The following is a 55,881-nucleotide window of genomic DNA, read 5'->3' as shown; positions in this document are numbered from 1 at the left end:
ACGGCACCATCATCGCCGTGGCGCTGCCCTCGGTGGGTTCGGCGTTCGAGGTCACGGCGCAGACGGCGTCCTGGCTGCTGACGGCCTACTTCGCGACGTACGCGATCGGGCTCTTTCCCGGCGGCCGGCTGGTGGACAGGTTCGGCCCCGGGCAGGTCGCGGTGGCCGGGCTCACGCTGTTCTGCGTCGGCACCCTGCTGGGGGCCCTCGCCGACTCGTTCGGCCTGCTGGCCGGCTCCCGGGTGATCCAGGGTGCGGGAGCCGGCCTCGCCTCCCCGGCCGCGCTCGTCGGCGCGGTGTCGGGCTTCCCGGCGGAGCGCCGGGGTACCGCGCTGGGCATCTGGGGCGCCGCCTCGGGCCTGTCCAACCTGGTGGGCCCCCTGCTGGGCGGCGCGCTCACCGAGACATGGGGGTGGCGCGCCAACTGGTGGGCGCTGCTGCCGCTGGCCCTGCTGACGGTCGCTTCCGTGCTGCGATGGGTGCCCCGGACCGCTGCCGCCGTGCCGGACGTGCCCGCGGAGCGGCCCCCGGGGCCGGCCGAGCGCCCGGTGATGACCACGGTCCACGCGGCCTCCTCGGCCGCCGCCCTCACCTTCGCCATGATGATCGGGACGTTCTTCGCGGTCGAGCAGTACCTCCAGCACGCCGCGGGGTACGGCGCGCTGGCGGCAGCGTCCGCTCCCATGCTGGTGGCGCTGTGCATCGGCGCCGCCGGCCCGGTGGCGGGCCGGCTCACCGACCGGTTCGGCGACCGTGTGCCCGCGCTCGCCGGATTTCTCGCCTGCGCCGTCGCCTTCGCCATCTACGCCCTGCCGTTCTCACCGCTGCACGGGCTCGCGCTGCTGCCGGGCGGCGTGCTGCTCGGCGCCGGGCTCGGTCTGCTGTTCCCCTCGACCTCCCGAGCGGCGCTGAACTCCACGCCGGAGTCGCTGCACGGGCGCGCCTCGGCGCAGTTGTCGTTCGGACGGCTGGCCGGCGCGGCCGCCGGGGCGACACTGGCCGGGCTCGCGTTCCGCGACGGTGTGACGGCGGACCATCTCCACACGGCACTGGCCGGCTGCGCCGTGCTGTCCGTGCTGGGCGTCGCCCTGGTCGCGCTGCGGTTCCCCGGCGCGACGGACGGGAAGCACGAGAAGCACCCCGGACGCCCCGGACGCTGAGCGGACGGTCAGGCGTTCAAGTGCGGTTCTTCAGCAGTTGAACACCGTCACCGGCACATCAAAGATACGCCACATCACCGGTGCCGCACTGGCCCTTGGGGCACGATCAAGGTTGGCTGCCGATGGATACCGACCCAACACCACTCTTGTGTAGGCTGCCGACTCATGAGACAGGACGCGGTGCGGGGCCACTTGGACGGACTGCTGCTGGCCGCTCTCGAACAGGGACCGCTGCACGGCTACGCGATCATCACCGCTGTCCAGCAGCGCAGCGGGGGCGCGCTCGAACTGCGTACGGGCACGATCTATCCGGCGCTGAACCGGCTGGAGCGCGTCGGGCTGCTGCGCAGCAGCTGGCAGTCCGACGGCGAACGGCGAAAGCGCTGCTACGAACTCACCGACGCCGGACAGCGCACTCTCGCCCGCGAGCGGACGGCGTGGCAGGAGTTCACCACGGCGATCGGCTCCGTCCTGAATCCCGTCCAGAGTCCCCTCCAGCCGCCTGGAGTCGCCACGTGAGCGCCCTCAGCCCGCAGAGCGATCCCGTCGAGGACTATGTCGCCTCCCTGTCCGCCGCCCTCCACGGCCCGGCGCGCGCCAAGGCACGCATGGTGGCGGAGGTCCGTGAAGGCCTCACGGACGCCGTGTCGGAGCACACCCGCGAGGGGCTGACCTATCAGCGTGCCGCCAGCCGGGCGATGCGGGAGTTCGGCACCACGGACGAGCTCGTGGTGAGCTGGCAGCAGGAGCTGACGATCGCCCAGGCCCGCCACACCGCGCGGGCCGTCGCACTCGCCCTTCCCTTCGTGATCACGTGTTGGTACCTGGTCCGGAACAGCTATTACAGCCAGGACGGTCAACTACCGCGCACGGCGCAGTTGCTGGCCGTGCACCTGGCAGGGGTCGCGGCGGGCGCCGCGCTGCTCGCCGCGGCGACGCTCGCGGCCACCGGCACGCTCGCCCGGTGGCTGCCGACGCCCGACCGGCTGCCCCTCACCGTCGCCTGGGTGGGCACCACCGCGAGTGTGGCGATGGCCATCGCCACACTCGCGCTCGCCGTCGCGTCGGCACTGGGCACGAACTGGATACTGATCGCGTTCGCCGGCGTGCTCGCCGCCACCTCGCACGCCCTGGTGGCGAGTTCGGCCCGGTCCTGCCGGCGGTGCGCCCGCCTGCCCCTCATGGACCCGTCCGCCTCCGAGCGACAGGCCTGACCCCTCGTACCTCGTCCTGTCGTCTCACCGGTCGACTCGTCCTGTCGACTCGTCCTGTCGGCTCACCGGTCCACGGCCGGTCCCTGGAAGAGGGCCTGCCAGTACCAGGTGAACGGAGGGGCCCAGCCGTCGGCGACGCAGCGCCAGTCGGTGTCGGGGCAGTAGACCGCGACGAACTTGCGCGCCTGCTCGCGCACCGCACGGTTGTCGTCGATGTCGATCACGTCGACCAGCGGCCCCGCGGCAAGGGCACGGGCGACGGCGTCCTCGCCGCGCGCGTGGCCGTCGAGGCTCTTGTCCATGTATTTGCCGACCGGGTTGTTCGTGTAGAAGTGACGGCAGCGCGCCGCGACCAGCGCGAGGTAGTACCTGAAGGTCTCGATGCTCATTTCGGCGAGCGAGTCGATGTTGATGCAGAGATCGAAATCGGCGCTCCCCAGCGACTTCTCGATGTCGCCTATGGGAATGAACGTCAGCCTGCCGAACTGCTCCTCCGAAAGGACCGCCCGCAGATACTGCCTGGAGAGCGCCATGGTGGTCGGAAGATCGATGATCGTGTAGGAGACGATGTCCTTGTTCGACATCAGTGTGTGACACGTACGGCCGTATCCGGCACCGATCTCCAGAACGCGCCCGCCGTCGAGACCGACGTGCTTCTCGATGAACTCCAGATCGCTCACGGCCCGCAGGTAGTCCAGGTCCACGGGCTCCCCGTCGTACGTGACGGAGTACGGTCGGCCCAGTTCGCGGCCGGCGGTGCGGCGCAGCCGCTCCCAGCTCTCCGGACCCAACTGGCCGGCCAGGTTGTATATGAGTGTCTTCAGGTAACGGACGCCGTTCGTCTCGACGTCGAAGGAGGTCAGCCGGTAAATCATCTGGCTTCGCTTGAATTCAGCGAGGTCTCCGACCGTCTCCGCGTTGACCTCGTGGTCACCGATGTATTTCCAGAGCTCGTTCACTTGCGGTTTCAAGCTCACCGAGTACCTCCCCCGAAGTGACGTTCGGCCTTGTGGAGACTACGGCCCGAAAATCACCGATGACAAGATTGAACAAGGGCACCGTCGGTCGCGGTCGGCCATCTCAGTCCTCCGGTGCGCGCAGGGGGTTCGGGACGGGCAGATAGCGCGCGTCCGCGCCGTTCGCCCCCGTCCAGCGCAGCAGCAGATTCGTCTTGCCGGGCAGGGTCGGGGACCGGAGGAGGTCCGTCACCTCGGGCAGCTCCGCCGCGTATCGCGCCAGCTCCCGCCGCGCGGGGCCCCACAGGTCCAGCCGCGGGTGCCGTTCCCGCAGGGCCTCCGCGATCTCCAGCAGGTTGTTGACGACGAGGCAGTACACCAACCGTTCCCAGCCGACCGCGCGCGTCACGTCCTTCAGCAGCTTCACACCCTCCGCGTCCCGGAAGAGCGCCTGCACCGGCGTCCCTTCGGCGTCCACGGCCACCACCGTGTTCTGCAGATGCGCTTCGAGCACGACCCCGTGCCGGGCGAACAACTCCAGTGCGGGTGGCACAACTTGACGCAGATACGCCGCCCACCAGACAGCCGGATCGGCGAGGGCGTCCAGGGGATTGCCGTCCAGACCGGCCGTACCCGCTGTACCCGCCGTGCCCTCCGTCAACGCGGCCGCCAGCAGCGGGGTGGAACCAGGAGTCAGGTGCTCGCGCAGACCGTCCCGTACGAGCACGGCCAGCTCCTCGAAGGCGAAGTCCGCCGTGCGGTAGCCGCGGTCGCTCAGCCAGGCCGCGTCGCCGTCCAGGGAGCGGAAGGCCGCCGTCACCGCGCTGTCCGTACGGCGCAGCGCGAGGAGGTCGTGACGCCACAGACGGCGGATGTCGTTGGTGATCCGGACGTCGAGGCTGAACTTCACGAAGAGGTCGGCATCAGGGAGGCCGTCGCCGGGGACGTACAGGGTGCGGACGGCCGCCGTCGGCCAGGCGGACCACCGGGCAGGCCCCAGCCGTACGAGGCGGCCGTCGGCGAACGCCTCACGGATCTCGGGGCGGGCTCCGACGAGGTCGAGCTGCCACGGATGGGCAGGGAGGAGGCGGTAGCCGTCAGGGGCTTCACCCAGGGCGTCCAGGGCCTGCGTGTCACCGTCCTCCACGCAGGTGTCCTCCCGCAGGCCCAGCAGCACCAGGGGGAAGCGGGCGTACGCCTCGGGGGCGTAGGGCAGCCAGCCGGTGACCGGGCCTTCGCCGCGCGCCTTGGGGGCGGGGTGGTGGGGATGCCCCGTGAGCAGGGACTGCTCGGAGCGCCGGTACGGGTCCGTGGGCGGGGCCAGGCCCACCCGGGCCGTCAGGATCGCCGCCACCGCGTCCCGGCTGTCGGTCATCTCGGCGGGCAGATCGGAGTTGGACAGGCCGGTGTGGAGGCGCAGTTCCTCGGCGGTGAGCTTGACCAGCTCCGCGTGGCCGAGCCGCTGCCAGGCGCCGTCGGCGAACAGCTCCGGATCGCGGGGCCTGCGTCCGTCACGGACCCGCAGGAGCCGTCCCAGGGCCGGCAGCCGGTACACCCGCCGCTCACCCCGGCCCAGCGGCGACGGCGACGACCCCTGCCCCGGCTCCGGCTCCGGCTCACCGATCTCCCGCAGCAGGCAGTTGAGCAGCGGCGCCGCCGCGTACGCGTCAGCCGCTTCGGCGATCTCTGCGGCTTCGGCCCTCTCGCCGCTGGGTTGCATGGGCGGGGTGGGGTGCATGGGGTACATGAGATCCACGCGATCCGTTCGTTGCATACGGTGCACTCGCGCTCAGTATGTCCGGATGTCCGGCGCCGTACCCGGCCTCGACGGCGTCCCCTCACCCTAGGAGCACCTGTGCCCTTCCCCCGCACCCCGGCCGAGACGGAGACCGCTCTCGCCGCCGAGCTGCGCACCGTACGTCCCGCTCTGCTGTCCCCGTACGCGGCCGAGCTGCCCGGCGCCCGCTCGGCCGTGCTCTCCCGGCTGTGGCGCGGGCTCGCCCATGAGCCGCTGCCGTGGGTCACGCACCGCGAGGCCCGGTACGACGGGCTGACGCTCCGGTTGGCCGACGGGCGCCGGCTGCACGGGCCGCGCCCGGACCCGTACGCGACGGCCCCGGGCGTCACGGAGGTCGAGCTGGACACGACGGTGTACACGCACCCGGCCGCGCTGATGACGGCGCTCGGGCTGCCGCACGGCAGGTCCTTCGCCGCCGAACTCGCGCACAGCGTCGCCTCGTTGGCCCTGTCCCGCGCCGGCCAGGTCCCGTCACGGGGACCGCGGGCCCTCTGGGAGTGGGAGCAGCGGATCGTCGACGGCCATCCGTTCCACCCCAACTGCCGTTCGCGGCCCGGCTTCTCGGTGGCCGAGCAGCTCGCGTACGCCCCGGAGCACCGGCCGGTGGTCGAGCTGGGCATGGTCGCCGTACGGCCGAAGGACTGCCGGTCGACGGGCGAGTGGCCGTACCGGGAGGCGGGGCAGGTGCTGATCCCCGTGCATCCGTGGCAGGCGCGGCACGTGCTGAAGGGCGAGCGGCCCGTCGGGGACGGTGTGGCCGCCCATCCCCTGATGTCCCTGCGCACCCTGGCCCTGCCGGGCGGGCCGCACATCAAGACCGCGCTCAGCGCCCGGCTCACCTCCTCCGTGCGGGACATCTCGGTGTACTCGATCACGTCGGCCGCGACGGTGTCGGCGTTCATGGAGTCGATGGCCGGGCGCCTGGACGGACTGCTGCACATCACCCGGACCTTGGGGGCGGTCACCGCCAACACCCCTGATCTGGCCGCTGTTTCGCGCGAGTCCCCCGACCTGTACGCGGGCACGGGTGAGCAGGTCGTCCCGGTCGCCGCCCTCGCCGCGAGCGTCCGGCCCCAGTCCCCGCGCTGGCTGGCCCTGTTCAGCCGGCTCGCGCTCACCGTGGGGCTGCGGATGCTCGAACTGGGCGTCGCCCTGGAGGCGCACGGACAGAACCTGCTGGTGGTGCTCTCGCCTGCCGGTGCCCCGGTACGGCTCGTCTACCGCGATCTGGCGGACATCCGGATCAGTCCGGCCCGGCTGGCCCGGCACGGCATCCCGGCCCCCGACCTGACGGGCCGTATCGTCACGGACGACGAGTCGGTCCTGCGCAGCAAGCTCTTCGGCTCGCTCGTCGCGGGCGCCCTGGCGGCGACGGCGGGTTCGACGCCCGCGCTGCGCGAGGCACTGTCCACGGCCGTACGGGATCTGCCGCGCACCGCGGACCTCACGGCGCTCCTCGAAGAGCCGCTGCCCGCCAAGGCGTTGACGCTGATGAGGCTGTCCCCCGAGCGTCCCGGCGACCTCTGGGCACGCCTGCCCAACCCCCTGGCCGACCTGGCCGACCTGGCGGAACCGTCGAACGACTAGTTGATCGACCCCTCGATCGGCCCTTCGATCGATCCGTCGGGCGGCCCCACGTCCGATGTCTCGTTTTGAAGCGGGGTGCCTTTGCTCCGTAGGATCCGGCGATGATCACAAGAAAACGGCTGGCGGTAGGCGCATGCGCCCTGCTCGCCGCCCTGACGGCCGGGATCGCGCTCCCGGCCGGCGCCGTCGCCGGCGAACCCACGGCGGCCGCCGCCCCCATGGTGGACCTCGTCCTCGACGTCAGCGGCTCGATGCGGGCACGGGACATCGACGGCCAGACCCGGATGGCGGCCGCGAAGCAGGCCTTCAACGAGGTCCTCGACGCGACGCCCGAAGAAGTCCAGCTGGGCATACGCACGCTCGGCGCCAACTACCGCGGCGACGACCGCAAGACAGGGTGCAAGGACACCGAACAGCTCTACCCCGTGGGGCCGTTGGACCGCACCGAGGCCAAGACGGCGGTCGCGACCCTGTCGCCCACCGGCTGGACCCCGATCGGTCCCGCGCTCCTCGAGGCCGCCGACGACCTCGACAGCGGCGAAGGCTCCCGGCGGATCGTCCTCATCAGCGACGGCGAGGACACCTGCGCCCCGCTGGACCCGTGCGAGGTGGCACGCGAGATCGCCGCCAAGGGGATCGGCCTCACCATCGACACCCTCGGTCTTGTGCCGAACACCAAGCTGCGGCAGCAGCTCAGTTGCATCGCCGAGGCGACCGGCGGCACGTACACCTCGATCGAGCACACCGACGAACTCACCGACAAGGTCAACCAGTTGGTCGACCGCGCCGCCGACCCGGTGGTGACCCCGGTCGCCGTGGAGGGCGCCGACGCGTGCGCGAAGGCTCCCGCGGTCAAGTCCGGCCTCTACACCGACCGTGAGGAGTTCGGGCAGCACCGCTGGTACCGCGTGGACGTCCCGGCCGGTTCCGAGCTGCGCGCCTCGGTGAGCGTCGCGGCCGACCGACGGGTCGACCGCGACTACGGGGTGACGCTGCGGGCGGTCACCACGCACGGCCGGGAGATCGTGCGTGGCGAGTCGACCGGCACCGGCAGGACCGACGTCATGTCGGCCGGTCTGCGCTACCCCACTGCGGAGAGCGACGACTCGGACGACGACGAGACGGCGACGGAGGCCGTGTGCCTCCAGGTCGCCAACTCCTTCTCGGCGGCCTCCGGTGTGAAGACCACACCCGGTCTGCCGCTGGAACTGACCATCGACGTCGTGGACGGACCCGGCTCGTCGAGCGACGTGGCCTCCTTCGGCCTCGGCCGCGGCTGGTGGCTGCTCGGCGCCCTGGTGCTCACCGGCTTCATCGCGGGTCTGCTGTGGGGCTGGATCTCACGCCTGCGGATCGCCGTCTGGAGGACCAACTGATGCGTATCAAACGTGAGTCGAGCACCGGCACCGGTGCCGGTGCCGGTGCCGGTGCCGGTACCGGTGCAGGCGTCAGAGCTGTCGTGAGCGCGGTGAGCGCCGGGCTGCTGCTGCTCGGGGTCGCGGCGGTTCCCGCCGTGGCCGACGCCTCCCCCTCCGCGAGCCCGTCGGACGACTCCGACGCGCCCACCTCCGCGGGGACGTCCTTCCGTACGGCGGCCGAGGTCGACCAGGGACAGCGGGCGACCGCCGGCGCGTCCACGGGTGACTACCTCTACTGGTCGTTCCCCGCGGACGCCGGGCAGCGGCCCACCGTGCAGGCGACGGTGAAGCTGCCGAAGGCGAGCGCCTCCACGACCTGGCAGCTCGACGTGTACGACGGGCTGCGGCGCCGCCAGGCGTGCCAGTACGGCGCGCAGACGCGGACGGCCGCCCAGGACGCGTCCTCCGTGGACCTGTCCTGCACGCTGCGTACGGTGCGGGCCTGGTCGGAGCCGTGGGCGAACGACCCGCTGCCCGGCACGTACTACGTCCGGCTGACCACGGTCGGCCTGCAGGCCGCCGATCTCGGGCTGCCGGTGAGTACCGAGGTGCGGATCGACTCGAAGGACATCGGCGGGTCCTCGGCGGTGGACGGTTCGCTGTCCGAGCCGCTGGTTCCGGGGATCGCGGTGACGGCGGAGAAGGACGACGAGGACTCCGACGACTCGGCTGTCGCCGTGCTGTCCAGCATCGAGCCCGATGACGGGTGGTCCTCCGGGTGGTGGTCCGACCGATGGGTGTGGACCGCCGTCGGAGGTGTGCTGGCCGCGCTGGCCGGGGTCGGTGGGTATTCGCTGACGCGTGGTGCCGGACGGCCCCGACGGGTCCCTCCGGGGGTCTGAGACCCCGCGACGGCCGGCCACGTCTGCCGGGCTCGTGTCCACCGGGACGCGTGCGCCTGGCTTGCGTGTGCGGGTCCGTCGTGGCCGAGCACGCAGTTCCCCGCGCCCCTTGAAGGGCCCTCTCGGGCCTTCAAGGGGCGCCTCCCGGAGCCTTCCTGGGGCGATCAGGGCTCCCGAAGAGACGTGAGGGCTTTGGCCAGTCGGCCCTCGCCCGACACCTCGATCCGGCCGGTCCGTATCGCGTCCGGAAGCGTGAGGTCGCCCCGGCCCAGCGCCGTGCACGTCTCGGTGTCGAGGGAGAGCCGGGCATCGGGTTCCTCGGGCGCGGGCCCCTCCCCGTACACCGGACCGTCCTGCGCGCCGAGACGTACGTGGAACTCCCCCTCGTCCAGCCGCACTTGTACGGTCCCCTCGCCCAGCCCCGTCAGCGACCGCAGCAGCGGCAGCGCGAACCAGTGCGCGCGGAGCGCGTCGGTGGGCCGCCGGTCCGCCAGCAGGGGCGCGCCCCACTCCCCCAGGGCCTGCAGCACGGGCAGCAACTCGCGTCCGCGCCCGGTGAGTTCGTACACGTACACCGCGCCCGGTGGCGGCATCCGGCGGCGGGTCGTCAGGCCGTCCCGCTCCATGTCCTTGAGCCGGGAGGCGAGCACGTCCGTGCTCACACCGGGCAGGTCCGCGTGCAGGTCGGTGTAGCGGCGCGGACCGGCGAGCAGCTCGCGGACGATCAGGAGGGTCCAGCGGTCACCGACGGCGTCGAGCGCGCGGGCAGCGGAACAGTACTGGTCGTAGCTTCGGCGAGGTGACATGCGACGCAGTCTAGACAACTTGTTGGACTTTCCAAGCGTTCACTTGGTAAAACCAAGCAACACCACAACCTGGAGGTGCGCACCGCATGGAGTTCCGGCAGTCGAGCAAGCTCAACGAGGTCTGTTACGAGATCCGGGGCCCGGTCATCGAGCAGGCGAACGCCCTGGAGGAGGCAGGCCACAGCGTGCTGCGCCTCAACACCGGCAACCCCGCGCTCTTCGGCTTCGAGGCACCGGCGGAGATCCTCCAGGACATGATCCGGATGCTCCCCCAGGCCCACGGCTACACGGACTCGCGCGGCATCCTCTCGGCCCGCCGCGCCGTGGCACAGCGCTACCAGGAGCGCGGGCTGGACGTCGGCGTGGACGACGTCTTCCTGGGCAACGGCGTCTCCGAACTGGTCTCCATGGCGGTCCAGGCACTCATCGAGGACGGCGACGAAGTCCTCATCCCCGCCCCGGACTTCCCGCTCTGGACGGCGGTGACGACACTCTCGGGCGGCAAGGCCGTGCACTACCTGTGCGACGAACAGGCCGACTGGTACCCGGACCTGGACGACATGGCGTCGAAGATCACGGACCGCACGAAGGCCGTCGTCATCATCAACCCGAACAACCCCACCGGCGCGGTCTACCCCAAGGAGATCATCGAGGGCATCCTCGACCTGGCCCGCCGACACGGCCTGATGGTGTTCGCGGACGAGATCTACGACCAGATCCTGTACGACGACGCCGTGCACCACTCGGCCGCCGCGCTCGCCCCCGACCTGGTGGTCCTCACCTTCTGCGGCCTGTCGAAGACGTACCGCGTGGCGGGCTTCCGCTCGGGCTGGCTGGTCGTCACGGGGCCGCGCCAGCACGCGAAGAGCTACCTGGAGGGCCTCACCATGCTGGCCTCCATGCGACTGTGCGCCAACGCCCCCGCCCAGTACGCCATCCAGGCCGCGCTCGGCGGCCGGCAGTCCATCCACGAACTCACCGCGCCCGGCGGCCGGTTGCGCGAACAGCGCGACCTCGCGTGGGAGAAGCTGAACGAGATCCCCGGCGTCTCCTGTGTGAAACCGAAGGGCGCGCTGTACGCGTTCCCGCGCATCGACCCCTCGGTGCACAAGATCCTCGACGACGAGAAGTTCGTGCTCGACCTCCTCCTGCGCGAGAAGATCCAGGTCGTCCAGGGCACCGGTTTCAACTGGCCGCGCCCCGACCACTTCCGCATCCTCACCCTCCCGCACGCCGACGACCTCGACGCGGCGATCAGCAGGATCGGGCGGTTCCTGAGCGGCTACCGGCAGTAGCCGACGGGAATGTCAGACCCGGGTCGTAGTCTTCGAGGGCTCGAAGCGGAAGGAGCGCCCCGTGACCCGACCCCCCACCGCCGCGCAGCGGCGTGTCATCGACGCCGCCGACCCGGTGACCGGGCGGCTCAGGGGTACGGAGAGCCAACTCGCGGCACTGGTGCGGCACGGGCTGGCCTTCCGGCACCCTCGGCCGCCGCACGATCACTTCCTCACCCCGGCGGGGCACCGGCTGCGCGAGGAGGCGGCCACGGCATCGACCGAGGCGAGCGCTCCCGCGACCGCCGAGCCCGCCCAGGAAGCCTCCGGGGTGTTCACCGCGCGGGTCGGCGGCGAGGCTGCCGCCGACACCGGTCCCGCCGGTCCGGCGCGTCTGCGTGAGGTGCGCAGCGCCTGGCAGGGCCTGCTGGAGCTGCGGCGGATGACCAACACGGGCGGCGCCGTGGACCGGCCGTGCGCGTGGGAGCGTACGCATCTGGTGCAGGCCGCCGCCCTCGCGCTTGAGGCGGCCGGACTCCACCCGGCGGGCACCGGTGCCGGCACCGGCACCGGCGACGCGGGATACCGGGTGCGTGCGACGCCCCAACCGGAAGCCGTCGCCGTGCGTGAGCCGGACGCGGAGGCGCTGCGGGCCTGCGCGGCAACGCTGGAGAAGGCCGGATGGCAGGCGAGCGAGCACACGGAGCCGCGTACGGGCGCCCGCTATCTGCTCGCTTCGCCTCGCCGGTCCTGAGACCCCGCGTCGTCATGTGCCGTACGCCACAAAGCGGTTGACGTTCATGAGCAACCGCTCAGTATGCTGAGGTTCGCTCTGTCCGCTCCGTTCTCCCTGGCGAGCGCGCCGCAGAAATGGGGAAGTCGTGGCCGAACCGTACGCCGTCCCGGTGACCGTGCGTGGTTACGAGATCGATGTCCTGGGGCATCTGAACCAGGCCGTGTACGTGAATTACGCGGAGCACGCCCGCTGGTCGTTCCTCCAGGCCGCCGGTGTCACCCAGAGCGCTCTGGCGGCCAAGGGCGTGGGCCCGGTGTCGCTGGAGATGACCGTCCGCTATCTGCGGGAGCTGCGCGCGGGCGACGAGGTCCAGGTCACCTGCGGCTTCGAGTGGGGCGAGGGCAAGACGTTCCGGATCCGGCAGGAGATCCACAAGACCGACGGTACGGTCTCGGCCGAGATCACGGCGGTCTGCGGCCTGATGGACCTCAAGGAGCGCAGGCTGGTCGCGGACCCGGGCGAGTACTTCCGCGCACTGGCCACCGACCCACGACAGTTCGGGCTCTGACCACGGCAGTTCGGGCTCTGCCCCGGCCCGGCCGGGTCAATCCCGCACGTGCCGGGCGTCGTACCCATCGGATCTGATCTGGGCCTGTCGGCCCGCCCGGCCGGCACCCGAGGTGCCTTCCCCCTCCTTGACGGGTATACGTCACTCGCAATCTCTGGTAGGAAACTTTCCTAACAGTACGAGAGATCGTACGGACGAGTGACTCCCCCCACTGGAGGTACCGTGCACACCCCCCACATCCGCTCCTCACGGCGAACGATCCTCGCCCTGATCGGAGCGTCCCTGGTGGCAGGCCCCACCCTTGCGACCAGCCAGGCGAGCGCCGCGCCCACCGCGGCCACCGGGCTCGACGACCCGGCGAAGAAGGAGATCGCCATGAAGCTGGTCTCCAGCGCGGAGAACTCCTCGCTGGACTGGCAGGCGCAGTACGAGTACATCGAGGACATCGGCGACGGCCGCGGCTACACCGCGGGCATCATCGGGTTCTGCTCCGGTACGGGCGACATGCTCGATCTCGTCGAGCTGTACACCCAGCGCGCCCCCGGCAACCCGCTGGCCGGATACCTGCCCGCGCTGCGCCGTGTCGACGGCACCGACTCGCACGAGGGCCTGGACCCGGGCTACCCGGACGCCTGGCGCCGAGCGGCCCAGGACCAGGCCTTCGAGCAGGCCCAGAACGACGAACGGGACCGTGTCTACTTCGGCCCCGCGGTCCAGCAGGGCAAGGCGGACGGCATCGGCACCCTGGGCCAGTTCGCGTACTACGACGCCATCGTCATGCACGGGGGCGGCGGCGACGGCACGAGCTTCGGCGGCATCCGCGGGCGCGCACTGGAGCAGGCCGTGCCCCCGGCCCAGGGCGGCGACGAGGTGACGTACCTCAACGCCTTCCTCGACGCGCGGGTGTGGGCCATGAAGCAGGAAGAGGCTCACGAGGACACCAGCCGGGTGGACACCGCCCAGCGGGTCTTCCTCCGCGACGGGAACCTGAACCTGGACCCGCCGCTCGACTGGCAGGTCTACGGGCAGGACTTCCACATCGGCTGAGGTCACCCACCCCGCTGTCCGGCGGCCGCTCGCTCCGCGCGGAGCGTGCGGTCACCGGACCGGAAGCCGGTCCCTGTCCGCGATCTCCCCGCCCGGCTCCATCGGGGCCGTCACGTCGTCCGCCCCCTGACCCCTGCCCAGGTGGTTGAAGACGAGGTTCAGGGCGACGGCCGCCACGCACCCGGTCGAGATCCCCGAGTCCAGGATGATCTTCGCGGTCTCCGGGAACGCGTGGTAGAACTCCGGGGCCGTGATCGGGATGATGCCCACGGCCAGCGAGACGGCCACGATCAGAACGTTGTTGTCCTTCTCCAGCCCCGCCTTGGCGAGGGTCTGGATGCCGCTCGCCGCCACCGAGCCGAACAACACCACGCCCGCCCCGCCGAGTACGGGACGCGGCACCACCGCGATGAGCGACGCCGCCATGGGGCACAGGCCCATCAGGACGAGGAAGCCGCCTCCCGTGGCCACGACGTACCGGCTGCGGATCCGGGTCATCGCGACCAGGCCGATGTTCTGTGCGAAGGCGCTGCACATGAAGCCGTTGAAGAACGGGCTGACCGCCGAGCCCAGCGTGTCGGCGCGCAGGCCCGCCGCGATGGTCCGCTCGTCGGCCGGGCGGCCGACGATCTCCCCCAACGCCAGCATGTCCGCGGTCGATTCGGTCATCGAGACGACCATCACCACGCACAGCGAGAGGATCGCGGCGAGCTGGAACTGCGGGGCCCCGAAATGGAACGGCGTGGGGAAGCCGACGACCGCCGCGTCGGCCACCGGTGCGAAGTCGGTGACGCCGAAGGGGACGGCGACGAGCGTGCCGGCGACCAGGCCGAGCAGCACGGCGATCTGTTTGACGAAGCCGCGGGTGAAGCGGCGCAGCAGCAGGACGATGACGAGGGTGGCGCCCGCCAGGCCCAGGTTGGTGGCCGAACCGTAGCCGTCGGCCGCCGGGTCGGGGCCCTGGGCCCAGCCGAAGGCCACCGGCATCAGGGATATGCCGATGAGCGTGATGACCGTACCGGTGACGACCGGCGGGAAGAAGCGGACCGCCTTGCTGAAGAACGGTGCGGCGAGGAAGCCGAGCACCCCCGCCACGACGACCGCGCCGAAGATGACCGGCAGCGCGTCGCGTTTGTCGTCGGTGGAGTCGACGACCGCGATCATCGGGGCGACTCCGGCGAAGGTGACGCCGTTGACGAACGGCAGCCGGGCGCCGATCTTCCAGAAGCCGAGGGTCTGCAGGAACGTGGCGAGCCCCGCGGTGAACAGGCAGGCGCCGGTGAGGAAGGTCAGCTCGGTCGCGGTCAGGCCCACGGCCGCGCCGACGATCAGGGGCGGGGCGACCACACCCGCGTACATGGCGGCCACGTGCTGCAGACCGCTGGTCGCCATCTTCAGGGCGGGGAGCTTCTCGTCGACCGGGTGCTTGCGCAGTCCGGTCGGGGTTGCGTCCGTACTGCTGGACGTGGGCTGGGCGGCCACGGCGGTTCCTCCGGTCGGTTACACGTCGGCGTCTGCGTCGACGTGGGTGTCAGGGAGGTGGGGACGACGCCCGTCGCGGAGGGGACGTGACGGGGCGGGGCGGGGCAGGGCGGGGCAGGCAGGGCAGGACAGGGGCGAAGGCAAGGCGGGGTCGCGCAGTTCAGGCCCGGTCCGATCCGGTCCGGTCCGGTCCGGTCCGGTCCGGTCCGGTCACGACGGGGAGACCGGTCCGGGGCGCGACCGTTTCACGCACGCGCCCCGGAGACGGTCGCCGTGGCCCCTTTCGGGTCCGCGGCCGCCGGCCGAGGGCCGTCCCCCTCGGCCGGAGTTCTTCGGTGAGGTGAGGTCAGGCCCGCGCGGCGATCCGCGCGAGACGCTGGGCCTCGTCCCGCGTGGAGCGGGCGATGGCGTCCTCGTCGACGCGCAGCAGACGGCCGTTCTCGACGATCTGCTCACCGCCCACGAAGGAGGCGGTGACCGGAGCCGGCGCTCCGAGGACGAGCGCCGCGACCGGGTCGGCGATCGACGCGTGGGCCAGGGTGTCCAGCTTCCACAGCACCAGGTCGGCGAGCTTGCCCGGTTCCAGGGAGCCGATCTCCGGTGCCCGGCCCAGGACTTGGGCGCCACCGTACGTACCGAGCCGCAGCGCCTGACGGACGTTCAGCGCGGCCTCGCGGTGGGCGCCGAGCCGGTTGACGAGCAGCGCGTTGCGCAGTTCGGTGTGCAGTTCGCCGGACTCGTTGGACGCGGTGCCGTCGACGCCGAGGCCGACCGGGATGCCGGCCGCGAGCATGTCGGGGACCCGTGCGATCCCGGCCGCCAGCCGGGCGTTGGACGACGGGCAGTGGGCCACCCCCGTCTTCGTACGGGCGAAGGCGGTGATGTCGGAGTCGTTCATGTGGACGCAGTGCGCCATCCACACGTCCTCGCCGAGCCAGCCGGTGGACTCGAAGTAGTCGGTCGGACCCATGCCGAACAGTTCCTTGCAGAACTGCTCCTCCTCGACCGTCTCCGAGCCATGGGTGTGCAGCCGTACGCCCTTGCGTCGCGCCAACTCGGCGCCCTGCTTGAGGAGTTCCGTCGACACGGAGAACGGCGAACAGGGAGCGACGGCCACCTGGGTCATGGCACCGAAGGACGCGTCGTGGTGCTCGTCGACGGTCGCCTCGGTGGCGGCGAGGGCGCCTTCGAGGGTCTCGACGGCGAAGTCGGGCGGCAGCCCGCCGTCCTTCTCGCTGCGGTCCATCGAGCCGCGGGCCAGGGTGAAGCGGACGCCTGTCTCCCGCGCGGCGCGGATGATCGAGCCCGACAGGTCGCCGGAGCCCTTCGGGAAGACGTAGTGGTGGTCCATGGCGGTGGTGACACCGCCGCGGGCCATCATGCCGAGGGAACCCTGGGCCGCCGCGTAGGTCATCCGCTCGTCGATGCGCGCCCAGGTGGGGTACAGGGCGACGAGCCAGTCGAAGAGGTTGTGGTCCGTGGCGAGGCCGCGGGTGAGCCACTGGTAGAAGTGGTGATGGGTGTTGACCAGGCCGGGGGTGACGAGGTGGCCGGTCGCGTCGATCCGGCGTACGACGCCGGCCAGGCCCTCGGGGGCCCTGCCCGCGCCGAGCGACTCGATGCGGTCGCCCGCCAGGACCAGGTGGCCCGATGCGTACTCGGTGTCGTCGGCGTCCACGGTCGCGATCGCACAGTTCTCGATGACGATGCGCCGGTCTGCTGCCATGGTTCGTCCTTTTCGCTGTCGAAGGCGGGCACGGCAGGACCCTGTGAGGTTTGAGTGCCGCGGCCCGGTGGACGGACCGCGGGTGCCGAGAAGGGGGAACTGGTCAGAAGAGGGAGCGGGTCAGAGGTTGGTGACGTCCACCGGGATGCGCGCCTCGCAGCCGTCCCTCAGGACGGTGGCCTCGATCAGGCCGTAGGGCCGGTCGGCGGCGAAGTACACCTCGTTGTCGTTCTTGAGGCCGAACGGCTCCAGGTCGACGAGGAAGTGATGCTTGTTCGGCAGCGAGAAGCGGACCTCGTCGATCTCGTCGCGGTTCTCGATGATCCGTGCGCCCATCTGGTAGAGGGTCTGCTGGAGCGACAGCGAGTACGTCTCGGCGAACGCCCTGAGCAGGTGCCCGCGCACCTGCTCGTACGACGCCTCCCAGTCGGGCATCGGCTGCTCGTCACCGGTCCAGCCGAACCGCCAGCGGGCGGAGACCTCGGTGGCGAGAACGCGGTCGTGCGCCTCCTTGAGCGTCGTGTACTCGTCCTTGACGTAGCCCCAGAACTCGGAGTTCGTCGAGTTCAGCACGACCAGGTCCTTGAGTCCCGAGACGACCTCCCACGAGGAGCCGTCGTACGTGATCTGCGTGACGCGGGTCTCCTGGCCCCGGCGGACGAAGGAGTGCCCGGCCTCGGCGGACTCGATGCGCTCCCAGGAGTACTCCTCGATACGGATGCGCGCGGTCCTGATCGGCTCCTGCGAGGTCACGAAGTGCCGGGCCAGGTGGATGCCGAACTGCTCGGCCGACTCGATGCCGTGCTCCTTGGCGAAGGCGTACACCGTGTTCTTGGTGGTGTCCGTCGGCAGCACGTTCGCGTTGGATCCCGAGTAGTGGACCTCCTCCATGTCGCCGCTGAGGGCCACGGAGACGTTCAGGTCCTTGAGGTGGTGGGTGGTGCCGTCCCGGGTGACCCGGACGACTCTGGTCTCGGCCTTGCCGTACTGGTTCTGGGCCAGCACCGCCGGACGGGCAGGACGGGAAGTGGAGGTCATGTCTGCTAGCTCCCTCGGTAAACGGAGTAGCCGAACGGGTTGAGCAGCAGCGGTACGTGGAAGTGCTCCCCCGGTCCGACGGCGAAGGTGATCGCCACCTCGGGGAAGAACACGTCCGCGGCACCGCTGTCCCGGTTCGCGGGGGCGTCCTGCTGCGCATCGGCTTGCTTCTTCTCGGACTTCAGGAAGTACGCCTCGACGGCGAAGTCGAGACGTACGTGTGTGGTGCCCTCCGGCAGGGCCGGCAGGTCCTTGCACCGCCCGTCCGCGTCGGTCACCGAGCCCCCGAGCGCCCGCCAGTCAGCGCCACGGCCGGCCCGGGCCGCGAGGCGGACGGCGACATCCCCGGCGGGGCGGCCGACGCTGGTGTCCAGGATGTGCGTGGACACGGAGGCGGTGGTCTCGGTACTCATGCGCGTGCGTCCTCTTCGACGGGTTCGGTGCTCATGCGGGTACGTCCGCCGCGACGAGCGGGGCGAGGCGGATGCGGTTGATCCTGCCCAGTTCGACGCGCACGGTCTCGCGCTCCTCGCCCGGCGTGTTGCCGATCCGCTCCTTGACCGCGTCGCGCATCTGCTCACCGGTCAGGCCGGTGGCGCAGATCAGGAAGACATGGCCGAACCGCTCCTGGTACGCGAGGTTCAGCTCCAGCATCTCCGCCTTGAGCGCGTCGGAGGCGCCGGCCATGCCGCGCTGCTCACGGGAGGAGGTGGGGTCGCCCGGCACCGGGCGTCCGATGGGCGGATGTCCGGCCATCGCCTCCGCCAGGTCGGCCTCGGTCAGGCCGGCCATGGCGGCGTCGCTGCGCGCGAGGAGGTCCTCCGCGGTGGCGTAGGGGCGCCCGGCGAGCAGAGTGCGCGCCCAGGTCGCCGAGGCGCACAGTTCGTGGAGGGCGGCGTAGGCCGCGGGCTCCTCCAGGGCGTTGAAGCGGGCGAGACCGCCAGGTGTCGTACTCGAAGTCACGGGAGCCTCCGTGGCCTTTGACCTTGGACCGTGGGACCTTGCGCCTCGACCCATGGCTGGGCGGGCTGCGGTCAGCTAACGCCCTCGGAAACACCACGTCAACAGTTTGTTGAAAAATCCGGGTAACAAATCCGGGCGGCGAAAGCGGTCACTTCCGGTCGTCGCCGGACCGCGTCCCACGCTGTTCGGCCCGTCGCTCCTCCTGCGCGTTGATGTAGTTGTAGACGGTGAACCGGCTGACCCCGAGCGCGCCCGCCACGGTCTCCACCCCGTGCCGCACGGAGAAGGCTCCGCGCGCCTCGAGTATCCGTACGACCTCCTGCTTGGCCTTGCGGTCCAGGTCGGCCAGGGGCTTGCCGCGCTCGCGTTCCAGGGCGGCCAGGATGCGGTCCAGCGAGTCGGCGAGCTGCGGGAGGCGGACCGCCACGACGTCCGCACCCTCCCAGGAGAGCACCACGTCGTCGGGTCCCGCCTGGCCGGGCGGCAGCATCTCGGCACCCATGGCGTCGATCAGCGGCTTGACGGCGGAGAGGAACGGGGCATCCGAGGCGGCCGGGACAAGAGAGTCACCCGGGATGGGTGACTCACTCGGGACGGGTGAGTCAGCCGGGACGAGAGGGTCCCGCGAGCCGCCCGAGTCGCGCGCGCCGCGCGGACCCTGCGGGTCGTGCGGGCGCTGCGGGTCGTGCACGGATCCGGTCACCTGCCCTCCTCCGCGATCACGTTGACCTGCAGGGAGACCCGGGTGGCGCCCGCGTCCAGGGTCCTGCGCAGCAGCGCGTCGACCGCCGTGAGCACCGAATCCGCCCCGCCCTCGACGGTGTTGCCGAACGGCCCGACGTCCACCGCGTCCAGTTCGGCACCCTCGATGACCTCGCGGGCGACCACCGCGTGCCGCGGCGCCTCGTCGAGATCGAAGGGCTCGGTCGTGAACTCCACTCTCAGTCGCACTGCGCCCCCACGGCATCACTCATTTGCATCACTCATCGCATCTCTCATGGCGTCGCTCGCGGTTCCGCTCCGGCCCGCGCGTCCCCCGACACGGCCCGGCCGATCGCACAGCGACCCTAGCCCAACGGGCAGCCACCTCCCGGTCGCCGCTCCCTCTTGACAAGGTCTCCCGACCCGGGCAGCCTTTCCAGCAAGCAGAAAGATACTTCCACTATACGGAATTATCGAGCTTCGCCCACTCGCTCCTCGGACATACTCGGCGGAGCCACTCACCACGGAAGGGAGCGCCGACCCCATGCCCGGTTTCCCGCTGGACGCGGCCGCAGAGCAGCGCTTCAACGTCAACCTGTCGATCCTCTTCACGGAGCTCCCGCTCCTGGAGCGCCCCGCGGCCGCCGCCACGGCGGGCTTCACCGCGGTCGAGCTCTGGTGGCCCTGGCCCGACTCCCCCACCCCCGAGCGCCCGGAGCTGGACGCCCTCAAGAAGGCGATCGAGGACGCGGGCGTACAGCTCACGGGGCTGAACTTCTACGCCGGACAACTGCCGGGCCCTGACCGGGGCGCGCTGTCGGTCCCCGGCCGGGAGTCGGAGCGGTTCCGCGCGAACATCGACGTGGCCGCGGACTTCGCGCGGTCACTGGGGTGCACGGCGCTCAACGCGCTGTACGGCAACCGCGTCGACGGCGTCGATCCGGCCGAGCAGGACGAACTCGCCCTGGAGAACCTCGTACTGGCGGCCCGTGCGGCCGACCGGGCCGGCGCGACCCTGCTGATCGAGACCCTCAACAAGCCGGAGTCGCCGCGCTATCCGCTGGTGACCGCCGAGGCCGCGGTCGCCGTCGCCGACCGGGTCAACGAGGCGACGGGGCTCGGCAACGCCGAGTTCCTGATGGACCTCTACCACCTGTCCATGAACGGCGAGGAGCTCCCGTCGGTGATCGAGCGGTTCGCCGCGCGGACCGGCCACGTCCAGATCGCCGACGCCCCGGGCCGCGGCGCCCCCGGCACCGGCTCGCTCCCGCTGGCGGAGCTGCTCGGCCTGCTGCGCAAGCAGGGGTACGAGGGATGGGTCGGCCTGGAGTACAAGCCGGGCGACCGGTCGAGCGCCGAGTCCTTCGAGTGGCTCCCGCGCGAGGCGCGCCCGGCCCGCGCCGACCGCACCGCCCGCACCGCCCGCTGAGCGGCAACTCACGTCCCCATAAGAGCGGTTACACGGTATACAGCAGTAGGAGAGGCACCCTCATGAGCAGCACTCTTCCCAAGGTCGCGTGGATAGGCCTCGGCATCATGGGCTCCCCCATGTCGGAGAACCTGATCAAGGCCGGGTACGACGTCACCGGGTTCACGCTGGAGCGGGACAAGCTGGAGCGGCTGACCGCCGCGGGCGGCACGGCGGCCGGTTCGACGGCCGAGGCCGTGCGGGACGCCGATGTCGTGATCACGATGGTGCCCGCCTCCCCGCAGGTCGAGGCCCTCGCGTACGGGCCCGACGGCATCCTGGAGAACGCGCGGTCCGGCGCGCTCCTGATCGACATGTCCTCCATCACCCCGCAGACCTCCGTGGACCTGGCGAAGGCGGCGAAGGACAAGGGCATCCGGGTCCTGGACGCCCCGGTGTCCGGCGGCGAGGCCGGTGCCGTGGAGGCGGTGCTGTCCATCATGGTCGGCGGTGAGCAGGCCGACTTCGACCAGGCGAAGCCGCTCTTCGAAGCGCTCGGCAGGACCGTCGTGCTGTGCGGGCCGCACGGCTCAGGACAGACCGTGAAGGCAGCGAACCAGCTGATCGTCGCCGTGAACATCCAGGCGTGCGCCGAGGCCGTGGTCTTCCTGGAGAAGTCGGGCGTCGACCTGAAGGCGGCCCTCGACGTCCTGAACGGCGGGCTCGCCGGCTCGACCGTGCTGACCCGCAAGAAGGACAACTTCCTGAACCGCGACTTCAGGCCGGGCTTCCGTATCGACCTGCACCACAAGGACATGGGCATCGTCACGGACGCCGCCCGCAACGTCGGCGCCGCCCTGCCCGTCGGCGCCGTGGTCGCCCAGCTCGTCGCCTCCCTCCGCGCGCAGGGCGACGGCGGCCTGGACCACTCCGCGCTGCTGCGCGCGGTCGAGCGCCTCTCCGGCGCGCGGGTCTGACCGCCCGCCCCCACAGACCCGGGCGGCGCCGGCGCTGACAACTGTCCTGTCGCGCCCAGGCGCCGGCGTCGCCCGGCACCAGCGAACTCCCCAGCTGCGTGCGGTACATGACGGGAGGTCATGTACCGCACGCATCGCCCGCGAGGGCCGTGGACCCGGATGAGGGGTGGTCCACGGAACGAGCGGGCCGGACGTGGACCGCGGCGGTGTGTGAGCCAGTGCGGTGGCGAGGGTGCCGAGGCCCTCTTCTCGACATGAGGGAAGGGAAGCCCCGGCCCCGTCGCACCGCCGCGGTCCCGGCCGAAACCCGGGCAGGCGGGCCAGGTCGACGGCCCGTGCCGACAGCCCGGACCAGAGCGCCGCGTACGGAAGGTCCCGTACCCGGTGCTCTTCGGCGTCCCCGGAACCCCACGTGGGACTTGGGGCTCGGGGCTCGGGCCGTGGGCGTGGGGCTCGGGCGGAGCGACCCCCGGCATACCTCCGTGGACGTACGTCGGCTACGGAACCCTCAAATCAAGCTCTGAAGATGCCTCCAGAGGCTTCAACTGAACGTACTCCAGGGCACATTCTCTGAACGTGGGGCCCGCCGGCACGGGGGCGGCGGGCCCCACCCGGTCGACCGGCTCTGCGGGCCGGGGGTCCGGCACGGGGGAGGTCCGGTCCAGGCCGCGGCGGGGGCGTCCGGGACCGGACCCGGCGAGAGGCCCCCGCCCTGACGACTCAGGACGGGGGCCTCGGTCACCTGCCGGGCCAGACCTTCAAGGTTCGGACCTGGATTCGGACCCCGGACCCGGGTTCGACCCGGGCTCAGACCTTCCGGGTTCAGACCTTCAGGGGCCTGATGGACGTGGGCGCGTGGCCCGGCTCCGTCGCGAGCTCCTCGAACTCCACCACGTTGCCGATGTCGTTGGTCGTGGACATCGAGATGTTGGTGACGCGCTCCAGAACCGCCTCGACGACCACCGGCACCTGGAACTCGGCCGCGAGCTTCTTCGCCTGCTCGAAGGCGGCGCCCAGCTCACCCGGGTCGGTGACACGGATCGCCTTGCAGCCGAGCCCCTCGACGACCTTGACGTGGTCGACCCCGTACACGCCCAGCTCGGGCGAGTTGATGTTCTCGAACTCCAGGTTGACCTGGAAGTCGATGTCGAACGCCCGCTGGGCCTGGCGGATGAGCCCCAAGTAGGCGTTGTTCACCAGGACATGGACGTACGGGATCCGGTGCTGGGCCCCGACGGCCAGCTCCTCGATCATGAACTGGAAGTCGTAGTCCCCGGAGAGCGCGACCACCTGCGCCTCGGGATCGGCCTTGGCGACGCCCAGCGCGGCCGGGACGGTCCAGCCGAGGGGGCCCGCCTGACCGCAGTTGATCCAGTGCCGCGGCCGGTAGACGTGCAGCATCTGTGCGCCGGCGATCTGGGAAAGGCCGATCGTGGTGACGTACCGCGTCTCGGGGCCGAAGGCCTTGTTCATCTCCTCGTAGACGCGCTGTGGCTTGATGGGGATGTCGTCGAAGTGCGTACGGCGCTGGAGGGTGGCCTTCTTCTCCTGGGCGTCCCGGGCCCACGCGGAACGGTCCGGCAGCCCGCCCGCGGCCCTCGACTCCCGCGCCACCGTCACGAACAGTTCCAGCGCCGCCTTCGCGTCGGACGCGATGCCGTAGTCGGGGGCGAAGATCCGGCCGAGCTGGGTGGGCTCGATGTCGACGTGCACGAACTTCCGTCCGGCCGTGTAGACATCGAGGCTGCCGGTGTGCCGGTTGGCCCAGCGGTTGCCGATACCGAGGACGAAGTCGGACTCCAGGAAGGTCGCGTTGCCGTAGCGGTGCGAGGTCTGCAGCCCCACCATGCCCGCGTTCAGCTCGTGGTCGTCGGGGACGGCGCCCCAGCCCATGAGCGTGGGGACGACCGGGATTCCGGTCAACTCGGCGAACTCCAGCAGGAGTTCACTGGCGTCGGCGTTGATGACACCGCCGCCCGCGACGATCAGCGGCCGCTCGGACTCGTTCAGGAGCGCCATCGCCTTCTCGACCTGGGCGCGGGTCGCGGCCGGCTTGTAGACCGGCAGCGGCTCGTACGTCTCCGGGTCGAACTCGATCTCCGTGAGCTGGACATCGACGGGCAGGTCGATGAGGACCGGGCCCGGCCGGGCCGAGCGCATCAGATGGAAGGCCTGCTGGAAGACGCCCGGGACCTGGGCGGCCTCCAGCACCGTGACCGCCATCTTGGTCACGGGCCCCGCGATCGACGCGATGTCGACGGCCTGGAAGTCCTCCTTGTGGAGCACGGCGGTCGGCGCCTGACCCGTGACGCACAGGATCGGGACGGAGTCACCGGTCGCGGAGTACAGACCGGTGATCATGTCGGTGCCGGCGGGCCCCGACGTCCCGATGCAGACACCGATGTTGCCGGGCGCGGCGCGCGTGTAGCCCTCCGCCATGTGGGAGGCGCCCTCGACATGGCGGGCAAGGGTGTGGCCGATACCGCCGGAGGCCCTGAGCGCCGCGTAGAAGGGGTTGATCGCGGCGCCCGGGACGCCGAACGCGTCGGTGACGCCCTCACGCTTGAGGATCTCAACTGCCGCGCGGGCAGCGGTCATACGAGCCATTGCGTACTCCTGCTTCGGCCGTCGGATTCGGGCTCCCGTCGCGCCCCGCGGAGAGCTTCAAATTCCGTATTACGGAAACTAACTTCTACCATCTGGAAGCAATGTAGGTCGGAGGGTGGAGGCCGTCAAGAGCGGGGTGCGGGCCGGAGGACCAGTCGGGGCGGGACGATGAACGGACCCGGGGCTGGGCAATCGGGGGGCGTCCGATCGATTCACTGCCGGAGGGCGGAGTTCCGGAGGACGATGGGGTCGCTGTCCCCCTGCGGGTGTCGGTGTCACGGTGTTCTGGAGAGAGTCATGGCCGAGAGCGTGCCGGTGAGGTGTCCGGCCTGCCGGCGCGAGCACGTCTACGCGGTGCCGACGTATCCGTGCGCGTGCGGTGCGCCGGTCACGCCCGCCCTCGACGCACGGGCGCGCCCCGAGCCCGTCACCCACCACACCTGGGACGAGGACTGGGTGACGATCCCCTGCGGTGCCTGCGGGCGCGCCGACCAGTGGCCCCGGCCGGAACTCGGCTGCCCGTGCGGGACGGTCCTGAGAATTCCGGTGGCCGGCCCGGCGACCGCCCCGGAGACCGAGGAGGAGACCCAAGAGGAGCCCGAGAACAAGACCGGCACCAACGCCGACCCCGACCCCGACCAGAACCACCGCCACCGTCACGGCCACCGCCACAACCCTGAGCCTGACCACAACCCTGAGCCTGACCACGACCACGACCGCGCCGAGAGCGGACCCGCCACCGGCACACGTACGGACACGGACACGGAACCCCAGCCCGCGAGACCCCGGCCCCCGCACCTCCCCGCCGCCCTGTCCCTGCCCCTCCCCCGCCTCGAACCGGCACCCCGCCCCGCCTTCCAGCCGGTGACCATCCGGACGGCCCGGGACGCCGTGACCGCCGCCGCGCTGTATCTGCGCTGGCTCGGCTACCGGGACATCCGGCGGGCCGACCAGCGGCCGCCGTCCGGGATCGGGCTCGCGGCCCGCGGGCTCGTCGCCCAGGTGGACCCGACCGTGCGCCCTGCCTCGCTAAGGGACGTGGAGTGCCTCTGGCTGACGGCCATGACCGAATCGGCGGGCTGCGTCTACTTCTCGCTGGCCGGCTACGAGAAGGACGCCCGCGTCTGCGCCGACGCGCTGGGCGTCCCGCTGTTCGTACTGGACCTCACCGGCACCCCGCAGCCGGCGAACAGCCTCGCCGACGAACTCGTCGAGACCGGCGCCTGATCGCCCCAACTCACGGAAGGAGTCGCATACTTGACCCCATGACCGTCAGAGCGGCCACTTCCGCCGACCTTCCACTGCTCCAGGACATCGAACGTGCCGCGGGCGAGCCCTTCCGCATCTTCGGCATGCCCGAGATCGCCGACGACGAGCCGCCCCCGCTCGACTTCCTGGAGCGTTTCCGCAAGGCGGGCCACGCCTGGATCGCCGAGGACTCCACCGGCCGGCTCGTCGCGTACCTGATCGGCGAGCCCCTGGACGGCGCCTTCCACATCGAGCAGGTCTCCGTGCACCCGGACGCCGCTCACCAGGGGGTGGGCCGGACCCTCATCTCGTACGCCGCCGAGCGCGCCCGCAGGCAGGGGCTGTCCGGGCTCACGCTGACGACCTTCGCGAAGGTCCCCTGGAACGCGCCCTACTACGAGCGCCTCGGCTTCCGCGTCCTGGCGGAGCCCGAACTCACCCCGGGGCTGCGCGGGATCAGAGCCGCGGAGGCCGACCACGGCCTCGACCGCTGGCCCCGGGTGTGCATGTACAGGCCCACGGACACCTGAACCGCCGGAGAGCCGAGCCACCGGACACCTGCACCACCCACCACCGGCTACCGGCTACCGGCTACCTGAGTGACCGCGCCCGCCCAGGGCGCGGACCGCTCACGCGTACTTCTCCCGCAGCTCGATCTTGCGCACCTTCCCCGACACCGTCATCGGGAAGGACTCCATGATCCGCAGCCGGCTGGGCGCCTTGTAGTGCGCCAGCCGGCCGTCGCAGAACGCCCGCAGCTCCTCCAGCGTCGGCGGATCACCGGGGTCGCGCGGGATGACACAGGCCAGTACCTCCTCGCCGTACCGCTCGTCGGCCACGCCCACCACCTGCACGTCGGCGATCTTCGGATGCGCGTACAGGAACTCCTCGATCTCGCGCGGGTAGATGTTCTCGCCGCCCCGGATGATCATGTCCTTGATGCGGCCGACGATCTGTACGTATCCGTCGTCGAGCATCGTCGCCAGGTCCCCGGTGTGCATCCACCGCCCGGCGTCGACGGCCTCCGCGGTCCTCTCGGGCTCGCCCCAGTAGCCGAGCATCACGCTGTAGCCCCGGGTGCGCAGTTCGCCCGCGGAGCCGCGCGGCAGGGTCACCCCGGTCGCCGGGTCGACGACCTTGACCTCGATGTGCGGCAGGACCCGCCCGACCGTGCCGGTGCGGTGCTCCAGGTCGTCGTCGCGGCGCGTCTGGAGGGAGACCGGCGAGGTCTCGGTCATGCCGTAGCAGATGGACACCTCCGCCATGTGCATCTCGGCGACCACCCGTTTCATCACCTCCACCGGGCAGGGCGAGCCCGCCATGATGCCGGTCCGCAGGCCGGAGAGGTCGTACGCCGCGAAGTCGGGGAGGTTCAGCTCCGCGATGAACATGGTCGGTACGCCGTACAGCGAGGTGCAGCGCTCCTCCTGCACCGCCCGGAGCGTCGCCGCCGGATCGAAGGACGGGGCCGGGATGACGACGCACGCGCCGTGCGAGGTGGCGGCGAGGTTCCCCATCACCATGCCGAAGCAGTGGTAGAACGGCACGGGTACGCAGATCCGGTCCTGCTCGGTGTAGGCGATCGACTCGCCCACGAAATAGCCGTTGTTGAGGATGTTGTGGTGGGAGAGGGTCGCCCCCTTGGGGAACCCCGTCGTACCCGAGGTGTACTGGATGTTGATCGGGTCGTCGCAGGACAACTCGCCTGCCCGTGCCGGGAGTTCTGCGTGCAGTGCGGGGGTCGCCCGCCCGAGCAGCGCGTCCCAGCTCGGGTCACCGATGTACACGGTCTCCCGCAACTCGGGGCAGGCGCCGCGTACTTGGTCGACCATCGCCCGGTAGTCGCTCGTCTTGTGACGGAGCGAGGCGACGAGCAGCCGGATCCCGGCCTGCTTGAGGACGTACTCGACCTCGTGGGTGCGGTAGGCCGGGTTGATGTTCACCATGATCGCGCCGATGCGGGCGGTGGCGTACTGGACGAGCATCCACTCGGGGCAGTTGACCGCCCAGATGCCCACCCGGTCGCCCTTGCCCACCCCGCTCGCGAGCAGAGCGCACGCCAGCCGGTCGGCGTCGGCCGCGAACGAGGCGTACGTCCAGCGCCGGCCGGAGGGGACGTCGACGAGCGCCTCGCGGTCCGGCCAACTGCGGACCGCCCGGTCCAGGTTGTCCCCGATCGTGTCCCCGAGGAGGGCCGTGCCGCTGGTCCCGTGCGCGTACGACAGCGTGCTCACCGGGGTCACGGGAGTCGCATGGGTCACCGGAGTCACAGGAGTCACAGGGGTCACCGGAAGTCCTCCTCGCGGTACTCGGCGTCCGAACCCGCCGCCGTGGCCTCGCGCAGCTCGATCCGCCGGATCTTGCCGGACACGGTCTTGGGCAGTTCGCCGAACTCCAGCCGGCGGACGCGCTTGTAGGGGGCGAGGACCGTGCGCGCGTGCTCGAAGAGCACCTTCGCGGTGTCGGGCCCCGGCTCCCAGCCCTCCGCCAGCACGATGTACGCCTTCGGGACCGCGAGCCGCAGTTCGTCCGGCGCGGGCACCACGGCGGCCTCGGCCACTGCCTCGTGCTCCAGGAGCGCGCTCTCCAGCTCGAACGGCGAGATCTTGTAGTCGGAGGCCTTGAAGACGTCGTCGCTCCGCCCCACGTACGTGATGTAGCCGTCGGCGTCGCGCGAGCCGATGTCACCGGTGCGGTAGTAGCCGTCCGCCATCGCCTCGGCCGTGCGGTCCGGGTCACCGCGGTAGCCGGTCATCAGGCCCACGGGGCGCGCGGACAGATCGAGCGAGATCTCGCCCTCCGCCACCCCCGGGGCGCCCGTCACCGGGTCGAGCAGCTCGACGCGGTACCCCGGGCTCGGCCGGCCCATCGACCCCGTCTTCAGTGACTGCCCCGGACTGTTGGACACCTGGACCGCCGTCTCGGTCTGCCCGAAGCCGTCCCTGATCGTGACGCCCCAGGCCCTGCGCACCTGCTCGATGACCTCGGGGTTGAGCGGCTCACCCGCGGCGACGACCTCACGCGGGGGCGTGCGCAGCAGGCTCAGATCGGACTGGATGAGCATCCGCCACACGGTGGGCGGCGCGCAGAACGTCGTCACCCCGGCCCGGTCCATCTCCGCCATCAGCCGGGTCGCGTCGAAACGCGTGTAGTTGTGGATGAAGACGGTCGCCTCCGCGTTCCAGGGGGCGAAGAGGTTCGACCAGGCGTGCTTGGCCCAGCCGGGCGAGGCGACGTTCAGATGCACGTCACCGGGTTTCAGGCCGATCCAGTACATGGTCGCCAGGTGGCCGACGGGGTACGACACATGGGTGTGCTCGACCAGCTTGGGCCGGGCGGTGGTGCCCGAGGTGAAGTAGAGCATCAGCGGGTCGTCGGCCCGGGTGGGCCCGTCGGGCGTGAAGGGTCCGGCGTCGCGGCCTCGGACGTCGTCGTACGCGTGCCAGCCGGCCGGTCCGCCGCCGACGGCGATCCGGGTGTAGCCGCCGGGCACCTCGTCGAACTTGCCGGTGTCCTCGGCGCGCACGACGACATGCCGGACCTCGCCCCGCTCGACGCGGTCCCGCAGGTCGGCCGGGCCCAGCAGCGGGGTGGCGGGGATGACGACGGCACGCAGTTTCATCGCGGCCAGGGCCGTCTCCCACAGCTCGGCCTGGTTGCCGAGCATGACGAGGATCCGGTCGCCGGCGCCCACTCCCAGCTCGCGCAGCCAGTTCGCGGCCCGGTCCGAGCGTACGGACATCTCCGCGAAGGACAGCCTGGTCTCGGCGCCGTCCTCCTCGACGATGTGCAGGGCGGTGCGGTCGTTCCCGACCGCGACGGCGTCGAACCAGTCGAGCGCCCAGTTGAAGTTCTCCGGGCGGGGCCAGGAGAAACCCTCGTAGGCCGTGGTGTAGTCCTCGCGGTGCTCCAGCAGGAAGTCCCGCGCGCTGCGGAAGCGCTCCGTCGGCGTCGTCGGCGGCGTAGTCATCTGTCCTCCTCGGTCCCCGGGCATTGCCGGGCGGCTCTCCCACATCGTGTAATCCGTGATGCGGGTCTCACTACCCCCGAACGGGGGGTGCGCGACGGCGAAAGGACGAGCACGTGGCAACTGACGCCGCCGATGCGGTGGAGATGCGCGGCGCGCTGATGCGGCTGCGGCGGGACACGGGCCTCGCGGTGGCCTTCGGCGGGCTGGTCGAGCCGGGCCGCGGCCGGGTGCGTATCAGCGAGCTGAACGGCACGACGACGACGGCCCTGAGCGCGCTCGCGGTGTCGTCGGGCAACGGCCTGGGCGGCAAGGCGACCGCCCTGGTCCGGCCGTGCGCCGTGACGGACTACTCCTCGTCCCGGCGGATCAGCCACGAGTACGACGCCGCGGTCGCCGCGGAGGGGCTGCGGTCCGTCCTCGCGGTGCCCGTCGTCGTACGCCGCCGGGTGCGCGGTGTCCTGTACGGCGCCCTGCGCTCGGCCCAGCCGCTGGGCGACCGGACCCTGTCCGCGGCGATGGCGGCGGCCCGGGACATGGAGCAGTCACTGGTCGTACGGGACGAGGCGTACGGGCTGCTGGCCGCGGCCCGCCTGCCGGGGGCTGCCGGTCTGCCGGGGGCGACCGGTCTGCCGGGGGCGACCGAGGGACACGCGAGGTCCGAAAACGCGCAGGGGGTGGAAGGGGCGGGAGCAGAGACAGGGGCGGAAGGGGCGCGGGGCGCGGCCCGGGAGCGGCTCCGGGAGGCGCACGGGGCACTGCGCGCGCTGGCCCCGCGTGTCGTGGATCCGGCGCTGCGGGCCGAGCTCCTCGCGGTCTGCGCGACGCTGACGTCCTCCCCCGGGCTGCCCCGGTCGGCCTCGGCCGTCCGGCTCACCCCACGTGAGCTGGACGTTCTCGCCTGTGTGGCCGTCGGTGCGACCAACACCTCAGCCGGGGACCGGCTGGGCCTGCGGGCCGAGACGGTGAAGGCGTATCTGCGGTCCGCGATGCGCAAGCTGGGCGCGCACTCGCGGCTGGAGGCCGTGGTGGCGGCCCGGCGGGCGGGGCTGCTGCCGTGAAGGTCCGTACCTCTCCACGCGCTCCATACATGTACGGGCGGCCTGAAATCCCGTATACCGAATCTCTGTTATTTCCCTCACGGTGCAACCCCCCGAAATTCAGGTCCTCTTTGCATAATATTGATCCGGACACGACTGAGGGGAGCGGTGCGCGTGCGACGGGAGTTCGAGGAGCCTGTCAGACCCCGTTCCGAGCAGGTCATCGGCCGGGAGGAGCTACTCGGACGAGCACGTGAGCAGCTCTCCCGAGGGGGCAGCCTCCTCGTGCACGGCCCGCCCGGAATAGGAAAGTCGACCGTCCTGCGGGCAATAACCACGGAATACGCCGAATCGGCCCGTACCGTGCTGCGCTGCTCGGCCACCGAGTCGGAATCCCATCTCCCGTTCCTGGCGCTGGTCGATCTGCTCGGTCTGGTCGCCGACGAGGTCTCCGACGCGCTGCCCGCCCCGCAGCAGGCCGCGCTCGAAGCGGCGCTCACCGGACGCGCCGAATCGTCCCTGCACCAGGACGGCCTCGCGCTGCGGCTCGCCGTGCTGTCGGTGCTGCGCGCACTGGCGGCCAAAGGGCCCGTACTCCTCGTCGCCGACGATCTGCAGTGGCTGGACGCGCCCAGCGCCGAACTGCTCGGGTTCGCCGCCCGGCGCCTGGGCGGCATGCCCGTGCGGATGCTCGGAGCGGTGCGCACCGGCACGGAACCCAAGGAGCAGGAGCACGTTCCGTATCTACGCGCGTATCCACCGGAGACCCTGACGCTGCGGCTGCCGCCGCTGTCCCGGCCGCAGGTCTCCGAGCTGCTGACCGTCCGCGGATACACCGGTCTGCGCCGCTCGACACTGCGCGACATCCACCACACCAGCGCGGGCAACCCGCTGTTCGCGCTGGAGATCGGCCGCGCGCTGGCCGAGAGCCCGACGCCGCCGCGGCCCGGCGAGCCGCTGCCCGTGCCGACCTCGCTGCGCGCCCTCGTACTCAGCCGTCTGGAGCTGCTGTCCACCGAGGCCCGGCAGACGCTCCTCGTCGCGAGTGCGGGAGCCCGCCCCACCCAGACGCTCCTGGTGGCCGCCGGCCGGCCGAACGCCGAGGCGGAGATCGCGCTCGCCGCCTCGCTCGGACTGGTGACGGCGCAGAACCAGGACGGCCGGGGCCCGGACGGCCAGGAGGGCGCCGTGCGGTTCGCGCACCCCCTCGTCTCCGCCGCGCTGTACGCCCAGGCGACGCCCCAGGAGCGGCGGGCCGCCCACGCCTCCCTGTCCACGGCCGCCTCCGAGCCGATCGAGCGGGCCCGGCATCTGGCGCTGGCCACCACCGGCACCGACGAGCAGGTCGCCGCGCGGCTCTCCGAGGCGGCGGCCCTGGCCCGGGACCGCGGCGCGCCCTCGGTGGCGGCCCAGCTCGGGCTGCTCGCCGCCCGGCACACCCCGGCGGACGGTCCCGGCGCCGACGAGCGGCGGCTGCGGTCCGCCGAGGACGCGCGGACCTCCGGCGAGATCGACCTGGCCCGTGAGCTGGCGCGCGACGTCCTGGAACGGGCGACGGACCCGGCCGTGCGGGTCCGTGCCTGGATGGTCGTGATCGACTCGGCCGGGCAGGCGATGGCGGACGTCGACGCCGTGTTCCCGCAGGCCCTCGCGGACGCGGGCGAGGACCCGCGGCTGCTCGCGCTGGTCCGCTACCAGTTGGCGTGGCGGGCGCTGCTCGTGGAGGGCGCGATGGACAAGGGCCGCGAGGAGGCCGCCCGCGCGGCACAGCTCGCCGCCACCGCGGGCGACCGGAGCACCGAGCTGATGGCCCTGTCCTTCCAGGCCCAGATGGAGACCCTGATGGGCCACCCGGCGGCCCCGGTGACGCTGGAGAAGGCCCTCGCGGAACCGCAGGACCTGCGGGTGGCCTGCGACCACAACGGCGCGGGTGCCACCCGGTTCCGCTGGCTGATCATGAGCGACCAGCTGACCGACGCGCGGGTCACGATCACCCGGCTGCTGGGTGAGGTGCGGCGGCGCGGCATCGTGGAGAGCGAGGTGCACTTCCTGCGCGGGCTCGCCGAGACGGAACTGCGCGCCGGGCACTGCGGCCGGGCGCTCGACCTCGGCCACGAGAGTCTGCGGCTCGCCCGGGACACCGGCATCGGCGAGGCCGCGGGCAACATGTTCACCTCGCTCGCCGAGGCCGCGGGCGGCGATGTGCACCGGGCGCTCGTGCTGGCGGGCGACGCGGTACGGCGCGCCGAGGACGACGGCGACCTGATCTACCTCTCGCGGGCCCTGGGCGCGCTCGGGCACGCGCAGTTGGTGGCCGGGGACGCCGCCGGCACGGTCCATTCCCTGCGCCGGGCACGGGAGTTGGAGCAGGGGCTCGGTATCTCGGATCCCGCGCGGGGCCGTTGGCACGGCGACCTCGCCGAGGCGCTCGTCCTCATCGGCGAACCGGCTGAGGCGCAGGACGTCATCACCGCCACGCGTGAGCACGCGGTACGGCTGCGGCGGGCGAGCGTCCTGGCCGTACTGGACCGGGCCGAGGCCCTGGTCAAGGCCGCGACCGGCCGACACGAGGCGGCGGCGGAGCAGTTGACCTCGGCGCAGGACCGGCTGGCACAGCTCGGCTACGGGCTGGAGGAGGCACGGGCCGCCTTCGCGCTGGCCCGGCTGCGGGCGGAGCACTCGGGGCGGGGCTCGTACGACGAGGCGGCGCGGCTGTTCCGCCGCTGCAAGGCGATGCCGTGGCTGCGGCAACTGGACGCGGTGGCCGCGGCCGGCGCCGCCCCGGCGGTGCCTTCGCCGCCCGCCCCGACGGCACCCGAGTCCAGGCTGCCCCACCTGGACCGGCTGGCCTCCACGGAACGCCAGGTCGCGGCGCTCGTCCTGGAGGGCGCCACCAACCGCGAGATCGCCGCGCGCCTGTTCATCAGCGTGAAGACGGTCGAGGCGACCCTCACCCGCGTCTACCGAAAACTGGGAATCCGCTCCCGGGTGGACATCGTGAGACTGGCAGCGGGCCAACACAGAGGCGACTGACGACCACTGCCGGGGCCGAGGACCCACTTGGGGCACGGGTTTTCAGGGGCGCGGGTTTTCAGGGGCGCGGGTTTTCAGGGGCGCGGGGAACTGCGCAATCTTGTGTCTTTCAGGGGCCGCGGGCAACGGCGCAGTCCTGCGCCCTTCAGGGGCGCGGGGAACTGCGCGACCAGCCACGACGCACCCGCACACAAAAACGGCCAAAGCCCCGCAGGGCCCCCCGAGGGTTATCCCTCGTCAACGGCCGGAGGGAGTTCCCTCATTGGGAAGCACCCTCCCCCACTCCTAGCGTGGAACCCGCCCCGCAGGCCGTCGCACCCCCACAGTGCATCCCCCACCGGCACTCCTGAGGAGATCCATGTTCGGGCTCACCCTTGCCAAGAAGGCCGCAGCCGTCACCGCCGCGGTCGCCGCCGCTGCGACCACCTGTCTCCTCGGCGCGACCACCGCGACCGCCGCTCCCCAGCCCATCGTCGGCGGTTCGACGACCACGGCGGCCACGTACCCGTACGTCATGCAGATCACCACCTCCGCGCAGAGCCAGTTCTGCGGCGGCACCCTGGTGTCGGCCACGAAGGTCGTCACGGCGGCCCACTGCATGGTCGGCAGATCCACGAGCAACACCCGTGTGGTCGGCGGCCGTACGTACCTCAACGGCACCAACGGCACCGTCGCCCAGCTCAGCAAGATATGGATCCACCCCGACTACACGGACGCCGAGGAGGGCAACGACGTCGCCGTCCTGACCCTGTCGACGTCGATGCCGTACACGCCGATCAGCTACGTCTCCTCCTCCGAGACCAGCGTCTACACGGCCGGCACCACGGCCCGCATCCTCGGCTGGGGCACCACCAGCTCGGGCGGCTCGTCCTCCAACCAGCTGCGCACGGCCACGGTTCCGACCGTGTCCAACTCCAGCTGCACCTCGTCGTACGGCTCGTCGTACATCGCCTCCGACATGGTGTGCGCCGGTTACACCTCCGGCGGTGTGGACACCTGCCAGGGCGACAGCGGCGGCCCGTTCGTGATCGGCGGCAAGCTCGCGGGGATCACCTCGTGGGGCTACGGCTGCGCGTCCGCCGGCTACCCGGGCGTGTACACCCGCCTGACGACGTTCTCCGACCTGGTGACGACGCAGGTCAACTCCTAGCGTCACCCGCTGTACCACTCGTCAGCACGACGGGCGTCCCGAATACTCCCTGAGCGCGCCTCAGGTAGAGCCAGGGGGCGTTGCGGGCCTCCACGAGCGGCCCGCAACGCCCCCTATCCACATCCACATCCACATTCACGGTCCACGTGCTGAGCCGTCACCCACGTACGACGGTCCCGAACCGGATGTCGTACGAGGCCGACGACCCGCTCAGCACCGAGAGCATCCGCGCGGCCTCCTCGGTCACCTCCTCGCGCTGTCGCGCGGTGAGGGCGTCGAAGGGCTCGACGGTGAGCACGGCCCGTTCGCCGGTCTCCGCCAGCCGCCACACGCCCGCCACGAACCCGTCGACGAGCAGGATGCGGTGGGCCTGGTTGCCCTGCCAGGTACGGCCCTTGTGGGCGGCGGACACCACGCGGGAGCGGTCCGCGTGTGACAGGAGCAGGTTGTCGAACTCGGGCAGCAGCCGCGCGGGGGCCGGGGTGTCCGCGTCCGGGCGGGGCGCGTCGGGCAGGTCGAACAGCTCGACACCCCGCTCGTCGGCGAAGGTGACCAGCTGGGGCCGCAGCCGCTCGAAGGCCTCGCGGAGCCGCGTCAGACCGGCCCAGGTCTGCATGTCCTTGACGGAAGCAGGCCCGAAGGCGCCGAGGTAGCGCAGGATCGTGGCGTCGGGGGCGGGAGCCGGTTCGGCGGGCCGGCCGAGCCAGTGCTCGGCGGTGGTGAGCGCGACCTGCCCACTGCGGCCCCACAGCCCGCGTGGGGTGACCTGGACGAGGGGCAGCCGGCAGCGGGCCGCGATCGCGAGGGCCGACGGATCGGCGTCCGGCCACTCGACGAGCAGGGCTTCCCGCAGCTGCTTCATGGTGCGCGGCTCGGCCTCGACCAGCTCCCGGCTGAGGGAGGCGAGCCGGTCCAGGTCCACTCCGACGAGGCCCGCGCGGAAGCCGTGCAACTCCCGTTCGCGGGCGGCCTGTACGAGCGGGCGCAGGGTGAGGCAGTCGTCGGCGGTGTGGGTGTGGATGGTGGAGCGCATGGTGACGATACGGACGACCTCCCGCGCCTCCATGGCCGCCGAGAGTTCCTCGGGCACGAAGCCCTCCAGGCGGGCGGCGAGCGCGTGGTACGGCGGTTTCACGTTCTGCGCCTGGAGGCCGACGAGGTGTTCGACGGCGTCCGTCGCGGCCAGGGTGACCCGGCGCAGGAGCAACTGCCGATCGAGCGTCGCGCGGTTCAGCTGCCGGACGCTCAGCACGGGGGCGGTCGAGGTCTTCGTCATGTGCGGCACGCTATCGGGGCACGAGGACACACTCTGTCCTAAACGCCCACCGCTCTCCGGGCCGTGCCCGGCCACTCCCGCCGCTCCGGTCACTCCCGCCATTCGCCCCGTATATCCTGCCCGTGATCGGCAGGAAGGCCGCGTGAGCAGGTGCGCGGACGGGCCTGCGACGCGTACGACACGGAGGCAGCCGCGATGCCGGAACGCCGAGCCCGCCCCGTACCCCCCGCTCCGAAGGGCAACCGGAAGTCGGTGTGGCGCCGTGCCATGACACCGGCCGCGTCCCCGCCGGCGAACCCCCCGGCGGCCGACGCGCATCCCGTGGAACCCGACGGCTCCGACACCCCGGACAGCCCGAACGCCCCGGACAGTGTCGTGCAGTCGGCGCTCTACCGCGACGGGGTGCGTGTCGCGGCGCCCGCCTCCCTCGCGGACACCTTCCGTGAGCTGCGCGACCAGCCGGACCGTATGGCGTGGATCGGCCTGGCCCGTCCGACCGAGGCCGAAATCCTCTCCCTGGCATCGGAGTTCGACCTTCATCCGCTCGCGGTCGAGGACGCGATGGAGGCCCATCAGCGGCCGAAGCTGGAGCGGTACGGCGACACGCTCTTCGTCGTCCTGCGCGCCGCCCGCTACCTCGACGCGTCCGAGGAGGTCGACTTCGGCGAACTGCACGTGTTCCTGGGCCCCGACTTCCTGATCACGGTCCGGCACGGCGCGGCGCCCGACCTCTCCGCCGTGCGCCGCCGCATGGAGGAGTCGCCGGACCTGCTGCGGCTGGGCCCCGAGGCGGTGCTCTACGCCATCCTCGACGCGGTCGTGGACGGCTACGCCCCGGTCGTCTCCGGTGTCCAGAACGACATCGACGAGATCGAGACCGAGGTCTTCGGCGGCGACCCCTGGGTCTCGCGCCGTATCTACGAACTCTCCCGGGAAATGGTCGAGTTCCAGCGCGCCACCCGCCCCCTGGTCAGCATGCTGCACGGCCTGATGGCGGGCTTCGCCAAGTACGGCACCGACGACGAACTCCAGCGCTACCTCCGTGACGTCGCCGACCACGTCACCCACACCAGCGAACGCGTGGACGGCTTCCGCCAGGCCCTCACGGACATCCTCACGGTCAACGCCACGCTGGTCACCCAGCAGCAGAACGCGGAGATGCGGGCACTGGCGGAAGCGGGCTTCGAACAGAACGAGGAGATCAAGAAGATCTCCTCATGGGCCGCCATCCTCTTCGCCCCGACCCTCGTCGGCACGATCTACGGCATGAACTTCACGCACATGCCGGAGTTGCACTGGGTGCTCGGATATCCCTTCGCGGTCGCCCTAATGGGGGTTGTCTGCACCAGTTTGTACGTCATCTTCAAGCGGAAAGACTGGCTCTGAGTAATCGACCTCGCGAGCACACACACCACCGATCCGCATCGCCAAGGAAGCCTGCCCGGCCCACCCTCGGAGCGCTGGGGAGAATCTGGGGAGAATGAGGACCCTCCACGCCGCCCTGCCCTCCCCACCACAAACCGAACGGCGTGGTCGAACCTTCGGGCTCGACGTCAACAGCGGACACCGACCCTCACGCAGAGTAATCACGTCGCATGATCGGAACACCCAAGAGGCCGGTGTTACCCGTAAGTTGGGCAGCCACTTGCGGCTGGTCCGAGCGCAATGGAGCCAGCATCAAGGATCTTCACGCGAGACCTCGACCGAATCCCCAGCTCTGTGAGCCAGCTGTGCAAGACGGTCCATGATTCGCTCGTTCAGCCCTTCTCGGACGCTGCGAACACACGACATCTCAGCTTCGGCCTCCCTTCTTGTGTACGCGGTGGTGTCCCCGCGGACGAGATCCAGCACAAGACCCGAAGCCATGTGGAAAGTCCACACCTCTGATTGCATCCACCATCTGTCGTGCATCAAGGCGTCGACAGCCGCACCTGCAGCGATCGCAAGCTCATCAAGACGTTGGGCCACCGCTTCGGGCGTCGAGTAGGGGCGGCCATCGGCCACGTGCTCAAAGACGGACCGGAGGTATCTCTCCCAGTCTCGGTATGCGCGACGAAGAGCGATGAGTCTGTCGACCTCACCGGTCTCGCGCTGGTCCCGTCGTTCCTGCGCGCGCTCCTGGGCAGCGGCCCGGGCCGCCCGTACTGGTCCCAGGTAGGCGCCTAGAGCCGCTAGACCTGCACCACCCATAGCGCCGAGAGCACCCCAGACGGCACTATTCATAGGCCCCCCAACTGTCTTCGGTCGACCACCCGATCCATGAGGGCTCGGTCCACTCGGTGAACCGGTGAAAGACCGTCACTGCGGAGAAGACGAAGCCCAGTGGTGGCTGGCTCCGGGTGCAGCCTGGGGTGGCCACAAAGATCATCGCGGCCAGGCCCTCGCGCTCCCCTTGCTGGCGATGCCCTCTACCCCGCAGGCAGACCGGCGCCGGCGGCAACACTCGCTGGAGCAGCGTCCACAGGTCTTCCGGCACTGCCCGCTCGTCAAGCGCGGCAGTCATCACCCCAGACTGCCGCAAGATCACACCAGCTGGAATGGCATCCAGGAGGAACGCAGCAACTGCTGCGCCCCCTCTCATAGGCATCCAGGTGGCGTGGCGGCTACCCGTCCGCGATGAGCCGATCGCTCCGGTCGAGGAGTGCATCGATGGCACCACGCCCCTTGCCGCCCGCCTCGGGCATGAAATGGGCATAGAAGTCGAGAGTGATGGTGGGGGTCGAGTGGCCGAGCCACCGAGCGAGCGTCACCACGGACTCACCGGCCTCAAGGATGACCGAAGCGTATGTGTGCCGCAGTACGTGGAAGCCGTCCTTGCGAGACGCCTTCCAGCGTTCTCCCGCGTTCCGCACCGGGATCACACCTGCCGCCGCCAAAGCGGGCTTCCACACCTCGACGTTGAAGATGTTCGCCCGGATGGCGTTGCCGTACGTCGTGGTGAGGATGAGGGGGAACTTCTTCCTCTCCCGGTAGGCCTCCGGGCCGCCCCAGGGCAGCTCCACCTCGACAGCCGGATACTCAAGGAAGTACGACGCCAGGGCCGAGGCGACCGAGGGAGGCATGTCGACGACGCGCGTCTTTCCGCCCTTCGGAAGTGTGAAGTACAAGCGCCCGTGCAGGAGCTGTACCTGTCGACGGATACGCAACGCCCCTCGGGTAAAGTCGACGTCCTCGGGTGACAACCCGAAGACTTCCCCCTGCCTCAACCCACACCCCAGCGCGACCACAGTTGCGATGCGGTAGCGGGGGCCGATCGCCTCCCGGACCCGCAACGCCGTCTCCAGCGGCCAAGCTTCCCGCAGGTCGTCCGGAACTTTCGGCCAGCGAACCGACTTGGCCCGCATCGGGTTGCGCACAAGACGCTTGTCATCAATCGCGGTCTCGAAGATGTTCGAGAGCGTCGTCAGGATCTGTCGTGCGTAGCGCGGCGCGCATTCGCTCTCCAACGTAGCAATGTACGCGCGCAGGACCACCGGCGTGATATCACGCAGGGGAAGCGTCCCAAGATGCGGCCGGATGTGCAGACGAACACGCTCGTCGATGCGCTTGACCGTTCCTGGTGCGCCCCGAACTCCCGCCTGCCAGAAGCGCGTCACGTAGTCGTCCAGCGTGATCGAGCCATCGCGAGGGTCGACGAACTCGCCGCGTTCGCTGTCGGTAGCGGCCCTGCGGAGCCATGCCTTGGCGTCTTCGAGCACGTCGAACGACTTGTCCCGGACTCCGGGGATGCCGGCGACCCGGTATCGCGAACCCTTGCCGTAGCGGGTTGTGCGTTCCCGCTTGCCGGTGACCGAGTCCTTCTTTTTCTTGAGCCAGCGGTCTTCGATGTAGCCGGCCAAGCGGCTCCTTCCAGTGGTCTATATGGATGCGAGGCAGAGACTCCTCAGGCGCTCGCGTCGTAGTCCGAGCGCTTCCGTGGCGCCGCGTCGAGCGGGCTCAGGGTCGTGTTGGAGCGTGAATCAGCCCGCTCTTGCTCACGGATCCAGGCATCGAGGGCCTCCAGCCGGTACATCACGCGGCCGCGAGGACCCATACGGAAGCTGGGCGGCCCCTGCCGCCGGTGACGCCAGACGTAGAGGGTGTGCGGGGACAGGCCGAGGTATTCGGCAGCGCCTTTCACGGTGAGGAAGGCGGAAGCCTGAGACGCCGACGAAGAAACGGGCAGAGCGGAAGACCAATCGGAAGGCATGGCCAACTTTCCATTGGAGCTGCAATCACGCGCATGCGTTCCGCTGCGGGCCCACCCGAATGCTCCCTCGATAAGAAACACAGCGACGGGGCGCCCGAAACGGAAGGACGAGATTGCCAGGGACGCTCAAGGGTCTTGAGAATCGCCGGTTTGGCCAACCGGCGATCGTCGGCTATATTCCCCCGCCGTCCGCCCGGGGACGCGTACCGGCATCGCCGAGAAGTGCCTGGGGAGCCACGCCGAGGGCGGCAGCGATGGCCACGAGGTCGTCGACGTCGCAACGGCGAACTCGTCTTTCCACGCGGGAGAGTTGGGTGAAGGTCAGGGGCCGGCCGAGGGCGGTGACGCGGGCGGCGAGGTAGCGCTGCGAGTAGCCGCGCGTGGTGCGCAGGCGTTCTATGGCGTGTGCGGCGGCTTGTCCGGCGGGTCCGATTTCGAGGGGGCGTGGCGGCATGGGTGTGTTGTAGCTTGCTTTCCCGAGCCAGGGGAAGCGGTGTGGTGTCTGCCGTGAGCGATGCGCGCGAGGTGCCGGTTACCGGCACCTTTTTCCCTGACCGGCATTTCGGGTTTACGGTTTCCCGGCCCCGCACGATTACTGCAGAGTTTGTAAATCAACTCTGGACTTGTGCGCGGTGGGTGTGGCTGTGTTGTCCACGCGCCCCGGCGTTTCGCCGGACAACGCCCCGAATCGCGACGAAGGTGGTCGATCGACATCGCCCGTATCCGCACCATCAAGCCCGAAGCGTTCGCCTCCGAGTCGTTGGCGATGGTGTCCCTGTCCGCGGAGCGGACGTTCTTCGGGCTGCTCACGCAGGCCGACGACCGCGGCCGGTTCCGCGACCAGGCCGCGGTCATCGCCGGCCTGCTCTGGTCGCTGCGCCCGGACCACGGCCCCGTGGGCGTCGACGACGACCTCAGCCAGCTTCAGAACGCCGGGCTGATCTGCCGCTACGAGGGCGGCGACGGCAAGCGGTACCTGCACCTCGTCACCTTCGCCCGTCACCAGAAGATCAACCGGCCCAGCGGCGTGCGCCACCCGGACTGCCCGCACCACGATCTGGGCCGCCTCGGCCCTGTCCGTGAGCCCGCGCTGAGGACTCACGGAGACCTCACGGAGCACTCCGTGACCCCTCACGGAGCCGAGGCGACGACCCCACCTGCCGAGGAAGGTGCAGGTCAGAAGGGTCTCAGTGAGTACTCATCGCCGACTCACGAACGGCTCACGCAGGGCTCCGTGAGCCCTCACGGTCCGGATCTAGGACCTAGGAACGTGGATCTAGGATCTTCCCCTTCGGGGGGCGCGAGCGCCCCCGCGCCCGCGACCGTCTCGGCGAAGGACCTGATCGGCGAGTACGTCGCCGCGTGTGCCGAACGCCCGCCGGGCAGCTTCCTGGGACACCTGGGACGCGAAGTGCGCAACCTGCTGGCCGAGGGCATCAAGGCCGACCACATCCGCGCCGCACTCATCCAGCAACGGGCCAAGGGAGTGCACCCCAGCGTGCTGCCCAGCCTCGTCAACGACGTGATGAACACACCCACACGCAGCACCGCCCCGCGCCGGGCCTGGACCAACCCGGCCGATACCGCAGCGGCTTACGGAGGCCAGCTCTGAACACCACCACCGGCACCCGCAGGCGCCCACCGCAGCCCGTCGGCACCATGACGGACCGCCTCGAAGCCATCCTCACCGCCCGCGGCCTCGACCCCACAGCCACAGCGCCATCACCGCCGGAGGAACCGGTCAGCGCCCTGGAACTGGCCGACAGACGCATCCCCGCCCGCTACCGCGGCGCCCGCGCCGACCACCCCCAGATCACCGCCTGGGCCACCCAGATCGCCCGAGCAGGACGCCCAGGACCAGCCGGAGCTCCCGGTATATCCGAGGGCGGCTCCCTGCTGATCGTCGGCCCCACCGGCACGGGCAAGACCCACCAGGCATACGGCGCCATCCGCACCCTCCTGCACCAAGGAGTCCGCCTGCGCTGGGAAGCCACCACCAGCGCCGACCTCCACGCCCGCCTGCGCCCCAACTCCCGCACCGGGCACGACAGCGAACGCGAGCTGCACACCCTGGCCCGCTGCCCGCTGCTGCTCCTGGACGACCTCGGCGCGGCCAAGACCAGCGAGTGGACCGAGGAGCTGACCTACCGGCTCATCAACCACCGCTACGAGCACCTGCTCCCCACTCTCATCACCACCAACCTCCCCACCGCCGAACTCCGCACCGCCCTCGGCGACCGCGTCGCCTCCCGCCTCGCCGAAATGACCGAACGCGTCATCCTCACCGGCCCCGACCGCCGCCGCGAGGACCCCGTCTCCACCGACCGATACACGCCATCCCTGTAGCAGGTCGGTCGGCGTCTGCGCACAGGCCATTCCGTCCGGGGACCGTCGCCAGACCTCGGGACCGGTCCCCAGCAGAACGGGGACCGTCCCGGGGACCGACCGCCTCCAGTAGCGGGGACCGACGCCACCTCTCGGGGCACCGTCCCGACGGCGCACTTCGGGGACCGGTCCCCGATCGAAGCGGGGACCGGTCCCTGAACCGAACACGGCACCGCACAGGGACCGGTCCCCAACGAACTAGTCGGTCCCCGGGGACCGGGGACCGGGGACCGGGGACCGGGGACCGGGGACCGGGGACCGGGGACCGGGGACAACGAACAGGTCAACGCCTTACAAGAGCAGCCTCGGTCCCTCAGCACACTCAGGGACCGACCATGCGGGGACCGGGGACCGACGCCTTCGTCGCCTGCCGGGCCCGATACACGCGGGGACCAACTGGCACCACGGTCCCCTCAAACGGGGACCAACCACGGGGACCGTTCCCCGGGACCGGATGAAGAAGGCCGGTCTCCACGGTCCCCGATCCGGTGCATCCCCGCAGGACCGTCCCGGTCTTGACTGGCCTCTCTCACGCCCCGACCACCACGGACCGCGCCCCGCCTCAAATACTTCGTCAAGGGACTTCCATGCATCAGCGTCACCCTCAGACGTCCACCGAGGCGCACCAGAACGCGACCTCCCCAGCCCCAAACCGCACAGCAAGTTATCCCCTTGGATACTCCGCCTTGAGCGGAGTATCCAAGGGTTCCCCTGCCCCTGGAGGGCAGGGGCTCGTCCGGCGCCGGGGGACGCCTGACGAGGAGGCTGCGACCGAGGGCGGATCGCAGCCAGAAGGGGTACAGGACAGACCTGAGCAGCCGCGTATACACCGCCGCAAATACCAGCGTCGCCAGCGTCCACACGTCCGCAACACCCGCTTCAGCGACGACGAACTCGCCCTCGTAACCGCTGGCGCGAAGGCCGCCGGCCTGACCCTCGCAGGCTTCCTCGCCCGCGCTGCCCTCTCCGCCGCCCGCGACCTCGAACGGACCGCAAGCGCCGTCGCCGACGAGCGTGAGGTGATCGCCGAACTGTTCGCCGCCCGTCGCCATCTCGGCCACGTCGGCAACAACCTCAACCAGGTCACGCGCGCGATCAACGCCGGCGCTCACCCGCCCGAACTGGACGCCGTCATCGCCGCCACCCGACGTGCCATCCAGCGCGTCCAGCGTGCCACCGACCAACTCCTCCACCAGGACCAGGACCCGGCACCGGCATGATCCCGAGGATCCACAAACGCGGGCAGCACACCCTCGGACTCCTGTACTACCTCTACGGACCAGGCAAGTTCGAGGAGCACACCGACCCGCAACTCGTCGCATCCTGGGACAACAACGCCCCCGACCCAGGCCGCGACCAGAGCGCTACACGCAAACAGCTCCAGCAGCTCCTCGACCAGCTTCTGGAGAACATCGATGCTTCCGAGCGCGTTCCGCATATCTCGTCAGTGTGACGCGAAAAGAACGGAATTTACGCCTCCATCCCAGTCGGTCTGAGATCCTGGAGTCCGATCGAGAGGGGCCGCAGGCATGGAGTGGAAGACCCACGGTGAGCGCCAGATCTACAACAACCCCTGGGTGAACCTGTGGTTGGTTGATGTCCAGCAGCCGGACGGCCGTCGTTGGGAGTACCACGTAGTTCGCCTGCGGCACCTAGCCGTGGCCGCCGTGGTCAATGACCGCCAAGAGGTCTTGATGATGTGGCGGCACCGCTTCATCACCAACTCGTGGGCCTGGGAGCTCCCCATGGGCCTGGTGGAAGAGGGCGAGACACCTGAGGAAGCAGCGGCTCGCGAAGTACTGGAGGAGACCGGCTGGCGCCCTGGCCCGATCAAGCCTCTAATTTATGCCGAGCCGGCCAACGGGATCACCGACTCGCAGCACCACGTCTTCCGCGTCGACGGCGCGACCTACTCCGGACCGCCCACGGAGAAGAACGAGTCCGACCGCATCGAGTGGGTCCCCCTCAGTGAGGTGCGGGGCATGATCGACCGTCGTGAGGTCGTGAGCAGCGGATCTCTCGTCGGTCTGCTGTACCTGCTCATGGATGAAACGATCCGCTGACAGGTGGGAGAACTTCCCGTAGCCGGGCCTCGAAGGCCAGGGCTACGGGTTCTTGCCTATGGGGAGCCAACTGGCCGTAGAACTCCCTCAGGTGGCCCGTCACCCGCTCGGACACCACGGTCGACGCGGACTCCAGGGCTTGTGTAGCGGTGTGGCACGCTTGGTCGAGCTTGCCTTGGTCCAGTTGGGTCCGAGCTAGCCAGAATGCATGAAATGCACGGCCGCGGTGGTTGGCGCGGTCTTCTCTCCGTAAGGCGTCCGCGATCAAGGGTTCGGCGGTGGCCGCTTCGCCTAGCCGGCCGTGGGCGATGCCCGTGTCCACGATGAGCTTCGGTTCATCGAAGTAGGTCACCCATGACGGGTCGGGGTCGCTTGTCCGGATCTGCTCGAACTGGCGGTGCGCCTCCGTGAGCGCTCGGCGGGTGGAGGTCTGGCTACCAAGGGAAGCGTGGGCGAAGGCTTCGCGCATGGAAAGCATCGACAGGACACGCGGGGTGGTGTCGGGGGCCGAGCGGGCCTGGTCCTGGGCGGCTGTGACGAGTGCCAGAGAGTCCGCGGGCTTGTCCTGGTAGGTCGCCTGCAAGCTCATGCAGGCGAGGACGTTGGCCATGAACTGTCGATCGTCGATGTGCTTGGCCAGTTGCAGAGCTTCGCTGAAGTAGGTGCGGGCCTGGTTGTACTGGCGGGCGTCGAAGTAGATCCAGCCCGTGAGGCGTGCCAGTTCGGCGGCGATGCCGTAGAGGCCGTACTGGATGGACGGCGGCCGGTTCTCCTTCATGAGCCCGATCACGTATCGGAGCTGCCCAACGACGGCGGGCCTCAGGGCTTCTCCGCCGTGTTGATTGTCTCGTCGCCAGTAGTCCTCAATGGAAGACCGGAACGCCGCGAGGGTGGCGGCGCTGAAACTTGTCCGGGTGGCCATGGCCAAGATGTTGTCCACGTCCGGGCCCGGCAGAGACGCGGGGACCTGCTGCGCCGGCTCCGGTACCGGAAATGCTTTGCGGTCGGTGACGACAAGAGCCTGGGGCGTCTCCCACGACCGCCGGGCAAGTCCGAGCATGTGCCCTGGAATGCGTAAGCCGTCCGCGATGCGCTCGATGACATCCATGTGCACCAGCTGGCGCCGCCCGGAGAGCACTTCGCCGACTCGACTCGGGGTCAGGTCACATCGCCTGGCGATCATCGACGGGTAGATAGCGGCCTTGACTTTGGCCAGTCGGAAGACCACGGCGAAGTCCCGTACCCGACACGCATCGATCATCTCGGGGTCGGTGAGCAACCGCGCGGGCAGTTCCGGCGGCTGGTTGGCTTGGGGCATCTGGGAGGCTCCCACACTGCGAAGGCTACGCAACGTCGCTGGTTCTCTGCCTGCCGCGATATTACCCAAGTTGGGTAATCAGCCTGACCTTTTGGCAGAGGTACCCGGCTCGGGATGCTCCTCTGCATGGCGAGCAATCAGCAGACCAGACCAGACATCGGCGAACTGGCGAAGGACAGTGCCCGTGGACGTATCGGCGTCGTCATGGGCGAGGTCGGTGGCCGTGTGCAGATACGCCCGATCGGAGGCGGCAGGGAGTGGGACGTCATGCCGGACAAGGTGGCGGCACTCAGCGCGCGAGAGGAACTGAGCGCGCGCCTGGCCGTGAAGAACGACAACAGTCGGGTCGGGCTGTGATGCGCGCCATCGGCCGGTGTAGCGGGTTCCTGTTCATCATCTGCATCAGCGGTTCGCGCAGCTTGGTGATCGGCTGACCCTCAACATCGGCCAGTAGAACGGCCGCCCCGAACGGGTGCCACATCCCGGCCCCCCGTCCCCGTTCGAGGCCGGCCTCAAAGCCTTCTTCCCGGTCGTCTATGAGCCGAGCTCGGCGGCCGGGGTGGAGGTGCTCACCACGCACCACCTCACACACCAGGAGATACGCATGACGGCAACAGCGAACGACCAGAGGACCGGTCGCACGGTGGCTGGCGAGGACCTGTTCGAGAGCCTCGCCCACTTCGTGGTCCTCCACGACGGACAGACGCCCGAGCGTGCCGAGCGCATCGCGGACCAGGCGGTCGCGTTCCTCGTCACCGCGGCCACCGCCACCGTCGCCATGGTGCCGTCGGACGACGTGGACCTCGGCCTGCACGCGCTCATCCTGCACACCAAGGAGTACGCCGGGCTGTGCAAGCAGTACGCGGGGCGTTTCCTGCACCACAACCCGAAGCCGGGCGGAGGAGGTCGTGATCCGAAAATGGTCGCTGCTGCGGCGCACGCCATGAAAGCCGCCGGGTTCATGGTCTTCGACGACCTGTGGACCGTGAACGGCGAGAACCTCGCACAGTGCGACGCGGACTGCGGCCGGCCGTACGGCCAGGCGTAGCTCACGACAACAGCGACACGGTCGGCCCTTGCTCGTGGTCGGCCGTGCTCGCCAGGAAGGAGAAAGACCTTGTCCGGCTCGCCCCCTGAGCTGCCGGCCGTACTGCGCGATGCGCTCACGCCCACGGCTCAGCACCTGATCATCAACCGCCGAGGCTCCGTGGTCTGGGAAGTCGAAAACTCCCGGGGCCATTACGCCGTGAAAGTCGGCTACCCGATCGAGGCCACAGCCGACTGGGCCGCGCAGCCCTGGACCGCTCTCGCTCCCGCACGCGAAGGCGCCGTGCTGCATCACCTCGGCTTCGAGGACGTCGCGTACGGCGAGTGGGAGCAGGGAACCTGGAACTTCCAGCCGTGGCGGGAAGGGCCGGACCTGTACCGGCTGTGGGAACCCTGCCGTAGGCGGGACTCGTCCATCGCACCGCACGCCAGCGTGGCGCTGGGATGCGTTGAAGCGCTCGCCGAACTGCACGCGAAGGGCTGGGCCCACGGAGACATTCAGCCTGCCCACTTCATCATCGGGCCCGAACGCACCCATCTCATCGACCTAGCACTGGCTCGGGGTGGGCAGGTGCCTCAGGGGTACGACTTCCCGTTCCGCGGCTGCCTGGTCCACTACGAGGCACCGGAGGTCGCGCGCAGCGTGCTCGCCACAGGAGAGGCGGAGCCGACCCAAGCTGCCGACATCTATGCACTCGGTGCGTCCCTGCTCATCTCCGCCACCGGCTGGCGGGCAGTCGAGTATCCGGACGACGCTCCACGCTCCGTACAGAGAGAAGCGGTGGCAAACGGCCGACGTCGCTCCGTGAAGGTGCCCGGTGAACTGGGCGACCTTGTCGACTCCATGCTCAGCCACGCCCCGGAGGACCGGCCCACCATCTACGAGGTGGGCAAAGCCCTGTGAACTGATCTACACATCAGACTGGACCGCCCTCAGCCTGGACAGCATTCCGGGTGGTCCGGTCTTCGACACTTTCTAAGCCTCCACGCACGCCAGCTCCCTTCAGCTCTACCGCGTCTCAGAGCCGGAACAGCCATAACCGGCGCTACGCCCTGAGCTCGAACCGCACGTCGAGTGGGCGAACCGGTTCCCGGCCCGGACCCTGCTTGAGCGCACAGCCGCCTCCGGCTGACCCAACAATCCCCGTCGGTCCGCAGTCATCAGTCCCGGCTCCCCCTATGGCCGGCGGATCACGTGGGCTGCGGCCCGACGGCCCCACCCCCTGCCCTGAGGACTCGCCCCGATGTCTTTCTTACGCGCACCAGGCCGGTGCGCATTCGCTTTCCTCTTCAGCTCTCTCGCATTGGGGGTCCATCGATGACCTCTTCTGACATGAGCTTGACGACGCCGCATCCTGCCGGCCGGGATGCCGATCTGCGCGTCGCGCTGGAGGATCTGCGGCTGAATCGGTGGCTGTCCACGAAGGAGTTGCTCGCCAGGACGGATTCCTGGTCACTGCGGTGCAGCCGAAGTCAGGTCCTGGGCCGCGCGGCGGTGGACACCGAGGCGATCGAGATGTGGGCGGCGGAGGAGCCTGAGGACTGGAACGCCTGGATGATGCGGGCCCGTGTGCTGAGTGAACGCGTGGTCGTCGCCCACCGCAACGGGGTCTCCCGGCCGCAGCTGATGCAGGCCATTCTCAAGGCCCGTTACGCGTGCAGTGCGGCTGCGGAGTGGAAGGCCGATCCGGTGCCGCCGCTGTGCTTCATGACGCTCGCGCAGGCCGACGACGACCCCAGGCGGCCGCACAATCCGCTCAACTGGATCGCGCGTGAGGACCTGCTGCCGCCGGGACCCTGGCGGCTGCTGGACGCGGTGCACCAGCGCGATGCGCACAACCGTGAAGCCTTCCACCGAATGCTCGCCGTCTTCCGCGCCCGCGGCGACGAGCTGATCACCTTCGCACAGTGGGTGGCATCCAGAGCACCCGTCGGGTCCCCGCTGAAGGTTCTGCCGCTGTACGCCTTCGTCGATCAGTACCGCAAGCAGTGGCAAACGCGGCAGACCGCCAGTGTGCTCGCGTACTGGGTCACCGAGGACAAAGCCCACTACGCCCGCCAGGCACTGCAGGAGTGGTTCGAGCCGACGCAGCCCGCGCCGGGGCAGCCCGACACCCGCTCCCTGCTGGATCTCAACCACCTTGCGCACGCCCTGACAGCCACCGGCGTAGGCCATAGCGGCCCGGTGTTCGAGGCGATCGGCCCGCACGTGACCACCGCGCCGTGGGCCCAGGTCGCCCACGAGCCGCAGGAGTGGCAGGAGGAATTCCTCAAGGCCCGCCGCCCCGCCCTGAAATCCAGGAGCCACCGATGACCATCCGAGGCCCACCCTCCGCAACCGCGGCCCCTTGCGCTCGCCCTTCTCTCCTCCAAGTCGTCCAAAGGACCTTTCCGTTGCACTTACCACCCGCATTACGCCGTCTCTCCCCTCCTCCCTTCTCCCCCGAGGTGCCTGATGCCGCACAGACGATCAACTAGCCGCCGTCCGCTGGACGACGACGCGGCGCTGCGCGGGCACGGCTACACGCCCGAGCTCCAGCGCGGCATGGGCGGCTTCGGGAACTTCGCGATCAGCTTTTCCGTGATCTGCATCCTGGCCGGCGGCATGACCCTGTTCGGCTACGGCCTCAACACCGGCGGCCCTGCCGTCATGCTGTGGGGCTGGGTCGGCATCGGCGCCATGACCCTCATCCTCGGCGCGTGTCTGGCCGAGGTCACCTCCGCCTATCCCACCTCGGGCGGCCTGTACTACATGGCCCACCGCCTCGGTGGCCCGCGCTGGGCATGGGTCACCGGCTGGCTCAACCTCCTGGGCCTGCTCGGCGCGATCGCCGGCATCGACTACGGGTGCGCGCTGTTCGTCGGCGCGTTCGCCAACCTGCAGTGGGGACTTGAGCCCACGCCCGAGACGACGATGCTGATCTTCGCCGGCATCCTGCTGCTGCACGGCACCCTCAACACGCTCGGAGTGCGCCTGGTCACCGTGCTGAACTCGATCTCGGTGTGGTGGCAGCTCGCCGGCGTCGCGCTGATCGTCGGCGCGCTCACCCTCGCCCCGGGCGAACGCCAGAGCGCCGACTTCGTCTTCACCCATGTCAACAACGGCACCGGCTTCGACAACCCCGTATACGTGGCCGCACTCGGCTGCCTGCTGGCCGCGTACACATTCTGCGGCTACGACGCCTCCTCCCACCTGTCGGAGGAGACCAAGGGCGCACAGATCGCAGCGCCCAAGGGCATCGTGCGCGCCATCGCCTGGTCCTGGGCGGCCGGGTTCGTTCTGCTGGCCGGGCTGCTGTTCGCGATCGAGGACTACGCGGGCACCCTGGGTACGAGCACCGGGGTGCCGCCGGCGCAGATCTTCATCGACGTCCTGGGCACCGGTGTTGCCAAGGGGCTGCTCCTCGTCGTGATCGTCGCCCAGCTGTTCTGCGGGAACGCGGAGACGGCCGCCGCCTCCCGCATGGTGTACGCGTTCTCGCGCGACGGGGCCCTCTACGGCTCCGCGACCTGGCGCCGCGTCAGCAGCCGCACCAAGACCCCCGTTCCCGCGGTGTGGCTGTCGGTGGGGATCGCGCTGCTCCTGGCGCTGCCCAGCCTGTACTCGCCGACCGCCTACGCGGCCGTGACCGCGATCAACGTCATCGGGATCACGCCCGCGTACGTGATCCCGGTCTACCTGCGGCGGCGCTACCCCGGGGCGTTCACGCCGGGCCCGTGGAACCTCGGCCGCTGGAGCAAGCCGCTCGGCTGGATCTCCGTGGGCTACGTGAGCGTGCTGACCGTCGTCTTCTGCCTGCCACAGGCTTCCCCGATCACCGTGCAGTCCTTCAACTACGCGGGCATCGCCCTCGCGGTGGTCCTGCTCATCGCGTGGCTCACCTGGATCACCAAAGGCAAGCGCTCCTACAAGATCCCGCCGCTCGGCACCGAAGCCGAAACCGTGGCACTGTCCGAAGGCGTCCTGTGATGACCAGCGAAACCAGCTCTGATACCTGGTACGTCGCCCATCCGCCGCTCCTGAAGCCGGAAGAGCTGGAGCGTTTGGTACGGGACGGCGAGATCACGACCGTGATGCTCGCGGTCCCCGACATGCAGGGCCGACTCAAGGGCAAACTCCACGACGCCCGCGGATTCATGCACCGCTTTGGCGGGTCGGAGATGTGCGCCTACGTGCTCGCCACGGACCTCGACATGAACCCGCAGCCGGGATATGCCCTCACGGGCTGGCACGACGGATTCGGTGACCTGCGTGCCGTCCCCGACGGCCAGGCCATGCGCCGCCTGCCTTACCTGCCCGGCACCGTCCTGGTCCACGGCGACGCCGTCCATCACAACGGCCGGCCCGTCGACGTGGGACCGCGGCAGATGCTCCACAGACAACTCCAGGCGCTCCGCTCCTTCGGCCTGGAGGCCAAGGCCGGCGTGGAGAGCGAATACATGCTCTACAACGGCACCCAGGCGCAGGTGCGCCGCCGCAGGTATCGGGGGCTCACGCCCGTCTCGCCCCACAACCTCGACTATGCGCTCGACCATCCGCCGGCCTTGAGTTCGTTCTTCGAAGACCTCCGGGCGGCACTGCACGGGGCCGGATGCCCGGTCGAGGCGATCAAGACGGAAGGGGCGGCCGGTCAGGTCGAAGTGACGTGGCCGTACGGGCACCCGATGCGGGCCTGCGACGACTACACCGTCCACAAACACGCCGTCCGCCACCTCGCCGAACGGCACGACATGGCGCCCACGTTCATGGCCGCCCCGCGGACCGGCGTAGGCAGTGGTCTGCACCTGCACGTGTCCCTGTGGCACGACGACGAGGACTCGGCGTTCTACGCGCCGCAGCCCGACGTGCTGCCCTCCGAACTCATGCAGCACTCCATCGCCGGGCTCATCGAGGCGCTGCCGCACATGGTGCCCCTGTGCGCGCCCTTTGCGAACTCGTACAAGCGGTACAGGCCTCGCTCGTTCGCTCCGACGAGTTTCACCTGGGGGCGCGACAACCGCTCCTGTGCCGTCCGGGTCACCGGCGAGGAGACGAACCCGCACCTGGAGGTACGCCTGCCGGGCGCCGATGCGAACCCCTACCTCGCCCTGGCCGCGGTGATCGCAGCGATCAACCACGGCCTCCGCAACGAGCCGAAACTCCCGGAACCCTGCACCGGGGAGGGCTACAGCGCCGCCGACGCACTGCCGGTGCCCAACAACCTGGACGAAGCCCTCACCGACTTCGCGGAGAGCGAGATCGCGCAGCACGCATTCGGCGCCTCCGTCGTGGACCACTACGCCCACGCCGCCGAGATCGAACTCGCCGTGGCCGAGGGACAGGTCACGGACTGGGAAGTACGCCGGGGGTTCGACCGTGCCTGAAACCACAACCACCCCGCGCGACCGACAGCCCTTCAGAGTCAAGGACATGCTGCCGCCCCGCGGAGCGCCGACCTTCCCCGCGGCCGGTACACCGCCGCGCCGGGTACTCGCGGAGCTGGCGGGACTGTTGTTCCTCGCCTGCTTCGCCGGCCTGGCCAACGGAGTGACAATCGTCGCCGGCATGTACGGCGTGCACTGGGATCCGCGAGATCTGCGCTGGATCGACGCGGTTCACGTCGGGTGCGCCGTAGTGGCGTCGGTCTGGCTCGCACGGTGGGAGTTTGTTCGCAGCGCCGGTGACCGCGTACCGCCGTCGCACTGGTGGCGCTTCCGTGCGTCGATAGCGTTGGGCCTCGCGACCGTCTGCACGGCCGTTCCCGACCCCGGCGTGCTGCATCGAGACGTGGGACCGGCGCTGTTCGGCTGCGTGGTGGCGTGGCTGGCCGTGGAGCTCTGCCGGGCGCACCAGGTCTGGCCGGACAACGGCCTGCCCGTCACAGCCGCCCGGCGGCGGGATGACTGGAAGATCGGAGGGGCGGGGTTCCTCGCCTGCTACGCGACCGGTCTGCTCTTTTCCCTGCTGGTGCTGCTGTTCCGCTCGGTGGGGCCGGTGCCCTTGCCGGTTATGCAGGACAGTCAGATGTCCTCGCTCGGCATTACCGGTCCGGTCGGCCATGCCCTCGCGATCGTGCACGCCGTGCTGCTTGAGGACGTCGTGGTCGTCGTGGCCACGGTCGTGCTGATGAAGGCCGCGCGCAGGCCGACGTGGGAGATCTACACCTTGGTCTGTGCGCTGGAGATCGCACTGCACGCCTACTTCGGGCTTCCCGCCATCGGTGCCGTCGCCTTTGCGGCCGGCCGGGTCTGGCTGTACCTGCGCTACCGCCGACTCCTGCCCCTGATGCTCTCCCACGCTCTGTACGACGGCAGGAGCCTGGTCCAGTGGCTGCCCGGCGACTTCGAGTGGGCGACGTTGATGCTGCCCGCCCTCGCTGTTCTCTACTTCCTGATCGAACTCCGCCTGGAGAAAGCCGCGGGCAAGGGGAAACCGTCGGCACCCTCCCCGGTGTCCTCACCCCGCACCACGGGCGACGAGGCGAGGACCCCATGACCGAACCCGGCACGTCCACCCCCCTGCATCCCGCCCGCATGCCGGGCGAAAGCGAAGGCGCCGCATGACTACCAGACTCATCGCGCTGTTGTGGAACTTCGAGAACAACGGCGGCGACAACCGCCCCAAGCGCATACGGGCCCACAAGAGGCTGGCATCCCTCAACCCGCACCTGGTGTACCGCCAGGAGATGCCGACCGCGGACCTCAGCGGCAACACGGGCATGTACGAACTAGAGGCCATCCTTGGACTGCGGGGATGGCTCGGCGCGAAGTCGTGCACCGCGCTTTTCGCCCACCCCCAGTACTTCCAGCCCGTGCAGGAGTTCCCGCCGCTCGCCTCCGGACCGGTGACCCCCGCCCCCTCATGGGAACTGCCACCCACCGCGCTGACCATGCGCTACCTGCCAGCTGGTCCCGACGCCACCCCGCTCGTCCTGGGCTCCTACCACCTCGACTACTCCTCCAGCGGTCAACGCCTCACCGAGGCGCAATGGCTGTCCAGGCTCGCCGACAAGAGGTGGCCCACCCCGGAAGGCCAGACCGTACGGATGCCCTGCCTCCTCGGCGGGGACAACAACAGCTATTTCGTCCCCGGCACCCCCGGTGACCCCCCGCTGCCGGAGCTGGAGAAGATCCAGGACCGGCGCCACCGGCTGCACCGCTCGTACGTCGGCCCGGACGGCAAACGACGAATGGACGACCGCCCCGACGAGGCGCTGCGCACCGCCGGCCTGGAGGACGTGGCCCGCTACAGAGCAGCAACGTACGGGGAACGGACCGCGGTCACCCGCACGGTCAGCGGATGCGCCACACACGGCCCGGACGCCCGCATCGACCGCTACTACGCCACCCCCGACATAGCGGAGGTGGTGATCAGCGTCGACGTGATCGAAGTGCACGAAAAGGAGTCCGACCACCACATCGTCCGAGCCGTCATCGATGGCGACGGTTTCTCGGACATCCTCAACCCGAAACGGCGGTCCGATCGTGGCTGACCTCACCGTTGCCGAACACATCCGCAACGCCGTCCGCGCACGCGTGGCCGAGGGCCGATACTCTCCCGGGTCGTGTTTGCCCAGACAGGACAAACTGGCCCGCGAGTTCCGGGTATCCAGGGACGTCATAGGCGATGCGCTCAAGCCCCTCAAAGCCGACGGGACTCTCCACAGAGTCCCTGGCAACGGAACGTACGTGACGGCTCCGAGCCAGGGCTCATGCAAGGGGACCCTCCGCGGCCCCGTCGAACAGGCGGTCCGGAAGAGGATCGCAGACGGCACGTACGCACCCCTGACGTGGATTCCGACTCTGCGCGAACTCGCCACCGACTTCGGGATTTCCTACACGACTGTCTACTTGGCTCTCGCACCGCTGAGAGCCCAAAAACTCCTCGGCGTCCAAAGGGGCATGACGTACGTCATCGACCCGGCGGAGCCCACCGCGCTTCCCTCTACCCCGCCTCCCTTCCGCAGGAAGCCCAGAAGAGGCGGCGGGAAACGCGCAGTAGCAGGTGAGGACTCCGGCCTGGGCGCGCGAACTGCAGCGCGGCCAAGGGCGGTTGCCGCGGCTCCTGGCGACGCCGGCGAGATCAAGACCGGCGGAGAGCACGGCCCCGACCGACACGGTATGCAGGAGACGCACGCGTGACCATTTTCGAAGTTCATGACGAGACCCGCCGCAACGACGACCTGCGCGATCGGGTTCTCGGAGTCCTGGACAAGGTGGTCCCGCACGTGGCGGAGATCACCGACCTTCCCTTACCTGCCAAGGTCCGTTTCCGCCTGCTGGCCCCGAAAGCGTGGCGAGAGGAAGTCCGCCTGTACTCGCAGCGGACTCTGGCCAAGGAGATCGGCGACCTGGACCTGGAACCAGCAGAGATCAAGGCCGGCCGGGTAGTACTCAAAGTCGCGGGATTTTCCCTGCCCCTGGTCTGGCCACTTGTGCTCGGAAGCACTCAGGAAGCCGAAGATGGCCAGTGCGAGACCATCATCGCTCCCGCGACCTGGCGCCACGCGGGAGTGCTGGCCAGCGACCCCGCGCTCTATCAGGTGATAGCCCACGAGCTGGTGCACCAGGTGCAGGACGAGGCCCGCATCGGCGCGGTGTGGACAAGCCTCTTCCCACACAAGCACGGGCTGGGCAGGGCCTCGCGAAAAAGCATCTCGTATGTCCTTGAAGGGCATGCGGACTGGGCCGACCGGATGGTCACCACCCGTCTGTTCGGTACGCCAGCCGATCACCGGAAGGCGCGGAAGTCCTTGCGCTACCGGCTGCACGACAACCCCCTCATCCGCCGCCTCGGCCCCAGCCGCGAAGCGTACGAACTAGGTCGTTTCTGATGGCTCTTGTGGGGTGGGGTGGATCAGGTTCTGGGCCGGGCAG

General features: G+C 70.1%; 51 protein-coding genes and 1 pseudogene (1 of these 52 only partly in view). 33 read left to right on the top strand and 19 right to left on the bottom strand.

The genetic code is table 11. The features are described 5' to 3' along the window. The 3 genes from ACLVWQ_RS20690 to ACLVWQ_RS20680 all read left to right on the top strand — a co-directional run. Positions 1-1,160, top strand: the 3' portion of a protein-coding gene (locus ACLVWQ_RS20690) for an MFS transporter (protein WP_414110473.1). It extends 97 nt beyond the left edge of the window; 1,160 of the gene's 1,257 nt are visible here — the last part of the coding sequence; its start codon lies beyond the left edge, outside the window; it ends in the stop codon at positions 1,158-1,160. A gap of 165 nt (positions 1,161-1,325) precedes the next feature. Next, on the top strand, positions 1,326-1,679 hold the full coding sequence (locus tag ACLVWQ_RS20685) for a PadR family transcriptional regulator (RefSeq protein WP_414110471.1): 354 nt from the start codon (positions 1,326-1,328) through the stop codon (positions 1,677-1,679). After that, positions 1,676-2,374: a permease prefix domain 1-containing protein gene (locus ACLVWQ_RS20680; protein WP_414110470.1), complete on the top strand. Its 699-nt coding sequence runs from the start codon at positions 1,676-1,678 to the stop codon at positions 2,372-2,374. Before ACLVWQ_RS20685 ends, ACLVWQ_RS20680 begins: the two co-directional genes overlap by 4 nt. Before the next feature lie 62 nt (positions 2,375-2,436). Here the strand turns inward: ACLVWQ_RS20680 and ACLVWQ_RS20675 are convergent, their stop codons facing one another. Beyond that, complete coding sequence (locus ACLVWQ_RS20675) at positions 2,437-3,333, bottom strand: putative sugar O-methyltransferase (RefSeq protein ID WP_414110469.1); 897 nt, start codon at positions 3,331-3,333, stop codon at positions 2,437-2,439. A gap of 121 nt (positions 3,334-3,454) precedes the next feature. After that, a complete protein-coding gene (locus ACLVWQ_RS20670; RefSeq protein WP_414110468.1) occupies positions 3,455-5,068 on the bottom strand; it encodes an IucA/IucC family protein in 1,614 nt (537 codons plus the stop codon). 117 nt (positions 5,069-5,185) lie between these two features. Between ACLVWQ_RS20670 and ACLVWQ_RS20665 the strand changes: the two genes are divergently transcribed. The 3 genes from ACLVWQ_RS20665 (at position 5,186) to ACLVWQ_RS20655 (ending at position 8,975) form a co-directional block, all read left to right on the top strand. Further along, positions 5,186-6,715, top strand: coding sequence for an IucA/IucC family protein (locus ACLVWQ_RS20665; RefSeq protein WP_414110467.1), 1,530 nt, complete (start codon positions 5,186-5,188; stop codon positions 6,713-6,715). Positions 6,716-6,816: 101 nt separating this feature from the next. Then, positions 6,817-8,091, top strand: a complete 1,275-nt coding sequence (locus ACLVWQ_RS20660) for a VWA domain-containing protein (protein WP_414110466.1) — start codon at positions 6,817-6,819, stop codon at positions 8,089-8,091. Further along, positions 8,091-8,975 carry a hypothetical protein gene (locus tag ACLVWQ_RS20655; RefSeq protein WP_414110465.1) on the top strand — a complete coding sequence of 295 codons (885 nt, stop codon included), beginning with the start codon at positions 8,091-8,093 and terminating at the stop codon, positions 8,973-8,975. The genes ACLVWQ_RS20660 and ACLVWQ_RS20655 overlap by 1 nt, the downstream gene beginning before the upstream one ends. Positions 8,976-9,139: 164 nt before the next feature. Here the strand turns inward: ACLVWQ_RS20655 and ACLVWQ_RS20650 are convergent, their stop codons facing one another. After that, the gene (locus ACLVWQ_RS20650; RefSeq protein ID WP_414110464.1) at positions 9,140-9,781 is read right to left on the bottom strand and encodes a winged helix-turn-helix transcriptional regulator; all 642 of its coding nucleotides are present in this window, start codon (positions 9,779-9,781) and stop codon (positions 9,140-9,142) included. An 86-nt stretch (positions 9,782-9,867) separates the two neighbouring features. On the opposite strand from ACLVWQ_RS20650, the gene ACLVWQ_RS20645 reads away from it, so the two are divergent. From ACLVWQ_RS20645 to ACLVWQ_RS20630, 4 genes are all read left to right on the top strand, one after another. Next, positions 9,868-11,076 (top strand): pyridoxal phosphate-dependent aminotransferase, encoded by a 1,209-nt coding sequence (locus tag ACLVWQ_RS20645; RefSeq protein ID WP_414110463.1) that lies wholly within the window; start codon positions 9,868-9,870, stop codon positions 11,074-11,076. Positions 11,077-11,137: 61 nt separating this feature from the next. Further along, positions 11,138-11,809 (top strand): hypothetical protein, encoded by a 672-nt coding sequence (locus ACLVWQ_RS20640; RefSeq protein WP_414110462.1) that lies wholly within the window; start codon positions 11,138-11,140, stop codon positions 11,807-11,809. 127 nt (positions 11,810-11,936) lie between these two features. Continuing rightward, on the top strand, positions 11,937-12,359 hold the full coding sequence (locus ACLVWQ_RS20635) for an acyl-CoA thioesterase (RefSeq protein WP_414110461.1): 423 nt from the start codon (positions 11,937-11,939) through the stop codon (positions 12,357-12,359). Positions 12,360-12,581: 222 nt separating this feature from the next. Then, positions 12,582-13,406: a chitosanase gene (locus ACLVWQ_RS20630; protein WP_414110460.1), complete on the top strand. Its 825-nt coding sequence runs from the start codon at positions 12,582-12,584 to the stop codon at positions 13,404-13,406. Between the two features lie 51 nt (positions 13,407-13,457). Here the strand turns inward: ACLVWQ_RS20630 and ACLVWQ_RS20625 are convergent, their stop codons facing one another. The 7 genes from ACLVWQ_RS20625 to ACLVWQ_RS20595 form a co-directional block, all read right to left on the bottom strand. Further along, positions 13,458-14,798, bottom strand: coding sequence for a nucleobase:cation symporter-2 family protein (locus tag ACLVWQ_RS20625; RefSeq protein ID WP_414110566.1), 1,341 nt, complete (start codon positions 14,796-14,798; stop codon positions 13,458-13,460). Between the two features lie 436 nt (positions 14,799-15,234). Beyond that, positions 15,235-16,614: an 8-oxoguanine deaminase gene (locus ACLVWQ_RS20620; protein WP_414110459.1), complete on the bottom strand. Its 1,380-nt coding sequence runs from the start codon at positions 16,612-16,614 to the stop codon at positions 15,235-15,237. A 120-nt stretch (positions 16,615-16,734) separates the two neighbouring features. Beyond that, positions 16,735-17,652 (bottom strand): factor-independent urate hydroxylase, encoded by a 918-nt coding sequence (gene pucL, locus ACLVWQ_RS20615; RefSeq protein WP_414110458.1) that lies wholly within the window; start codon positions 17,650-17,652, stop codon positions 16,735-16,737. A gap of 5 nt (positions 17,653-17,657) precedes the next feature. Next, a complete protein-coding gene (gene uraH, locus ACLVWQ_RS20610; RefSeq protein WP_414110456.1) occupies positions 17,658-18,065 on the bottom strand; it encodes a hydroxyisourate hydrolase in 408 nt (135 codons plus the stop codon). Between the two features lie 31 nt (positions 18,066-18,096). Continuing rightward, on the bottom strand, positions 18,097-18,615 hold the full coding sequence (gene uraD / locus ACLVWQ_RS20605) for a 2-oxo-4-hydroxy-4-carboxy-5-ureidoimidazoline decarboxylase (RefSeq protein ID WP_414110455.1): 519 nt from the start codon (positions 18,613-18,615) through the stop codon (positions 18,097-18,099). Positions 18,616-18,763: 148 nt separating this feature from the next. Next, on the bottom strand, positions 18,764-19,117 hold the full coding sequence (locus tag ACLVWQ_RS20600) for a helix-turn-helix domain-containing protein (RefSeq protein ID WP_414110565.1): 354 nt from the start codon (positions 19,115-19,117) through the stop codon (positions 18,764-18,766). Between the two features lie 197 nt (positions 19,118-19,314). Continuing rightward, positions 19,315-19,566, bottom strand: a complete 252-nt coding sequence (locus tag ACLVWQ_RS20595) for a hypothetical protein (RefSeq protein WP_414110453.1) — start codon at positions 19,564-19,566, stop codon at positions 19,315-19,317. 295 nt (positions 19,567-19,861) lie between these two features. Between ACLVWQ_RS20595 and ACLVWQ_RS20590 the strand changes: the two genes are divergently transcribed. Further along, positions 19,862-20,746, top strand: a complete 885-nt coding sequence (locus tag ACLVWQ_RS20590) for a TIM barrel protein (protein WP_414110452.1) — start codon at positions 19,862-19,864, stop codon at positions 20,744-20,746. 62 nt (positions 20,747-20,808) lie between these two features. After that, positions 20,809-21,702, top strand: coding sequence for a 2-hydroxy-3-oxopropionate reductase (locus ACLVWQ_RS20585; protein ID WP_414110451.1), 894 nt, complete (start codon positions 20,809-20,811; stop codon positions 21,700-21,702). An 822-nt stretch (positions 21,703-22,524) separates the two neighbouring features. Here the strand turns inward: ACLVWQ_RS20585 and gcl are convergent. Continuing rightward, positions 22,525-24,309 carry a glyoxylate carboligase gene (gene gcl / locus ACLVWQ_RS20580; protein ID WP_414110450.1) on the bottom strand — a complete coding sequence of 595 codons (1,785 nt, stop codon included), beginning with the start codon at positions 24,307-24,309 and terminating at the stop codon, positions 22,525-22,527. A 297-nt stretch (positions 24,310-24,606) separates the two neighbouring features. On the opposite strand from gcl, the gene ACLVWQ_RS20575 reads away from it, so the two are divergent. Next, complete coding sequence (locus ACLVWQ_RS20575; RefSeq protein WP_414110449.1) at positions 24,607-25,536, top strand: hypothetical protein; 930 nt, start codon at positions 24,607-24,609, stop codon at positions 25,534-25,536. A gap of 38 nt (positions 25,537-25,574) precedes the next feature. Next, entirely contained in the window at positions 25,575-26,087 is a 513-nt protein-coding gene (locus tag ACLVWQ_RS20570; protein ID WP_414110448.1) for a GNAT family N-acetyltransferase, read from the top strand. Between the two features lie 99 nt (positions 26,088-26,186). Here ACLVWQ_RS20570 and ACLVWQ_RS20565 read toward each other — a convergent pair whose 3' ends face one another. Together ACLVWQ_RS20565 and ACLVWQ_RS20560 are read right to left on the bottom strand one after the other, a co-directional pair. After that, on the bottom strand, positions 26,187-27,791 hold the full coding sequence (locus tag ACLVWQ_RS20565; protein WP_414110447.1) for an AMP-binding protein: 1,605 nt from the start codon (positions 27,789-27,791) through the stop codon (positions 26,187-26,189). Positions 27,792-27,841: 50 nt separating this feature from the next. Further along, positions 27,842-29,527 (bottom strand): AMP-binding protein, encoded by a 1,686-nt coding sequence (locus tag ACLVWQ_RS20560; protein ID WP_414110446.1) that lies wholly within the window; start codon positions 29,525-29,527, stop codon positions 27,842-27,844. A 113-nt stretch (positions 29,528-29,640) separates the two neighbouring features. Between ACLVWQ_RS20560 and ACLVWQ_RS20555 the strand changes: the two genes are divergently transcribed. The 3 genes from ACLVWQ_RS20555 to ACLVWQ_RS20545 all read left to right on the top strand — a co-directional run bounded on the left by ACLVWQ_RS20555 (position 29,641) and on the right by ACLVWQ_RS20545 (position 34,747). Then, complete coding sequence (locus tag ACLVWQ_RS20555) at positions 29,641-30,585, top strand: response regulator transcription factor (RefSeq protein WP_414110445.1); 945 nt, start codon at positions 29,641-29,643, stop codon at positions 30,583-30,585. A gap of 153 nt (positions 30,586-30,738) precedes the next feature. Then, the gene (locus ACLVWQ_RS20550; RefSeq protein WP_414110444.1) at positions 30,739-33,597 is read left to right on the top strand and encodes a helix-turn-helix transcriptional regulator; all 2,859 of its coding nucleotides are present in this window, start codon (positions 30,739-30,741) and stop codon (positions 33,595-33,597) included. Between the two features lie 358 nt (positions 33,598-33,955). Next, positions 33,956-34,747: a S1 family peptidase gene (locus ACLVWQ_RS20545; protein ID WP_414110442.1), complete on the top strand. Its 792-nt coding sequence runs from the start codon at positions 33,956-33,958 to the stop codon at positions 34,745-34,747. Between the two features lie 157 nt (positions 34,748-34,904). Here ACLVWQ_RS20545 and ACLVWQ_RS20540 read toward each other — a convergent pair whose 3' ends face one another. Then, positions 34,905-36,023 (bottom strand): winged helix DNA-binding domain-containing protein, encoded by a 1,119-nt coding sequence (locus ACLVWQ_RS20540; protein WP_414110440.1) that lies wholly within the window; start codon positions 36,021-36,023, stop codon positions 34,905-34,907. Positions 36,024-36,218: 195 nt separating this feature from the next. On the opposite strand from ACLVWQ_RS20540, the gene ACLVWQ_RS20535 reads away from it, so the two are divergent. After that, the gene (locus ACLVWQ_RS20535; protein WP_414110439.1) at positions 36,219-37,409 is read left to right on the top strand and encodes a magnesium and cobalt transport protein CorA; all 1,191 of its coding nucleotides are present in this window, start codon (positions 36,219-36,221) and stop codon (positions 37,407-37,409) included. 829 nt (positions 37,410-38,238) lie between these two features. Here the strand turns inward: ACLVWQ_RS20535 and ACLVWQ_RS20530 are convergent. The 4 genes from ACLVWQ_RS20530 to ACLVWQ_RS20515 form a co-directional block, all read right to left on the bottom strand. Next, on the bottom strand, positions 38,239-38,526 hold the full coding sequence (locus ACLVWQ_RS20530; RefSeq protein ID WP_414110438.1) for a hypothetical protein: 288 nt from the start codon (positions 38,524-38,526) through the stop codon (positions 38,239-38,241). A 100-nt stretch (positions 38,527-38,626) separates the two neighbouring features. Continuing rightward, on the bottom strand, positions 38,627-39,862 hold the full coding sequence (locus ACLVWQ_RS20525; protein WP_414110437.1) for a tyrosine-type recombinase/integrase: 1,236 nt from the start codon (positions 39,860-39,862) through the stop codon (positions 38,627-38,629). A 44-nt stretch (positions 39,863-39,906) separates the two neighbouring features. Next, the gene (locus ACLVWQ_RS20520) at positions 39,907-40,143 is read right to left on the bottom strand and encodes a helix-turn-helix transcriptional regulator (RefSeq protein ID WP_414110436.1); all 237 of its coding nucleotides are present in this window, start codon (positions 40,141-40,143) and stop codon (positions 39,907-39,909) included. A 241-nt stretch (positions 40,144-40,384) separates the two neighbouring features. Beyond that, complete coding sequence (locus ACLVWQ_RS20515) at positions 40,385-40,666, bottom strand: helix-turn-helix domain-containing protein (protein ID WP_414110435.1); 282 nt, start codon at positions 40,664-40,666, stop codon at positions 40,385-40,387. A 258-nt stretch (positions 40,667-40,924) separates the two neighbouring features. Between ACLVWQ_RS20515 and ACLVWQ_RS20510 the strand changes: the two genes are divergently transcribed. The 5 genes and pseudogenes from ACLVWQ_RS20510 to ACLVWQ_RS20490 all read left to right on the top strand — a co-directional run bounded on the left by ACLVWQ_RS20510 (position 40,925) and on the right by ACLVWQ_RS20490 (position 44,660). Further along, on the top strand, positions 40,925-41,824 hold the full coding sequence (locus ACLVWQ_RS20510; protein WP_414110564.1) for a hypothetical protein: 900 nt from the start codon (positions 40,925-40,927) through the stop codon (positions 41,822-41,824). Positions 41,825-41,871: 47 nt separating this feature from the next. Then, positions 41,872-42,558, top strand: coding sequence for an ATP-binding protein (locus tag ACLVWQ_RS20505; RefSeq protein ID WP_414110433.1), 687 nt, complete (start codon positions 41,872-41,874; stop codon positions 42,556-42,558). A gap of 725 nt (positions 42,559-43,283) precedes the next feature. Then, positions 43,284-43,817 carry a plasmid mobilization protein gene (locus tag ACLVWQ_RS20500; protein WP_414110431.1) on the top strand — a complete coding sequence of 178 codons (534 nt, stop codon included), beginning with the start codon at positions 43,284-43,286 and terminating at the stop codon, positions 43,815-43,817. Then, positions 43,814-44,026, top strand: a pseudogene (locus tag ACLVWQ_RS20495) (mobilization protein); the annotation flags it as partial. The gene ACLVWQ_RS20500 and the pseudogene ACLVWQ_RS20495, both read left to right, overlap by 4 nt. Before the next feature lie 100 nt (positions 44,027-44,126). Then, on the top strand, positions 44,127-44,660 hold the full coding sequence (locus ACLVWQ_RS20490; protein WP_307540321.1) for an NUDIX hydrolase: 534 nt from the start codon (positions 44,127-44,129) through the stop codon (positions 44,658-44,660). Here the strand turns inward: ACLVWQ_RS20490 and ACLVWQ_RS20485 are convergent. After that, positions 44,638-45,978, bottom strand: a complete 1,341-nt coding sequence (locus tag ACLVWQ_RS20485) for a hypothetical protein (protein WP_414110430.1) — start codon at positions 45,976-45,978, stop codon at positions 44,638-44,640. The genes ACLVWQ_RS20490 and ACLVWQ_RS20485 overlap by 23 nt on opposite strands. A 114-nt stretch (positions 45,979-46,092) precedes the next feature. On the opposite strand from ACLVWQ_RS20485, the gene ACLVWQ_RS20480 reads away from it, so the two are divergent. From ACLVWQ_RS20480 to ACLVWQ_RS20435, 10 genes are all read left to right on the top strand, one after another. Continuing rightward, a complete protein-coding gene (locus tag ACLVWQ_RS20480) occupies positions 46,093-46,335 on the top strand; it encodes a hypothetical protein (RefSeq protein WP_414110429.1) in 243 nt (80 codons plus the stop codon). 247 nt (positions 46,336-46,582) lie between these two features. Then, positions 46,583-47,026, top strand: a complete 444-nt coding sequence (locus ACLVWQ_RS20475) for a hypothetical protein (RefSeq protein ID WP_414110428.1) — start codon at positions 46,583-46,585, stop codon at positions 47,024-47,026. Positions 47,027-47,095: 69 nt separating this feature from the next. Then, positions 47,096-47,929 (top strand): protein kinase domain-containing protein, encoded by an 834-nt coding sequence (locus tag ACLVWQ_RS20470; RefSeq protein ID WP_414110427.1) that lies wholly within the window; start codon positions 47,096-47,098, stop codon positions 47,927-47,929. Between the two features lie 429 nt (positions 47,930-48,358). Beyond that, positions 48,359-49,339 carry a hypothetical protein gene (locus ACLVWQ_RS20465; RefSeq protein WP_414110426.1) on the top strand — a complete coding sequence of 327 codons (981 nt, stop codon included), beginning with the start codon at positions 48,359-48,361 and terminating at the stop codon, positions 49,337-49,339. A 141-nt stretch (positions 49,340-49,480) separates the two neighbouring features. Next, the gene (locus ACLVWQ_RS20460; RefSeq protein ID WP_414110425.1) at positions 49,481-50,995 is read left to right on the top strand and encodes an amino acid permease; all 1,515 of its coding nucleotides are present in this window, start codon (positions 49,481-49,483) and stop codon (positions 50,993-50,995) included. Further along, the gene (locus ACLVWQ_RS20455; RefSeq protein WP_414110423.1) at positions 50,995-52,389 is read left to right on the top strand and encodes a glutamine synthetase family protein; all 1,395 of its coding nucleotides are present in this window, start codon (positions 50,995-50,997) and stop codon (positions 52,387-52,389) included. Before ACLVWQ_RS20460 ends, ACLVWQ_RS20455 begins: the two co-directional genes overlap by 1 nt. A 46-nt stretch (positions 52,390-52,435) precedes the next feature. After that, complete coding sequence (locus ACLVWQ_RS20450; protein ID WP_414110421.1) at positions 52,436-53,500, top strand: hypothetical protein; 1,065 nt, start codon at positions 52,436-52,438, stop codon at positions 53,498-53,500. A gap of 64 nt (positions 53,501-53,564) precedes the next feature. Continuing rightward, the gene (locus tag ACLVWQ_RS20445; RefSeq protein ID WP_414110420.1) at positions 53,565-54,497 is read left to right on the top strand and encodes an endonuclease/exonuclease/phosphatase family protein; all 933 of its coding nucleotides are present in this window, start codon (positions 53,565-53,567) and stop codon (positions 54,495-54,497) included. After that, complete coding sequence (locus ACLVWQ_RS20440) at positions 54,490-55,146, top strand: GntR family transcriptional regulator (protein ID WP_414110418.1); 657 nt, start codon at positions 54,490-54,492, stop codon at positions 55,144-55,146. Before ACLVWQ_RS20445 ends, ACLVWQ_RS20440 begins: the two co-directional genes overlap by 8 nt. Then, positions 55,143-55,838 (top strand): hypothetical protein, encoded by a 696-nt coding sequence (locus ACLVWQ_RS20435; protein ID WP_414110416.1) that lies wholly within the window; start codon positions 55,143-55,145, stop codon positions 55,836-55,838. The genes ACLVWQ_RS20440 and ACLVWQ_RS20435 overlap by 4 nt, the downstream gene beginning before the upstream one ends. Positions 55,839-55,881 lie beyond the last annotated feature (43 nt).

The sequence above is a fragment of the Streptomyces sp. CWNU-52B genome, from assembly GCF_047444975.1.
Classification (GTDB): Bacteria; Actinomycetota; Actinomycetes; order Streptomycetales; family Streptomycetaceae; genus Streptomyces.
The sequence above is the reverse complement of the archived record's forward strand: the minus strand, read 5'-3'. Positions and strand labels throughout refer to the sequence as shown.

Excerpts from the sequence above, each read along its gene's own strand:
- ACLVWQ_RS20685 (WP_414110471.1), top strand. The coding sequence starts at position 1,326 with ATGAGACAGGACGCGGTGCGGGGCCACTTGGACGGACTGCTGCTGGCC.
- ACLVWQ_RS20670 (WP_414110468.1), bottom strand. The coding sequence starts at position 5,068 with ATGCACCCCACCCCGCCCATGCAACCCAGCGGCGAGAGGGCCGAAGCC.
- ACLVWQ_RS20660 (WP_414110466.1), top strand. The coding sequence starts at position 6,817 with ATGATCACAAGAAAACGGCTGGCGGTAGGCGCATGCGCCCTGCTCGCC.
- ACLVWQ_RS20655 (WP_414110465.1), top strand. The coding sequence starts at position 8,091 with ATGCGTATCAAACGTGAGTCGAGCACCGGCACCGGTGCCGGTGCCGGT.
- ACLVWQ_RS20650 (WP_414110464.1), bottom strand. The coding sequence starts at position 9,781 with ATGTCACCTCGCCGAAGCTACGACCAGTACTGTTCCGCTGCCCGCGCG.
- ACLVWQ_RS20645 (WP_414110463.1), top strand. The coding sequence starts at position 9,868 with ATGGAGTTCCGGCAGTCGAGCAAGCTCAACGAGGTCTGTTACGAGATC.
- ACLVWQ_RS20625 (WP_414110566.1), bottom strand. The coding sequence starts at position 14,798 with ATGGCGACCAGCGGTCTGCAGCACGTGGCCGCCATGTACGCGGGTGTG.
- ACLVWQ_RS20620 (WP_414110459.1), bottom strand. The coding sequence starts at position 16,614 with ATGGCAGCAGACCGGCGCATCGTCATCGAGAACTGTGCGATCGCGACC.
- pucL (WP_414110458.1), bottom strand. The coding sequence starts at position 17,652 with ATGACCTCCACTTCCCGTCCTGCCCGTCCGGCGGTGCTGGCCCAGAAC.
- uraH (WP_414110456.1), bottom strand. The coding sequence starts at position 18,065 with ATGAGTACCGAGACCACCGCCTCCGTGTCCACGCACATCCTGGACACC.
- ACLVWQ_RS20600 (WP_414110565.1), bottom strand. The coding sequence starts at position 19,117 with ATGGGTGCCGAGATGCTGCCGCCCGGCCAGGCGGGACCCGACGACGTG.
- ACLVWQ_RS20590 (WP_414110452.1), top strand. The coding sequence starts at position 19,862 with ATGCCCGGTTTCCCGCTGGACGCGGCCGCAGAGCAGCGCTTCAACGTC.
- ACLVWQ_RS20585 (WP_414110451.1), top strand. The coding sequence starts at position 20,809 with ATGAGCAGCACTCTTCCCAAGGTCGCGTGGATAGGCCTCGGCATCATG.
- gcl (WP_414110450.1), bottom strand. The coding sequence starts at position 24,309 with ATGGCTCGTATGACCGCTGCCCGCGCGGCAGTTGAGATCCTCAAGCGT.
- ACLVWQ_RS20575 (WP_414110449.1), top strand. The coding sequence starts at position 24,607 with ATGGCCGAGAGCGTGCCGGTGAGGTGTCCGGCCTGCCGGCGCGAGCAC.
- ACLVWQ_RS20570 (WP_414110448.1), top strand. The coding sequence starts at position 25,575 with ATGACCGTCAGAGCGGCCACTTCCGCCGACCTTCCACTGCTCCAGGAC.
- ACLVWQ_RS20560 (WP_414110446.1), bottom strand. The coding sequence starts at position 29,527 with ATGACTACGCCGCCGACGACGCCGACGGAGCGCTTCCGCAGCGCGCGG.
- ACLVWQ_RS20545 (WP_414110442.1), top strand. The coding sequence starts at position 33,956 with ATGTTCGGGCTCACCCTTGCCAAGAAGGCCGCAGCCGTCACCGCCGCG.
- ACLVWQ_RS20540 (WP_414110440.1), bottom strand. The coding sequence starts at position 36,023 with ATGACGAAGACCTCGACCGCCCCCGTGCTGAGCGTCCGGCAGCTGAAC.
- ACLVWQ_RS20535 (WP_414110439.1), top strand. The coding sequence starts at position 36,219 with ATGCCGGAACGCCGAGCCCGCCCCGTACCCCCCGCTCCGAAGGGCAAC.
- ACLVWQ_RS20530 (WP_414110438.1), bottom strand. The coding sequence starts at position 38,526 with ATGACTGCCGCGCTTGACGAGCGGGCAGTGCCGGAAGACCTGTGGACG.
- ACLVWQ_RS20515 (WP_414110435.1), bottom strand. The coding sequence starts at position 40,666 with ATGCCGCCACGCCCCCTCGAAATCGGACCCGCCGGACAAGCCGCCGCA.
- ACLVWQ_RS20505 (WP_414110433.1), top strand. The coding sequence starts at position 41,872 with ATGACGGACCGCCTCGAAGCCATCCTCACCGCCCGCGGCCTCGACCCC.
- ACLVWQ_RS20490 (WP_307540321.1), top strand. The coding sequence starts at position 44,127 with ATGGAGTGGAAGACCCACGGTGAGCGCCAGATCTACAACAACCCCTGG.
- ACLVWQ_RS20485 (WP_414110430.1), bottom strand. The coding sequence starts at position 45,978 with ATGCCCCAAGCCAACCAGCCGCCGGAACTGCCCGCGCGGTTGCTCACC.
- ACLVWQ_RS20480 (WP_414110429.1), top strand. The coding sequence starts at position 46,093 with ATGCTCCTCTGCATGGCGAGCAATCAGCAGACCAGACCAGACATCGGC.
- ACLVWQ_RS20475 (WP_414110428.1), top strand. The coding sequence starts at position 46,583 with ATGACGGCAACAGCGAACGACCAGAGGACCGGTCGCACGGTGGCTGGC.
- ACLVWQ_RS20465 (WP_414110426.1), top strand. The coding sequence starts at position 48,359 with ATGAGCTTGACGACGCCGCATCCTGCCGGCCGGGATGCCGATCTGCGC.
- ACLVWQ_RS20460 (WP_414110425.1), top strand. The coding sequence starts at position 49,481 with ATGCCGCACAGACGATCAACTAGCCGCCGTCCGCTGGACGACGACGCG.
- ACLVWQ_RS20455 (WP_414110423.1), top strand. The coding sequence starts at position 50,995 with ATGACCAGCGAAACCAGCTCTGATACCTGGTACGTCGCCCATCCGCCG.
- ACLVWQ_RS20450 (WP_414110421.1), top strand. The coding sequence starts at position 52,436 with ATGCTGCCGCCCCGCGGAGCGCCGACCTTCCCCGCGGCCGGTACACCG.
- ACLVWQ_RS20445 (WP_414110420.1), top strand. The coding sequence starts at position 53,565 with ATGACTACCAGACTCATCGCGCTGTTGTGGAACTTCGAGAACAACGGC.